The organism is Streptococcus merionis DSM 19192, from assembly GCF_000380085.1.
GTDB lineage: Bacteria > Bacillota > Bacilli > Lactobacillales > Streptococcaceae > Streptococcus > Streptococcus merionis.
The window spans coordinates 114,491-172,161 of the sequence record NZ_KB904539.1 but is presented as its reverse complement, the minus strand read 5'-3'; the positions used below and the strand labels follow the sequence as shown (position 1 = coordinate 172,161).

Genomic DNA, 57,671 nt, shown 5'->3' with positions numbered 1-57,671 from the left:
GAAACTGAGGCCAAGGTTCAGTTGGAAAAATACGAAGAGCGTGCTCGCGAAGCTGGTTTGCAACATGTGAAATCCGTGCTTGAATTAGGCGATCCTCGCCCACTTCTGGCTAAGGAAATCCCTGATCGTGAAAATGTTGACCTCATCTTACTAGGGGCAACTGGTCTTAACAGCTTTGAGCGTTTGCTGATTGGGTCTTCGTCTGAATACATCATGCGCAACGCCCGTGTGGATTTACTGATTGTCCGTGATCCAAATAAAGTCTAGCTCACTTATCAAGCCTCTCAGAGAGCTGTGGAACGCTTTAAAATCTTCGGATTTTAGAAAACCTTCACAGCTCTTTTTCTTCCATAAAACCTGTTAAAAGCTTGTATCCAGCGCCATTTCAGTGTATAATTTGATAGAAAGAATGTGGGAGGAGGGACTATACTGGCGCTTGCCAATAAGACACTATGCTTGATTTATTATATATTTTAATGTGGTTAGCTGTTCCAACTGCAACTGTAGCTGCTGCTATCATCGGTGGACTTCGCTACAAAACAAAAACAGAACTCAAAAAAATAGAATTACTATCAGTTAATCTGAAACTCGGGCTCGATTACGTTCGCAATTTGAAGCAAAATAACGAGGAAGGCCAGTACCCGAAACTTTATAAGAGAATCAATCACGATTCCAAAGAATTGAGTGAGTTGATTGAGCGTCACGGAGACAAAATGGCTCCTCAGCGTTACCAAGAAGTCATCAGTATGATTCATATCGCTTCTGCTTTGCAACCCAAAGGGAACTTTCTGACGGATGTGACAGATGGGGTGCTCAACTTGGTCGAGGACATCTTTCCAGATGCTGAGCGGGTGATGTCTTTCTTGCGCCCTAAAGACACAACTTCCAATCCTGACTACATCTACCAAGCCGCTGATGATAAGGCGAGCGAAACCTTAACTAGGGTTCGCTATATCCAGCAAATAGCACCTGAGGTCCTTGAAATTTACACATCGCTTGCAAAAAGTAACGAGCAGATCGTTGCCAAGCTGGAACAATCCGAACTCTCCAATAAAAATGAGCTCTTAGCCATTCACCAGAGCAACATGCGTAATTTCAATGATGTTCTTGACGGCTATATTAAAATAAAGGAAGATCCAAGCCAGTATTTCAAAGCACAGGAACGTCTTGACCGTGCGAAACTTTCTCTTGAAAACGGCCAAAAAATTCTCACCCAAACCCTGCGTCAAATCAACGAAAATGATATGATGAATTTCGAAATTAGCTTGCGCATGCTACAGAATGAGAATTAAGCACAGAATAGGCAGACTGTCAAAAATCGTAAGAATTTACCATCTAGATACTTTAAACCAAAAGAACTTTTTCGATCATCAAGGCTTTTTTAGGACTGAGATTTAGCCTAGTCCTAAAACAACGATGAGTAGTAACTAAAGACAGATTTGAGTAACTGTGCTAAGCTGTGAATACTAATAACTAACAAACAAGGAGTTTTTATGTCTCAAGAATTTCACTTTGATATTGATAAAATTGCCAATTCGGCTGCTGTTCCAACAGATAAAACAACGGAGCTTATCCAACAAACTACTGAAGGTGAGGCTGATAGTCTCTCATTCTTTGATAAATTGACCGATGAGCAAAAACAGGCGATTTCAAGTCGCGTGCCGTCCTTAGTTGATACCTTTGTTGAAAACCAAAACAGTCTTTTGGATTTTGGTAAGGAAGCTGTTGATGATGTCAATAAGACCGTCAATCACATTCTCAAAGAACAAAAGAACATCCAAATCCCTCAAGTGGATGAGATGCTCTTAAACACCAACCGTGAGTTAAATGGCTTTGTTGCGAAGTACAAAAACGTAGCGGAAGCCGCTGAGTTAGAAAAGAAACCAAACCTCCTCCAAAAACTCTTCAAGCAAAGTAAAAACACTATTCAGGATTTCTACTTTGAAGCACAATCAATCGAGAATCGCATGGACAGTCTCGCAGCTAGTGTTGCCAAAAACGAGGATACCCTTTCGCGCAATATTGTCTCAGCTGAGCTACTGATTGAAGAAAATACCAATTCTATTGAAAACCTAGTTGGCGTTATTGCCTTTGTTGAAGCCAGCGGTCGCGAAGCTAGTCAGCGTGCTCATAAACTTCAAAATGAACTGGCTTTACTGGATCCAACATCTGTTGACTATCAAGTGAAAAATGAAGAAATGATGCGGATAACAGAGGTTGTCAATTCACTAGAGCAGCAACGTACCGAATACATCAGTCGTCTCTATGTCGCTTGGGCTACTACGCCACAGATGCGCAATCTGGTAAAAGTTTCTTCAGACATGAAGCAAAAACTCGGCATGATTCGTCGCAATACCATTCCAACCATGAAACTCTCTATCGCTCAGCTCGGCATGCTCCAACAGTCAGTTAAGGCCGAAGTCACTGCTGATGCTATTATCAATGCCAATAATGCTGCGCTTCAAATGTTAGCTGAGACCAGTAAGGAAGCTATTCCGCGCATGGAGGCTACTGCTCAACGACCAACCTTAGCTGTAGAAACGGTCACTAAGTTGGCCGAGAGCCTTGTTGCGCAAAACGAGGGCATCATCCAAGCCATCAATAATGGCCGTGCCCAACGTCAACAACTTGAAGCAACAATTGTCAAGTCAGCCCAGACCATCAATGATTCTGTCATGTTACGTGACCGTAAGATCGTTGAAGCTTTGCTTGAAGAAGGCAAAGCTACTCAAGAAAATCTTGCCAAATCTTCCCCTGAAGACGTTACCCCCGATATAGCACAATAATCCAAAAGACCACTGCTTATCTATTTGAGCAGTGGTCTTTTGGTGATATAGACAATCCACTTTAAAACAATCTAGTCAGCCATTCTGTTAAACCTCCGACTAGACACTGTCGAAAAGGCCTCTAGAAATAGCACAACATCCTTTTTAAAGTGAAAACATGATATAGCTTCAAGCCAGAAAGGTCATGTTATCCATTTAGTTATTCGATTTTCTGTGAACAAGTTTTAAGAGTAAAGCAAATACTAACTGAACAGTGCCCAACAATTGTAACAACGGGTTGTTGATAACATTCGTTTTGGGAAGATGATTTTGTGCTTGATTAGCTTGGTTTGAGGTGCTTTTTGTTTGTTTGGTGCTTGCACTCTGTTGGTCTGATGATTCTTCCTGTTTCTGAGTTGATGCTTTTTGATCACTTCCTTCTTCTAATCCTTTTGGTGCAGTAGAATCTGACTTCATTGAGCCTTTATCTTCTGACTGCGGAGTAATTGGAGCACTTGATGAATCCGATCCCCCTTGAATCGTATTAGCCTTTTCAACTGCTGATTGACCAGCAAGTTCCTGTTCTGATGGCTGAGCTGGCATGGTAGTTTGTGAATCTGTAGTCTCGTCTTGAGCGCTTTCTTCTGATTCTACCTGTTGCTCTTGCAGTTCGGGTTGTGGCTGAGTTGACTCTTCCTGAACTACATTAGCTTTTTCTGTAGATTCTTGGGCAGGTCGTTCTGATTCTGCTTGTTTTTGGGTTAACTCCGCCTGAGCGGCACTAGCTTTTGCTACGGCTTCTTGGGCAGCACGCTCTGCTTCTGCTTGTTTTTGGGCTAGTTCTGCCTGAGCAGCATTAGCTTTTGCTACGGCTTCTTGGGCAGCACGCTCTGCCTCTGCTGTTTGATCTTGCAAATCAGCCTGTTGTTGAAGTAATTCTGTCTGAGCTGTGCTAGTCTCTCCAGCTGCTGATTGGGCAGCAACTTCTTGGTCTGATGGCTGAACTGGCATGGTAGTTTGTGAATCTGTAGTTTCGTCTTGAACGCTTCCTTCTGATTCTTCTTGTTGCGCTGGCAATTCAGATTGCGGTTGAGCTGCTTCTGCCTGAATGGTATCAGCTTTTTCTGTGGCTTCTTGGGTAAGACGTTCTAATTCTGCTTGTTTTTGAACCAACTCGTTCTTAGCTGCTTCAACTTTTTCTGCTGCTTCTTTAGCAGCACGCTCTGCCTCTTCCGCTTGAGCCTGTAAAGTAGCTTGTGAGTCTGTAGCTCCTTCTCGAACAGTTCCTTCTGAGTCTACTTGCTGCGATTGCGATTCGGGTTGTGGCTGAGCTGCTGCCGATTGAGTTGCTTTTTCTTGCTCTGCTTTTTCTTTAGCAGCTTTTAACTCTGCTTGTTGGCGTTCTTGTTCTTCTTGCTCTTTTTGAGCCGCTTTTTGTGCTTCCTCCTCTGCTTGCTGCTTAGCTACTGCTTGTGCTAGTCTGTCTGCCTCACTCTGTCCTGCCTTCGCTTTTTGAGCTTGCAATTCAGCTGTTTTCTTAGCGAGTTCTTCTTGGCTTAGTTTGTTTGGGTTTTGTTTTAATTCTTCTAATTCATGGAGAATTTTCGCTTGTTGCTCTAACGGTTCCAGTTTTTGAGACAATGTTTTGTCAGTAGTAAGTTGTCCATAAAATGGGTAAGTAACATTGAGAGCTTTATTGTATTTATCATAATCTTCTAAGTCCAGCTCTTCATTTGGGAGGTTCTTAGTATCTTTTAAAAGTGTCTCTAAAAAACTTTTCGCCTTTTGACCTCTCCATTCATTCGAACTATCGTAGGTTGCATCCGCAACTGTTTTCAGAGCTTGAACCAGCTCTTGACGTCTCATCATCAAGTTTTCTTTCAAATCCTTTGAAATCATATGAGGAACTCTGTTTTTTAACGCAACCTCTGAGTTGAGATACAGCAAAGTTTTAGTATCCTGCTTCTTCGCCCAGTTTTCAAACTCGGCATTGATTGTCATGAATCCTTGGGGATTGCTCACATTGAACGACGCGTTCCGATGACTTACATCAAGGATGTTGTAAGTATCAATCCTCTCTTTGTAAGCGCTTTCGTTATGTGCACGATGCTCTTCTCCTAAAGACCAACCTGTAGTCGAATCAATGGTGTGCCACTCTTTACCAAAGTAAGCACGAGTAGCCGCATGAGAGCCACTGGAGCGATTATTTAGTCCAAGCTGACCTTCCACCTGGTAAGCAGGTATTCCCATAAGATTTAAGGCACGAGCTGTCGTCACACCAAAACCTAGACACATGGCTGTTTGATGGTCTGTAACTGAAAAAATGTTTGATGCTCTGAGATAGTCGGCATATTTATCACTATAGTAGGCCTTATAATCATAAGAAATCGTGTTCAGGATATAGATCAGCCATTTCTTGACTTTCTCTTCATCACTGTCCGCTTGAGCATCAATTCCTGCTTTCTTAATCAGCTCAATCAACTTTGCATCATTTTGCTGGTATTTTTCAAGGGTTATGTATTCTGAAAAATGAGTTAAATCCGTAGAAAAATGTATCCTTTGGGAATTAATCTGCACTCCAGAAGTTTTTAACCGTTGAATTCCTCCCGTACGTAGACCACCACCTGCCAACAAATAACGCAGGTTAAGGTCTGAAGCGATATTAAAGCTAGTGTGAACCGTCTTTCCAGTATTGAGAAGGAAGTTACGATCTTTAAAAAGATCATCATACTCTTCTTGAGAATTAATGATTTCATCGTTTTTGTTGACGATGAAAACGGTATTTTCATGGCTATTCTTATGATTGATAACCACAAATTGTGTGTTTTCAGGTAGTGCTTTCTCTAAATCTTGTAGTTTTATGCCTGATTTGTATTCTGATCCTTCACCGAGCTTCCAGATGGATACAACGGCATCTTGCCCCTTTTCTTTTACCAAATTTTTGATAAAGTCCGCGTTGCTTAAAGAAGACTTTTCCATATACTCGGAATTTAGCTTCTTCTGCGGATCTTTCTGCATAGCCAGCACATGGCTCGCCGTATCAGCAGAATAGGCAGGAGTAGAGAGTGTTATCCCAATCGCTGCAACACTGAGGAGGATAAATTGTTTCTTCATAAATGATCTTTTCCCTTTGCTTCGTTTTTTGTGATTAGAACTAACTCTAATCACCACCTCACTCATTAAAACACACCGTGTAACCGCAGTCAAGGGGGTCTAAGAAAACCATACATAAAAATTACATCGTCTTAAGATTGCATTGAGATTTCTAGAAAAAATTGATCAACTGGCCTATATTTGCTAAAAATCAGAGAATAGGACAAAAATCATCCACTGGAGCTTCTTTGACACTTGCTTTGCTACTCACTGTCAGGACAGGTGCATAAAAAATTGCACTTATCCAGTTTTTCATAAGTGCAATTTTTAAAACAATTTCATAGTTTTTTAAAAGAACTATTAGATTTTCTCTCATCAACGGGTAGGTGTACTACAATTTTCTCAAAATCGTAACACTACAAATTGAAAATAGATTCCTGAAAAGGAAATTTTCTTCCTGCATTTGTCGTGATTCACTGCTAGCTTTTTTGATATAGATAACCTTAAAACGGATTGTAAAATCTTCCTTCATTGAGAGCAAAAAGACTAAGCGTGACGATGAGTACCAAGAGACTTAAGCCAATAGCTAGGTAATCTATTTTTGACAGGGCCTGCTGAGTGTACCAAGTCCGCTTTGGGTGTTGACCGAATCGACGAAGCTCCATGGCGGTTGAGATGGTCTCAATGCGGTTAAGGGAGCTAAAAATCAGAGGCAAGATGATTTGCAGGTTTCCTTTGATCCGCTGACTTAGCTTAGCTTTTTGTGATAATTCCAATCCACGCGCTTCCTGACTTTTCTTAATCATGCTGTATTCTTCCTGCAGGTCTGGTACATAGCGGAGCGTCAAGCTAACTGCATATGCTACCTTGTAAGATAGACCGATCTGATTAAGACTGGAGGCAAACTGACTAGGATGTGTCGTCATCAAAAAAAGAATAGCCAAGGGTACTGTACAGAAATATTTGATAAAAACATTAAAGAGGTAAAAGAGTTGCTCAGCCGTTACTGTAAATCTTCCCCAGCCTTGTGCCAGTAACGTTCGACTTTCATAAATGCCCACACCGTATTCCGGACTAAAAAGGTAAATGGTTACCAGATTGATAACTAAAAATATACCAATAAAGGCCAGAACAAAGGTTATCTGACGCCATTTGATACCTGATAAGTGAAATAAGACCATGCTAGCTAAAGCAACTGCTAAAATCAAGCGTGTATCATAAGTTGCCATAACAGACACTGAGACAAGGATAAAGAAAATCAACTTGCTGACCCCTGACATCTCATGGATAAAACTCTGTCCCGGCTGATAACCGAGAATCTTAGGATTAGATGCCATCCTGCTGACTCCTTTCCTTGTAAAAATAGCTAAGCTCAATCGGATCCATGCCTAGACGCTGGGCTAGTGTGAAAATACTGGTCTCCCTCAGGTGAGCCTGCTTAACCAAATGCAGGTCTGATAACACCGCAACTGGCAATTGATCTGCTATAATCTGACCATTTAAAACTACGATACACCGATCGCTGTATTCCAACATCAATTGCATATCATGGGTAATCATAACAATGGTGTGCCCAGCCTTAGCTAAGTCATCCAGAAAGGCCATCATTTCCTGATAGTGAGCTTGATCCTGACCAGCCGTTGGTTCATCCAATAGTAACACCTTAGCTCCCAAGACCAAAATAGCAGCAATCGTCACGCGCTTCTTCTGCCCGTATGATAGAGCTGAAATCGGCCATTTACGCATAGTATACAGACCGCAGACCTTCAAAACATCGTGCACGCGCTTTTCAATTTCTGCCTCATCAATACCACGCAAACGCAAACCAAGTGCCACTTCGTCAAAAATCATGGTCTGACTAATCATCTGATTAGGATTTTGCAGGACATAGCCGATACGTTCGGCGCGCTCCTTGATCGAATCGCCAGAAATATCTTGTCCCTGCCAGAGGATTTCTCCATCCGCCTCCACAAACCGACAAAGCGCTTTAGCCAGTGTTGACTTGCCTGCACCATTTTTTCCGACAATAGCCAGACGCTCTCCAGCCCGCAAATCCAGATCAATTTCCTTGAGAACCATTCTGTCCGTATAGCCAAAACTCAAGTTTCGTACGCTCAGGATCGGTCGAACATCGCTAGCGGAAGGCTGATTTTCTTGGGGCAATGGCAGAGCAGTCAAGCCTGTCACATCCAGCGCATTCAGCTTGTCCAATGGCTTATCAGCTGTTAGGTCATAACCCAGCTCCCTCAATACAGACAAGTAAAGTGGCTCACGAATCCCATTTTCCACCAGCAAGGTCGTCGCTAAAAGCGAACTCGGTGTGCCGTTAAAAATAAGTTTGCCTTCATTGATCAAGATAATCCGATCCAGCTCAAGAGCTAGCACCTCTTCCAGACGGTGCTCAATGATCACGGTCGTCGCGCCAGTTTCAGCTTGCAACTGCTTGATGAGTGCAATCGTATCGCGACCAGCCTGTGGATCCAGATTAGCCAACGGTTCATCAAAGAGCAAAATCGGACTCTCATCAATAAGAACACCTGCTAAGCTGACCCGCTGTTTTTGTCCACCCGACAAATCTTGAGGGCGCTGATGCAAGAAGTCAGTCAATTCCAATTGGTCAGCCCACTTAGCAACCTGCACCTTCATGTCAGCTTGCTCAACCATGTCATTTTCCAAGGCAAAAGCCATGTCCTCCGCTACTGATAAACCGATAAATTGGCCATCCGTATCCTGCAAAACAGTTGACACTAACTGAGACCTCTCATAGATAGACAGGCCAAAAGCTGGCTGACCTGCCAGCAAAAACTCCCCAGACATCTCCCCTTTGTAGATGTGGGGAATAATGCCATTCAGAAGTTGCCCCAAGGTTGATTTTCCTGAACCAGACGGCCCAGCAATCAAGACTTTCTCGCCCTCAGCAATGGTCACATCCAAATTTTTTAAGGTCGGCTCAGCCTGAGCATCATATTTAAAAGACAGGTTTTTGAGTTCAATCATCGTTTTTTTCATCTCTTTTATTGTAAACTAAAAAGGCTGAATTGTCAGCCCCTTTCTAGCTTTCAAAAACTTATAATCTCTTATAGCTTTTAGCTTTAATCTCTTGAAAAAATGCTGCGCTCCACTACAAAATCGTTAGCCGACTGATTGATAACTAGATCAAAAGTTGACATCAAGGGAGCCATGTAAAGCTCATACTGTCGCCTGCGATGGGCATGCGTCTGTTGGACAAAGCTTGCATCGCGACCACGCTGGCTCGTGTCTCTAGCCAGACGCCGCATCAATTCTGTCTCCCCATCAGTATAGATAAAAATCGACAAGTCAAATAAATCTGCCTCTAAAAAAGTCGGTGTCATCCCCTCGACAATAGTAACCGAGCGTTTAGCCATAAGACGCTCCTGAGCTTGCCAAGGCGTATCTATCGTCAAAATATCCATACCAGCAGCCAGCATTTGCAAATCTCGTCTGAGGCCAGACAATTCATGTCGTAAAGGATGGCAGGCTGTAATAGCATGCTGAGTAGACTGGCCATCAATGTCATAGGATAGCAAGGCGTCTTGACTGTACTTCCCTAATATAATATATGGGTCACAGGATAACAGATTTGCCTCACCTGCTGGTAAAGCCTGTAACAGTTGTTGAGCGAAGGTCGATTTGCCAGATCCGCCATGACCACAAATGCGTATCACCGTCTTCTCTCGCTTAGCAATAAATGCTAAAATCTCTGTGAGTAATGTCTCCATCTTATCCTCTCTGTGCAAATGTCACTGCTAACGCCATCGCAAAAGCTGCAACCTTGTCTTTCTCATCCAAATCAGCCGTATTGGACAAGGTTCTCGGATCCCAGTCTTCTTCTGAGAGATGATCCGCTGCATAGAAAAAGTGGCAGACGGAAACTTCACGAAAATCGGCCCAAGCAGCCACCGCAGAAGCCTCCATGTCCACACAAATCGCACCAAGCTCTTTACAACGATTAAGCTTTCCGACAGTTTCACGGTAAATCCCATCAGTCGTCCAGACCTTACCTGTTGCATAGGAAATCTGATTCTTCTCTAAAAAGGCTAGCAAGTGTTCCTGCGTACCTTGGTTGAGCAAGATTTCATCCGATACTGGCGCGTAATGAAAGGACGTCCCTTCATCGCGAATCGCCATGGTCGGCACGATGATTGAGGTCTCCTTGATATCATCATCCAGCACCCCGCAGGTTCCAAACAAGACCAAAGTCTCCATGCCCATAGCCACCAAATCCTCTAGAATGGCCACACAGGCAGGAGCCCCAACAACAGAATTGAAAAGACCAATTTTTTGACCAGCTAGCTCTGCTACATAGATTGGTATCTCCTGATTAGCAATAGACGTCCGTGTGATTTCCCGCCCCTTAAAATCAGCCACCATGCGACCAAAAGTCTCTCTCGCAAAACACGACACCACTACTTTTGGAAATCCTTCAATCTTATCCACCAAGTCCTCTGGATTGATAATAGCCCGCTTCTCTGAATCAAATGCTGTCAAAATCATCCTTACGCCCTCATTGCTTAAAAATATTGTCTTATTTTAGCAAAAGGAAAGCTAAAAAGCAAGACCTCCCTCGTTTTAACACGACAAACGCATGAAAAATGGCACCTATCCTAACTTTTGATAAGTGCAATTTTTTAAATCATTTTATCATCTTTGAAAAGAAATAGTGGTTTTTCTTCTAATTAACAATCGTATATTCCATATTTTTCACTAAATAGTAACACCAAAGAGCGAAAATACATTTCTCTGAAAGCGAAGCTCTCTTCATAGGCTTGCCATGTTGTTTCAAATGATCAATGTCACTCAGAATCTTTAGCCACTGACTCTTCACATTCAGAATCCTTGACTTTGATAGCCGCTTTTTTCTGTCGCTTACGGTAATGAATCACTAAAAAGATGACCAACTGAATGAGCAAAACAGCCAAGAAAAAAGTTCCCACAACAGACAAGAAACCTAGCTCCCACGGATTAACGTATTGTCTCTCATTGACATAGTAATAAAAAATTCCAAAAATCACTGTTAACAAGAGACTGGAAAAGAGCGTCAAATTCCAACTACTAAGTCGATCTAAGGTCATCTTTACTCCCAGACGAACATGACGAACCACTGTATAGACAACTGCTAACCCCAGACAAATCAGTTCTGTCACATAGGCCATCGCTTTCTGGTCATAGACAAACACCTTCACAATGACAGAACCCAGTAAAACAGTAATCAAGAGATAGAGCAACTCAGTCATGATTTGCTGGTGGACACTGACCTGATGCGAAACTTGCCCTAGACGTTTTAATCTTTCTTTCATAGCCTTTTTCCTTGATATTAGTTACTCCTATTATACCCTATATCCTACCATTAACAAAGATTTCGAATCAAAAAAGGAAATGAGAAATACTCCCATTCCCTTTTAGGATTATATCTTAGCAATCTTTCACTTCTCGACTTCATCCTTAGCCAGAATATGCACCAAATCCTGCACATGCTTGATAGCATCAACTGGTAGTGGCTGGCTTGGATTGTCTTGATTGAATTGCAGAAGGAAATCCAGACGGAACTGCAGACGTTCCTTAAGAAGCTCCAAGTAGTCATTATCAAACGCTGGCACCTCATAATCTGGCATATCCACATAATCAAAACCAGTCAATGGACCAAATGGTTTGAACGTCGCCGTACCGTCCACGATACTCTCAATGAGTGCAAGGGTAGCTTCCTTGGTGACATCCTTACCAAGATAGGCTCCTGTATTGATGATGTAGCAGTCAACGCCTGATTCAAAGAGTTTTTGGAAATTGGTAAAGTCATCCACCAGCGGATAAACACGGAATGGATTGGCATAAGGTTCGATAACTAGAGAATCACGACTTTCACTCGTGTTTTCTGCTGTACTACGTTTAGTTGCTAAAGTACAGCCAAAAGTGGTCGCTAAAACTGGGTCGCTGATTTTCACCAGTGGTGGTAGGGAATCATCTTTCATGATCCAGAAAATGGCTTCGATAGGATCAGCAACCTTATCCACACGGTTCGGTGTCGCGTAGCGAGATTTCACCGTGCGCCCATTACCGTTTCGAATATCCTCTGTGATTAAGACCCTCTCTTCATTTTCATTGAGAGCGACACCACAGTTTTGAACGGTCATAAAGTATTCCTGCTCAGGGTGTCCGACAGGATAGTCGTTTGTCTTGTCAAAATAGCTGGGCTCAAGAGCTACAGATGACCCATTTTCCATGGAAATGATAAAGGCATCGTCGTGAAGCACCTGAACATCATACTTGCCATTATGCTTAGCGTGGGTCAATGTTGACTTTCCAGATCCTGAAAGGCCAAAAAAGGAAGCAACCAATGATTTATCTGGTGTTTTAAATCGTTTAAGACCACCGTGACAGGCTGCATAATTATTGCGAGCAGCCGTTCCCCAAGCAAGAGTCAATGTTCCTTTTTTAATTTCGCCGAAATAATTCATTCCCAAAATAGCTGCACAATTGTGTTGGGTGTCAAAATAAGCCAGTCCATCTGGATAGTCAGGATGTGTCCAAGTTGGGTCAAAGAAAATGTAAATATCATTTTCGTCATAAGCGACTGAATTCCGAAGGCGCTCATAATAGGTCTCGTTCAAAAATTGGAAGTTGAGCAACCATGAATACAGGTTAACTACCTCGTGCTCTGGCATAGTGATATGGGCACGCACCATGAAATCTTCGTCCAAGCCAACAACCGCACAGGCCTTTAAGAAAGGAAAGAAGCCAGACTGATAGACAGCTTCACGAACAATTGGCAAAAGCTTAGCGTCTTCCTCTGGATTTTTTCCTACAATCCGCCTAGCCTTAGCTGTTCGACCAACGACTGCACCATCATTAGTCAATATAACATGCGCATCCTTTGGCAAGCCCAAATCTGTCGCATGAGCAACTTTCTGATGCAAAACAACCGCATTTGGTGCCGAAGAAACGAGATGATAAATTTCTTCCATAGATTCAATCTCACGGACATTATTACTGTAAAATGCCGTCTGAACCGTTGCTTTTAAAGGAGAAATCAAGCCGCGCTTTTTAGAAAGCAATTCATTACTGAAACGATGATGGGTGACCATATGTTTACCTCTCTTTCTATGATAAATCCATTATACACCTTTTTATATAGAATAGAAAGCGTTTTCAGTTTTATTTGTTAAAATTTTATCAAAAATCGTGATACAAAAAGGGAGTGGGAAAGAACTCAGCAATCAAAAAAGAGTTCGTTTTCCCACCCCCGCACAGTTACGGTGGTAACACTGGTTTGTTGAAGACAAACCAGATGTTCCACCTATGCGATAGCTGTCCAAGAGTTGCGCACTACAAGATACAAAGGCCGTTAAGAAAAGCGTAGAAAAATGGCGGTAAGTCAGTCATCTATGATGACGTAGACGCACCCCCGTCAGGACGACTAGGTTTTTCACAGATGAAATCGAAGAAAAACCAGACGTCTACGACGACAAGGTAGTAAGACAGTCTACCGTGACATCTAGCTTTTTAGGCCGTGTTCAGTTTTAAGATACAAAGGCCGTTTAAAAATGCGATGGAAAATAAGGGAGTGACTGATGAGTCTGAAGACTCAAGGGAGCTCACGCATTTTACCGAACATTTTAGGCCGTGTTCAATTAGTAAGCAAACGATTGGAGACAGCGAACCGCTGATTAGGGTTTTAAAAATTGATTATCAATGTATTAGAGGCCAATCAGCAGTGGTTCATTGGCGCTAAAGCGCCTAGTGATCTGTACAGGGGTAAGACTAAGTTGGCATGGCCACGGCCAACAAGTCTTACTCCCAACCACTGCGCTGAGATGTTGACGCAAACTATGAGAGGTGTGATTGGACTTGAGCCCAGCCTCGTGAATTCCTAAAGCCTTTATTACCGAAAAGTGCTCAGTTTAAAGCACTGTTCTCGCTACTGGCCCTTCCTTTTTAAAATTTAGCCATTGGCCATCAAAATTGGCTTGACTACCGACTCAATCTAGATGAACTGCTTGTGAGTATAGCTTCTTACTTCTCACGAATGATTTCGATCTTGTAACCATCTGGATCGGTAATAAAGTAATAACTTGGATCAGTTCCCGGAAGACCTTTGAGATCCGTAACGGTGTAGCCAGCTGCGACATGCTTTGCATGAAGAGCTTCAAGGTCAGAAACGCTAATCGCGATATGTCCGTAGCCATCACCAATATCGTATGGTCCATGGTCATAGTTGTAGGTCAACTCTAATTCGTAAGAATCACCCGGCAAGGTCAAATAAACCAGGGAAAATTTGTGTTCCTCAAAGTCACGTCGACGTGACAATTCAAATCCGAGCGCTTCTTGATAAAACTTCAAAGAAGCATCCAAATCTTGGACACGGTAACAAGTATGTGCCATTTTAGCCATAAAACTATCCTCCATCTATGCGATACTTCTATTGTACTATTTTTGAAAAGGATTTCCAAAAATTTGCTATGAAAAAGGTGGGGAGAGTGGCTATGATAGCGATGCTCTCCCTCACAAAATGATAAGAATAGATTCGACTCCAAGCCACTTAAAGAAAAGTTTTTCCGCTTTACTATTTTCAGTCTCAGACAAAAAGGAGTAAGACAGCGTGATAGTCCTACTCCTTGCCTATAAAAGTGTGTAATCATTAAAAATTACGTAGAAAATGACGATAAATCAGAATGCTTCGATCTCGTCAACGCCCCGATCAAGACATATGACATTGAATGAACGGGCATAACGGATTAAAGAACGCTCATCCAATCACACTGCCGTTTGGTACGCTTGAGTCAACGGTCAACAGGGTCAGATTGGCATCATGTTCTGCTGAGAGAATCATGCCTTGACTGACGTATTTTTTCATCATTTTGCGTGGTTTGAGGTTGGCCACGATCTGAACCTTAAGACCAATCAATTCTTCAGGGTTTGGATAGAAATTGGCAATCCCTGAGAGGATTTGACGGTGTTCAGCGTCCCCAGCATCTAAGCGGAAGAGGAGAAGCTTGTCAGAGCCTTCGACTTTTTGACAATCGATCACTTCTGCCACACGGATTTCAGTTTTTTCAAACTCCTCAAACTTGATTTCAGGCTTGTTGAGGGTCAACTCTACCTCTTCTGGCGCCCATTCTTTTTCAGCAGCAGATTTACCAGCAGCCATTTGTTCCTTGATATAGGCAATTTCCTCATCCATATCAAGACGCGGGAAGATTGGTGTGCCTTTAGCCACCACGCGCACACCTTCTGGGAATTGACCGAAGGTCAAGTTCTCAATAGAAGCAATAGCTCCTAAGCCCAGCTGCTCAGTGATAGCATTCGCTGTTGTCATCATAAATGGTGCAATGAGATTTGCCACCACGCGCAAGCTTTCTGCCAAGTGAGCCATAACGCTAGCCAGATTATCTTTTTGCGCTTCATCCTTAGCGAGAACCCATGGTGCTGTCTCATCAATGTATTTGTTGGTCCGAGCAATCAGCGACCAAACGGCATCAAGGGCACGCGGATAGTCCACCAAGTCCATGTACTTGTGGTAGTCCGCAATCGCTTGACCAGCCACAGCCTGCAAATCTTCGTCAAACTCCGTGCTACCAGTTGACAAGTTTGGTACTTGACCGTCAAAGTACTTGTTAATCATGGCAACCGTGCGGTTGAGCAGATTTCCAAGGTCGTTAGCCAGTTCATAATTGATACGGCCAACATAATCCTCAGGTGTGAAAGTACCGTCAGAACCGACTGGTAAACTACGCATGAGGTAATAACGCAATGGATCCAGTCCAAAACGCTCTACCAGCATTTCAGGGTAGACGACATTGCCTTTAGACTTGGACATCTTGCCATCTTGCATAACAAACCAACCGTGGGCAATGAGACGATTTGGTAGGGGAAGATCAAGTGCCATCAGGATAATTGGCCAGTAAATGGAGTGGAAACGCAGAATATCCTTTGCAACCATGTGGTTAACAGAACTAGCAATCTTGAAATCCCAGACCTTTCCTGATTCGTCTGTCCACGATTTTACCTCTGTCTGACCTGTCCAAAACTTTTCAAATTTAGTGGTGTCTCCTTGACCATACCCCAGCGCTGTTGCATAGTTTAAGAGGGCATCAATCCAGACATAAACCACATGTTTAGGATTAGATTTAATCGGCACACCCCAAGTGAAAGTAGTACGAGATACTGCCAAGTCTTCCAAGCCCGGCTCGATGAAATTCTTAATCATTTCATTCATGCGGCTACTTGGGGAGATAAAGTCTGGATACGCCTTGAAGAACGCTTCTAAATGTTTTTGGTACTTGCTGAGTTTGAAGAAATATGACTCCTCAGAAACCAGCTCGACTTGATGCCCAGACGGTGCAATTCCACCTATCACTTCACCATTTTCATCACGGAAGACTTCTGTCAATTGGCTTTCAGTGAAAAATTCCTCATCTGATACAGAGTACCAGCCTGAATACTCACCCAAGTAAATGTCGCCCTGCGCCAGCAATTTTTCAAAAACATCTGCAACTACGCTCTCATGGTAATCATCTGTCGTGCGGATAAACTTATCATAAGAAATATCCAGTTTTTTCCAAAGTTCCTTGACACCAACCGCCATGCCATCAACATAAGCCTGCGGAGTCATACCTGCCTCTTCAGCTTTGGTCTGGATTTTTTGACCATGCTCGTCCAGACCTGTCAAATAAAATGTGTCATAACCCATGAGACGCTTGTAACGCGCCAAAACATCACAGGCAATCGTCGTGGTGGCGTTTCCGATATGCAGCTTCCCAGATGGGTAGTAAATTGGTGTGGTAATGTAAAATGATTTCTTTTCTGTCATACTGACTCCTTTCGCGCAAATGAGACGCGTTGATAGTAACAGCCTATTATACCACATTTTAAGCAGAAAAGACTACAGCATGCTGTGGATTTTGAGAAGATGACTTGTTTCGTAGCCCCTGTTGCAATAACACGAAAGATTGTGGGGTAAGGGCGTTTTTTGAAGCAGTTAAATCTTTCTTAGGTGGTAAGCCATTATGGCAACCCTCTAAAACTATCCGATTTAATCTTTTGACTGTCAATTCCCTTGTCTTTAAGAAAGGTCTTCATCGCCTCTACATCATCAGGTTGCCCAGCTAAAAGATAGGTGGCTTTATTGCCATATTGATTGATTGCGTTTTTTAAGGTTTCTTGGCTTTGAACAAGACTATCGCTGGTTTCATAAGTAAAGTCAACTTCTTGCTTTGCCAGCTCTGCCATTTCCTGATCGAATACCGTCACTCCCTTGTCTAAATGATTGAGAACAATGGGAAGTTTACCAGTCCATTCTTTGATGACAGGGCGAATCGCTGCAATCCCCACATCAGAGGCAAAGCAAACAAGAGGTTCTTTGTTATCTGCAATGGATAAATGCGAACCCAACCAACTCATCTCGACTTTACTGCCTGCTGATAAACTAGTTAAAGTTTCCTTGTAGAGACTACCGCTATTGTGTGTTAAAATGAGGATTTCATTCTCATCAGGGGTAGAAGCAATGGTCAGGAAGCGACTGTTTTGCTTACTATCTTTGACATCAGGTAATGCAAACTGAGCATAAGAGCCAGCTTCCCATGTCATATTGTCAGGTTTTTCCAGATGAAGCAGATAAAGATCTTCACTCGAATTTTCAATAGATTTCACCGACAAAGTTTGACTACGACCAAGATAGGCAACCACACCCCAAGTGATTAGAGCAAACACTCCAAGGACAACTGCAATTATTAGGAACATTTTTTTACCTCTTTTCATTTTTTACTCCTTTATGACACTAAAGTATTGTTTATTTTTGAATGAACAATACAAAATATTCATTCATTTTTCTTAAAAAATAAAGAAGTGGATTCTTTATTTAAAAATACCTTTTACAAAATTTGTAGCCAGCGTTTCAATGGTTCTGCTCACATCTGGAAAATCACTCTCCGTGATGTGCATATCCATATAGTAAAACAACTGATAGACCTGCAAAATTTCTTGGACTTTTTCTTGCGAAAAACCCTCAGCCAAGAGACGTCGCGTAAAATTGTCTATCAAAAATTGATGAAAAAGATTTTCATTCCTCCCCTTTTCAGATGCAAAATAGCTGTGCACATAATCCGAAATAGCTGGATTATACCATTCTAATAATATTTTATTAGAGGAAATCTTCTTCCTAGACCAAGCAAAGAGTTGAGTGACCAAATCAACAGCCTCTGCCTCCCAATCAAGACCGTCCATCATCTCCTGCCGAATGCGATTGTTTTCTGCAATATAGACATCTAGAAAAATGTCTTCCTTGCTGTCGTAGTAATTGTAAAAAGACCCCACTGCCACACCGGCCTGCTTGGCAATTTCAGAAATTCCTGTCGCCTTATAGCCTTTTTGTGAAAAAACCTGATAGGCAGCCGTTTTTAAGGCTTGTTTCTTTTCTTCAACCATGATAAATCTCCTTTCTTCAAATAGTGAATGAATAATTATTTTTGTTCATTCACATTATAGACCTTCTTTTTCGTTCTGTCAAGAAAAAATAGATTTCTCTCAAAAAAATTCTTTTTGGCTAAAAATTTTTCAGGAAAAACATCCTTGCCAAAAACTATATTTGGTGTTACAATCATATAGGTTGTACAAGATATTGTATAAATAGAGCCTTTAAGCTCAAATGATTAGAAAATGATTTGGAGGTGTATCACTATCGTGATTATACTAGCAGGGATGATTGGTGTAGGAAAAACAACCTATACATCTCGTTTGGCAGAAGCCTTGGGGACGCAAGCCTTCTTTGAACCCGTGGATAACAATCCTATTTTGGACAAATACTACCATGACCCAGACAAATACGGCTTTGCTTTGCAGATTTATTTCTTGAACAAACGTTTCAAGTCCATCAAACAGGCGTATCTAGAAAATGATAATGTACTGGATCGTTCTATCTACGAGGATGCCCTCTTCACCTATATCAACACCTTACAGGGTAATATCAGTCAGGAAGAATACAACCTCTACTTAGAGCTCTTGGACAACATGATGGAAGAAATTGATGGCCTGCCAAAGAAAGCTCCAGACCTTCTTGTTTATCTCAACGGCAGCTTCGATCACATCTTGAACAATATTGAAAAACGTGGTCGTTCTTACGAGCTGCCAACCGAAGAAAATGGTCTAGAAGACTACTACCGTCTGCTACATAGCCATTACCAAGAATGGTACGATAACTACAACTATAGCCCTAAAATGGTCATCAATACCGAACAATTTGACATCCACAAGGAAGATGATTGGAACACTGTTTTCAAACAGATTACAGACAAATTAGCTAGTCTACGTCAAAACTAGGTGAAACTAGCAGAAAACCCAACATTACGGTGTCGGGTTTTGTTTTTTGTATAGAAGATAAGAATAAATAAGCGGGGCAATGACCATGACGCTAAAGGTCGGAATAAGGACATAGGGGAGCGCCAATTGAAGCAAAACATCTATCAACATCATCAAACCACCAATAACCCAGACCTTTCCCGCAAATCGATGGGTTTTAGACCAATTTTCTTCATTATCCAAAGTCCATGGGAGTTTTATTCCCATGGCATAATTTTGCTTCATTTTTGGTAGATAATTTCCTAGGACAATGAACAGAAGAGCAATAACTACTCCAATCCCAATGGTTAATTGTTTAGAACCAATGACCTTCATAGCTGAGAAAATGGTGGCGATTTGAATTGGTATCATGATGGCAGGTACTAGCCAATAGATGAGAACTTTCCCTTTCGCACCGATATTTTGAGATTTAGGGCTTATACTGGTCACGATAACGGAAAAAATATGAACTCCCATCATCAATATGGGTAGAAAGAAGATAGCTTCCAACTTACCAGAATAGCCATCTGCCTGACCGGAAAGATTAAAGTGAGTTGGGATTTTGGCTGGTAACTCTTTCCAGTAAAAGAGACCGACAAGGATTGGTAACAAGCAGAGTATAGAGGTGAAAGCTAGTAATTTTTTATTGATTTTCATGGGAATCTCCTTTCAAGTCCGTCAACCACACCATGAGGTCTTCTAGGACAGATGTACTCAATTCATAATAGATATAATTTTTCTCACGACTTTCCACCACCAAGTCTGCTTTTTTGAGAATTTTGAGGTGATAGGAAATCGTAGCACCTGTCATGTCAAACTGGGCACCTATATCACCAGCAGACAAGCGACCTTTTTTCAGTAAATTTAAAATATCACGCCTGACAGGGTCCGATAGGGCTTTAAAGGTTGCTGCAAAGGTCATGAATGATTTCTCCTTTCCTTATAGATGAACGTCAGCGCAAGGATGGCTAAGGGAATCACTCCCAGTAAACCAACTGGACTTGGGCCAAACAGGAAATTGGCAGGATCGGCTTTAGAGGATAGAAAAATCTGACCAAAGGTTGCTGCTGCATTAACAGAACCATGCGCCAAAGCCACTATCCAAATACTTTTACTTGCATCAAGCCAATGACGAAAAATAATCTGTAAAACAAAACAGGCCAGAATCATTGCAAGAAGGTTGCTCACTGGAAACCCCCACGTCTTTAAACCATAGTTGTGTCCCATGAGCAGAATAGGCACGTGCCACACACCCCAAATCAAACCCGTCACGAGGTCTGCCTTTCTTTGCCCAAATTCTTTTTTTAAAAGAGGATAGAGGAAACCTCTCCACCCCAGTTCTTCTCCTAAGGCGAGAAAACCATTGATAACAGGAGCAAAGGTAAAGAGTGAAAATAGGGTCAATAGTGTCAGAATTTGGATAGATGGCAAATTTACCCCGTTTCCAGCAAGTTGACGCAGACTAGATAAGGTTATGTCAAAGTCTCCTGAAAAGACTAAAAAATACAGAGCCATCCCCAGAATGATGAGTAATGGTAATCCGAACCACATCGTCACATAGGTTTTCTAATGATTTTTCAAACCGAGTCTGAAGGAATAGACCCACGACATCTTATACTGCTTTTGAGTGATAATCGCACCCAAAGCTGGTGACCACATAGCAATTCCTGTCATGATGAGGTACATCACTTGGTTCTGATACCAGCCAGATAACCACAAAATGGCCCAGATTAACCAAGAGGTGACAAACGTCAGTAGCAAAAAGAGAGTTAGCGGTTTCTTCCTCATAGGATCATCTCTTTCTATTTAGAATTTCATCTAAATAGATTATATTCTTCTTTCGATTTATTGTCAAGAACTATTTAGATGTTTTTCTAAATAGTTCTCTAAAATCTCCACATTCGCATAAGTACCTGATTTTTGGTAAAATGGGAGGGATTAAACGTAGAAAAGGATTCCACATGAAACTGATTTCTTGGAACATTGATTCCCTAAACGCTGCCTTGACCAGTACATCACCACGCGCTTTGTTGTCACAAGCAGTGCTCGATACTCTAGCACTCCACGATGCTGATATCATCGCTATTCAGGAGACCAAGCTCTCTGCGACTGGTCCAAGCAAAAAACACTTGGAAATTCTGTCTGAGCGTTTTCCAGCTTATGATATCGCTTGGCGTTCTTCTGTCGAGCCAGCCCGCAAAGGCTATGCTGGAACCATGTTTCTCTACAAAAAAGAACTGACCCCCGTCATTACCTATCCTGAAATTGGTGCACCGACAACTATGGATGTTGAGGGGCGGATCATCACACTGGAATTTGACAATTGCTTCGTAACACAGGTCTATACTCCAAATGCTGGAGATGGCCTTCGCCGTCTCGCTGAGCGTCAAATTTGGGATGAGAAGTATGCTGATTACCTAGCTGAACTAGATGCTGTCAAGCCCGTTCTTGCTACAGGTGACTTTAACGTTGCCCACAAGGAAATTGATCTGGCTCATCCTTCTAGCAACCGCCAATCACCAGGTTTCACTGATGAAGAGCGCCTTGGCTTTTCCAACCTCTTAGCAAAAGGTTTTGTTGACACCTTCCGTTACCTTCATGGTGACGTTCTTAACGCCTACACCTGGTGGGCACAGCGTAGCAAGACCAGCAAAATTAACAATTCTGGCTGGAGAATCGATTATTGGTTGACCAGCGCTCGCATTGCCAAAGCTATTAAACGCTCTGAAATGATTGACTCAGGAACTCGTCAAGACCATGCCCCAATTCTTCTGGAAATTGATTTATAAGGGCAGAAAAACCGCATTCTCAGTCGCCATACCAAATAGCTGAAGAAAATAATGTTTTCAGAAAATGAACTGACATCAAAATCGGCTATTTTCTTGAAATAAATAAAAATATTAAAAAATGCGTGTATCAGGAAAAAATTACACGCATTTTCTTTATACATACGGTGCGCACAACTCTAGTTTTTGATGGTTTTACAGATACTTTTTCGCTATAATTAAAGATAATGATAATCAAATGAGGGAGCAACTCATGACCTATACTATTAAAAATTTTTTGGATAATGATGATATTCGTGTTATTGACGAGAAAGGACCTTTTCAAGTCATTGAGTACACACGCAATCTTTCAATTTCTCCCAACGAAGCCATGTCAGCTTATTTCCAAGCTCAGATGCATGTCCGTCGCCGCCAGCTCGTTTGTACCATTGGTCACCACAGTGTGACAACCCAGCGTGGCGCTATGCAATGGACCGTCGGCAGCGTCAATGCTACAACAGGCATTAAGGGTGCAGGCGATTTGCTCAAGAAAACCTTCCGCGGTGTAGCGACTGGTGAAAGTGCCATCAAGCCGGAATATAAAGGCAATGGTCAGTTGATTTTAGAACCAACCTACAAACATATTTTACTTCTTGACCTTGATGACTGGGGCAATAATATCCTAGTCGAAGATGGACTCTATCTGGCCAGCGATAGCGAAGTAAAACACCAGGCTGTCGCTAAGAAAACGCTCTCCTCTATGACCATGGGTAATGAAGGCCTCTTCAATCTTGGCCTTAAAGGCAGCGGTGTGGTTGCTCTAGAATCCAGCGTACCATTTGAAGAGTTGATTCAGATTGAACTTAACAATGACGAGCTCAGAATTGATGGTTCTATGGCTATAGCTTGGTCTGCAAGTCTTCATTTCACAGTGGAGCGTAGCGGAAAATCATTGATTGGATCAGCTGCTTCTGGTGATGGCTTGGTCAATGTCTACCGTGGTACAGGCACAGTATTGCTTGCACCTATGACCCAAGATTATTCTCCTCTGGTTTAGCACATGAAAAAACAGCAAATTCGGCTTCATCTAACAGGAGACAGTCTGATGGCTAGACACGAAGGTTGTGACCAACCCATGGTGAATGACTGCCTAAATCAGCTAGCTAATTTTCCTCTAGAAATCATCAACACGGCTGTTTCAGGTCATAACACTGCTGATCTTCTGGCTCGGCTTGATCAGGAAATTCTCTCGCAAGCTCAAGTAGATTTCATCTGTATCCTGATCGGTACCAACGATCTGGCCAGCCATAAGCAAATCCATCTGCCTACTTTTGAAGCCAATCTCAAGCAGATCATCAAAAAGCTGGCTCGAATCTATGAGCCTAAGCAAATCACTCTTATTTCACCACCGCCCGTTGACGAAAGCAAACAACGGCACCGAACCAATCGGCGTATCCGAGAATACAGTACTTGCATGAAACAGATAGCTTTTCAAGAAAATTGCCGCTTTATCGATCTCTACAAAACTTTTACAGAAAATCCAAAACCAACAGAAGAGCTGCTCATTGGCAGCCTCAACGATGGCTTGCATTTTGGAAAAGCAGGCTATGAACTCTTGGCTCAAACAATTTTAGAAGCATTAGGCTCATTCGGAAATTGAAAATGTTTCAAAAGTCAGTCTTCTCCACTATCTAAGAGAGGTGATTGTAACAGCAATTTGAGAATTTAAAATGACTTTTCAACAAGTTTCTGGATAGGCCTATTAAAAGGTTGACACTCCTGTCAATCTTTTTGTTTATCATTCGTAAGGTCTGAAAATCCCTGTCAAATCAGGGATGTCAAAAAGTTTTGATAGACAGTTTCTCTCCTTTTGCTTATACTAAAATCAGAAAAAAGTCGTTAGTAGTGTCAAGCCACTCACTTGTCACTACTAATACGCCAACTTAAGAGTTACAAGGTAAAACTAGCGAAAGGACACTTTATGAAACTCGGTTATAATATTCAAAAACACCGTCAACAGCTTAACTTGTCTCAGGAGGAACTGGCTGAGCAGATTTTTGTTAGCAGACAAACGATCTCCAATTGGGAGAACGGCAAAAATACTCCTGATATCCAGAGTCTCCTCCTTCTCAGCAAGCTTTTTCAGATCAGCATTGAAAATCTGGTAGACGGAGATGTCCAAACTATGCAGATCCTGATAAATCAGAAAGAGCAGGAAGAGTTTGAGCGCGATAGCAAAATCATGACACTCCTCATGTTCCTTCTTCCCATACTAAGCTTCCCGATCTTTTATTTCCTAGAGTGGTGGGGAGTGGCAATCTTCGTCGTCCTCTGGGGCACCTGTCTTTACTATGCTAACCGTGTCGAAAAGGTAAAAAAAGCTTACGATTCCCAGACTTATAAAGAACTAGTCGCACTTTCTCTTGGACAGCCTTTAAGTGAAATCGAAAAAATTGAAGAGAAAGCCAAATATCCTTACCAAAAGGCTTGGATTGTCGTTGCCTTTGTTGTCTTCTCTGCTATCTTATCCACTCTGATTGTCTGGCTAACGCTCGCCCTGTTTAGCTAAACCTCTGGCAGCACTTACGCTACAGCGTAAAAGGTAAAAAATCATTTTTGTGGTAACAAAAATTTGAACAAAATCACCTCAACTTGCAATTTGTAACACTTAAAACTTAGTCGTAGTAGCAAATTGGTTTAAGATAACAACATTGTTTTAACGAAATCACAATTTTTATCCTCCCCCCTTTCACCCAAGCCATTTCTTTATTTTCCTGTGTATTTTTGACGCTCTCATGCTTAGTAAACGGTTTAAAAACTGCATGGGAGTGGGAAAACGAACTCTTTTTTGAGTGCTTGAGTTCTTTCCCCACTCCCATGCAGTTTTACTGTTTTTAGCGTTTTTGGGCTAGTTTCTTCTAAGAAGAGATGACACTTTTTGTAATTTGTCAGTTCTCTTTGCTTTTTTGGGATCTAGTCTTAGCCGATTACTCTCCCCAAACTTCTGCGGCGATTTCTTGGATCAATCTGAGCTTGGCCCATTGTTGGTCTTCGGTTAGGATGTTGCCTTCCTCTGTTGAGGCAAAGCCACATTGTGGGCTGAGACAGAGGTCTTCTAAAGGCACAATTTGCGCTGCCTCGCGAATGCGGGTAATGATAGCTTCCTTATTTTCTAACTCACCTGATTTAGACGTAAGAAGACCAAGGACAACTTTTTTACCAGGTGTTAATTCTTTCAGTGGTGTGAAATCCCCAGCACGATCAGTGTCATACTCCAAGTAGTAACCATCAACTTTTTCCTCACCCAAGAGCTCCTTAGCAATCGGACCATAACCGCCAGATGCTGCCCATGTTGAATGGAAATTCCCACGGCAAATATGACTCGTAACTGTCACATTTTCAGGAATTGCTTCGTAAAATGCATTGTTCAAGGTCAAGAATTTATGAGCCAGATCAGCACGTACTTCTTCTTTGGTTTGGCGATCACCTGCCCAAGCCGTTAGAAAATTATCATCCACCAAAGTTCCCCAAGTACAATCGTCAACCTGAATAGCACGAAGTCCTTTATCATACAAATCACTAAGGACTTGCAGATAGGCTTTTTTGATGTCCTCCACGACCTCTTCAAAGGTTGGGTAAAATGCTGCCAGATTAGCCACATGTTCAGCGTCACGAATCAATTCAAAATATAACTGCGCAGGCGCAGGAATAGTCAAACGAGCGACCCCACCTTTTTCACCAACGACCTGACGCAAGAAGGCATAGTGATTCACAAAGGGATGATTTTTACCAGAAATTTTAGCAGAGAGTATCGCTGAGTCAGCTTTGGTCGTCTCATCATGAAAATGATAGCCTTCGGCCGCTTGGACATGCTCGACACCGTTCAATCCCCAGAAAAAATCCAAATGCCAATAAGCACGGCGGAACTCCCCATCAGTGATATTATCAAGGCCTAGTTCTTGTTGCTTAGCAACTAAGTCACGGATCGCTTGATCCTCAATCGCTGTCAACTGCGCTTGGTCAATATCACCTCTGGCAAATTGCTCACGCGCATCAATCAAATATTGCGGGCGTAAGAATGAACCGACATGGTCTACACGAAAAGGTGCACTTGCTGTTGTTGTCATAGCTATCTCCTCAGACTTTCATTTTCATTTTTCCCTTATTTTAGCAGATGATAGTATTGCTGTAAAATATAACTTTTCTATCTCAATCTATAGGTGAAAACTATATCTACGGTAGAATAGCAACAGCTCGCACTGGTGAACCTGTCGCCTTTTCCCAGTGAGGAAATGCAATAGAAATAAGGCTTCCTGTGGCAGGCACCTGATCCAGATTGGCCATAACCTCAATCTGAAAAATATCTTGAGATAATAAATAATACTCCTCATGAAGGAAACCACCGCTGTTAAACATAGCTAGACCTGAGTCTGTGTCGAGAGTCTCATGACCTAGCCCCTTAACCTGACGCTCATGAATAAGAAATTCCAGAGCTTCGTGACTCCATCCTGGGCTACGTTGAGCGCCACGCGCGTCTACATTAGTCATCGCTTCCTGACTTGGCCAACGCTTGTGCCAGTCACTGCGAAAAGCGACAAAACTACCAACGGGAATCTGACCATGTTCAGCTTCAAAATCCAGAATATCCTGCCGAGTCAATTCATAGTCTGGATTCTCAGCCACAGCTACACTCTTGTCAATCACATAAAGAGGCAAAATAAAGTCTTTTAGGTCAAACTCATCTAACCAACGCCCACCCTCAACAAAGTGAATAGGCGCATCAATATGAGTTCCATACTGAGTCACTACAGAAAACTGTTGCACATGAAACCCATCTGCTAGTGTGAAAATATCCTTTTTCTCCAAAGCAGGCAAAGCTGGAAAGCGCGGGATCGTCTCAGTGATTTGATGCGTCAAATCCACCCACTTCTTAGCTTGCAAACTCTGATAAATACTGTATAGATCAATCATAATAACCCTCCTGAACGTTAAAGTAAAACAACCAGATCAACCCATAGAATCCGTATTTCTATACAAATAGCTGAATCTTTCTGATTTTAACCTTAATATACCAAATCTTATTCTATCTTGCCAATATAAAAAACCTATCGTTCTGATAGGTCCAAACTATCTATTCGCCTTGTTCAAAAACTAGGAACCGGTACTCACAGATAAGATACTTTGGTACAGGAGTATGTTTTCGATCATTGAGACAGTTTTTGAAGAAATACTGACTATCCGCTGATGATGTTAAATCATTTTCTTTTCAAATTATCAGCCTCATTTTTCAAATGGCAACTGCAATGAACTCTCCTGTCCGTTTCGTTTGTCAAACAAGGTTATTCGTTTTTAAAAGCCTCAACGAGAACACGAAATTCTTCATTGGACAGGGTGATGCCTTTTCCCATCTTACTGTGATCAGGGCTCCAACTACGAATGTCATACTTGGCTTCTGCTCCATTAAAGCTAACGCGATTGAGTTCCTTGGTCCAACCTTTCTCATTTTCAGACAAGACCAGTAGTTTTTCGACAATTTCAAATGTAAATTCTGCCATATTATCCTCCTAACAGACTATTCGTAAACGCTTGTGCTTTTTTGAAAAATTTTATATGATTATTGTATCAATACTTTGGAGTTTTTACTATGAAAAAGATTTTTTCAGATCTCCTTTTGCTCCTAAAACACTATCTAAATGGTTCTGAGCAAAAGCATTCTACTGAAAAAAATACTGTTAATCCCGATATTTTAACAACCATCAATCAAGCTCTCACCAGCAAATCTGCTGTTCATGTCATCTATGGCAGCAAAAATTTCACGGGTCACATCCTTCGCCTTGACAAGGACAAATCCCAACTCTTTCTGGAGAATTTTAAGGGGTCGATCACTATGATTATTGATCTTCAGGAAATCAAGCGAATCTCCATTCTACCGCCAAGCTTGCAAAGAATTGTGGAAACCTAGGGAAAGCTGTTGAATGGTAACTAGGTACGAGCACTGTTTTTTCAAAACAAGAAATAATACTCCCACCAGTTATTGATTTTCACGAACGCTAAAAAGCGGACGACAGCTCCTCTTTGAATGATCAAAGGGAAGTTACTCGTCCGCTTTTTATTTTTGACATTTCGTCTGTGATTACATTTTGGCAACTTCACCTATCTGACAGTGTTTACACTTTTAATGAGGCTGTTGTGCTAGTTCTACAGACATTTTCGAAAACGTGTCGTTGAGCAGCTAACAAAACGTCTGGCAGACTATTTTAAAGTGGAGTAACTCTATTACACTGTTAAGCACGAACAGTCATACTCGCGCCGTCTTCCTTGTATAGATTGATAAGCCCTGACTTGCAGGCACGAACCATATCTCCTGCGTAGACTTTCTCAGGCACTGTAATGGTCAAGAGCTCCATAGGATTTGGTGCGCGATCAATCTTGTCTCCATCAGCTGTGTGTAAATCTTGGATGGTCGTTTCAAAATGACGGAAGCCAGGACCATAGAACTCAATCTGATCTCCTTCATGAAGAACATTGCGTTGGCGAATAGTCGCGGTCATGGTAGCCTCATCGAAAGATACAACTTCAGCCACAAACTTGTATTCAGGAATTTTCCGTCGAGCACCGAAAAGTTGTTCGTTTTCTGTTGGTGTGTTGTAGTAAAATCCAGTCGCCAATTCACGCTGAGCTACTTTCCAAAGCTCATCAATCAAGTCTTGTTTGATAGCTTCAAATTTAGCAGGACTTTCCAGATAGGCATCCACCGCAGCCTTGTAACAGTTCGTTACTGTAGAAACATAGTGAATGGACTTCATACGTCCTTCAATTTTGAGACTATCCACACCATTTTCAATCAAGTCAGGGATATTTTCAATCATACACATATCAACAGAAGACATAGAGTACTCTTCAGGAATTTCACCTTTAAGACTACGGCGCTCTTGTCCAAATGGCATTTCATAAAGGTCGTACTTCCAGCGGCAAGACTGAGAGCAGCCGCCACGGTTGGCATCACGATGGCTCATGTGATTTGAGAGAACACAGCGTCCTGAGTAGGAAATACACATAGCTCCATGAACAAAAGCCTCAATCTCAACATTGGTTCGTTTGCGTATTTCAGCCACTTCAGCCATTGTCACTTCGCGAGCTAAGACCACGCGCGTCAGGCCTAATTCCTTCCAAAATTCAAAGGTTTCATAGTTAGTGGCTGATGCCTGCGTTGACAGGTGAATCTCAAGACCTGGTGCATCTGTTGAAGCAATCATGATAAGAGCGGGGTCAGACACGATAACAGCATCAATCTCCATATCACGAAGCTCTCTAAACCACTCCCCTGCTCCTGCTTCATTCCCTTCATGGGTAATCATGTTAGCAGCTACATAAACCTTAGCGCCACGTGCATGGGCATAGGCAATTCCTTCTCGCATCTGATCAGGTGTAAAATTTCCCGCACGGCTTCGAAGACCATAAGCTTGACCACCGATAAAGACCGCATCAGCTCCATAGTCTACAGCCACTTTTAATTTTTCTAAGGTCCCAGCAGGTGAGAGAACCTCAGGGCGTTTCAATGTTTTTGTCATTATAGCAATTCTCCTATTTGGAAGTGAGCAAAATCGATTTTTGCCCTACTCCGTACAGCTGGCGAAGTCTTTTCCGACTTATACTAAGGTCAGTGAGAGACTCGACAACCACCGTATCATTCTCATTTTTCTGGAATCTCTTAATAGTATTAAGGTTCCAGCTTGTCCTATAAGCTTTCTAGTAGACCTAACTATTTTATAGAAAATAACTGCAAAAATCAAGGAAAATTTAGAAAGCGACTGACAATACCATCTTTCGGATAATAAAAAATCTGGCCCACCCCCAGATTTTTATGGTCAATGTGTTAACGAAAATTAATCCGCTTGCTGATTTTGTCCATCAGAATTCCTCCAACGATCAGGGAAGCAAACTCTCCAACACCTGTTGTCAACCATGTGTAGAAGAAAGGCACTTCGTAAAGGTATTTCAGCTCAAGCGCAATGGTAAACATGCTGAGCGAAAAGAAAATCGCAAAGTAAAAGAAAGCTTTATTGAGCAGTCCATTAAAGAGATAGTCTTTCATGTAGCGTTCAAACAGGAAGACGCCCAAAGTGAGAAAGACGAGAGTTGATAAACCACCAACAATCATGTCGATCCAGCCAAACCCGATAAAGTTGGCTATCATACACCCTAAAGTTACGCCGACAATATACTTTTTATTGTAAAAGGCAGTGAAATTCATCAGCTCCGACAGACGGAATTGGTAAGCCCCATAAGAAATCGCATTGAGCGGAGGGGTCACTGTCAAAGCAATATAGATGGCCGCAACCATCGCAATTTGCGCGAAATCCCGCGCAGTCCATTGTTGATTCATTTTGGTCTCCTTTGGCGGAAAATACCCTCTAAAAATCAAACTCCAACAAGAAGATACAAAGCCCGTATGAAAAGCGTTGGAAAATGAAAAAATTGACGCAGAGTCACTCAGACTCTAGGAAATTTTTGAATTTTATCTAGCTTTTTAGGGCGTGTTCAATTTTAAGCTTGTTAGAAAAGATTTTTGATAAGTATCACCGCTTGTAATATGCTTGACTAAAGGTAGGAAGCGTCAAGGGTTGTTAAAAAACAACGCTCTAAGTATAGCATATTTTTAGGAAAAATGATAGACTATCCTTATGAAAAAAATCTTAAAAAATGAAGTTTTCTCCTATCTCTTTTTTGGTGTTCTAACAACACTCGTTTACTTTGTGACACGATTTCTCATCTTCTATCTGACGCAGGAATCCCTTTTTGCAGCATTAGTGGCCAATATTACTGCTATTTTATTTGCCTTTGTGACTAATGATCGCTTTGTCTTCAATCAACCGCGCCAAGGATGGATGAAGCGACTGGTCAAATTCGTCATCGCTCGGCTGTCCACTTTAGGTATTGATCTCCTGCTCACCTTCCTCTTAACCAAAGCTTTTCCAGAGATCATCGGCCAGTTTGTCAACCATGACCCGAAACAGATCGATCTGGTGGTTTCTTTGATTAGTCAAGTCTTCTTTATCATTTTAAATTACATCTTAAGCAAATTACTTGTTTTTAAAGATAAGCAAAGTATCAGCAGCAAATAGCTTTTCGCAATGCAAATCATGGGGGTGGGATCAGCCCTCATATTTGTCTCGCATCTAAAAGAGAGATGAATTTAAAGCCACATAATAGAAACAGGCCTCCTCATGGAAAGGAGACCTGTTTCTGTTTTTAAAAAGTAATGGATTCACGTGTTCGTTGGTAAGATTTGACAAACCGCTCTGCAACACCTGGTTCTACATTTTCAAGTGCTTCAGAAATGATTTTGAAAGCAAGCGCATAATCAAAACGTACTTCAAAAGCAGATAATGCTTCATCAAAAGAAGTTTGAATATTTGGCTCTTGCGAACGGTAACGGTTTGAATACTGAAGAAGTTGCTCTGTCAAGCTTGCATCCTGAACAATCTGGTATGTTTCTGATTCCAGCTCATCCATTGCAGTTTGTGCCACATCCAGCTGGCGGGTGACCGCCTCTACATCAAGACGCTCAGGGTCAAGCAATTCCATCAACTCCTCCACTTTATGACTAGTGCTAAAGAAAAGGTTCATAAAACTTTGTGGAATACCCGGAAGATTGCGCTTTTCCATGTAGCGTTTAATGGTATGAAGCTTATTAACAAAGGCATTAGCTTGATTGCGAGCTTTGGCTTCTTGAATTTCTTGGGCATTTAAATACTCTGCCAAGCTGATCTGATCTTCTTCAATATCAGACAGTTGTAATTTTGTCGTTTTAAAATGTTCAAGAATTTCAGAATAAGGCACATCTGGCTGATTCATATTTTCAATCTTGTATTGAACATCAGCCTTGAGCTCTTCGAAGTTAGTTTTCACTGTTTGGATTTGACCAAGCTTACTGTCTGACAAGTAGTATTTTTCACGCAGTCGATCTACTTCTGCTTCTAACTTCTCTTGGCTAGCTTGAATATGCCCTAAATAGTCAGGAAGCACTTTAGACATTTTGGCAACTTCTTGCTTAGCACTAATCTCTTTCGTAAAGACTTCATAAAGACTGTCTATTTCGTCTTGGATACGCTCATTTTCAGCATCAGCTTGATCCAGTTCAAACTCAACGGTTGTCAAAAGGTTGTCCTTGATCGCTATGCGGATATCTTGCAGACGAACTTCCACATTCTCCTCAGGAAACTGGTAATTCTCTTCCAGCAATTTCTTGTAACCTGAGTTGAGGTCTGACAGTTGTTCTGGCATCGTTGTGACCAATTTTTCCATCAGGGCTGGCAAACGATCCATAATTTGCTTAAGAGCAATCATATGCTCTTCTGTCTTATCCAAAATAGCGGAAGCTTCAATTGGATCTCCTGAGGTGTTCAAGGTCACAAACTCTGAAAACTCAGTTTCGATATGCTTAAATTGCTTTTGCAACTCTGGCAAGGTCGAACCATAGCTAGCTTCATTTTCAGACAAAGTCTGCTGCAAGCTATCGAATAAATCAAGCGCATGATGGACACGCCCGCTGTTTTTAGCTTCTTGCGTCTTCAGATCAGACATCGCCTGACGAATTTCTTCAATATCATGACTGACAAGTTCAATCTGAGTCTCGATATTCTCAATAGCATTCTTAGCTTTCACAAAGCGGAACGACTGGTTAAAGCCTTCTGTTTCAAAGATTTGATTTTCAATATCTGAGAAAGAATTGAGCGAAAGATCAACCCATTTTTGATTCCATTCTCGAAAAGCAACCTGACTTTGACCGATCAAATGCATGTTTTTGACTTCTTCGATCTCGTCATTAACAGGAAGATTAAAAAGGACTTCTTTACGCTCCTCTAGCTGATCCAACAAGGTTTCATTACGCTTTCTCGCTAAAATACTTAACACATACGCAAGGATAATAATGGTGACGATCACAATAACAATAATGATTGTGCCACTAGACATATAAAACTCCTTTAATTAAGATACACAGGCCGTTGAGCATTCCGTATTAAAGACGCTAGTTCCTAAAACTCTAAGGGACTTGCGAATTTTAATTGGAAATTTAGACCGTGCCCCATGACCATAAGATACACAGCCAGAAAACACAGCAAACAGAAGCGAAACGCCAGCAATCCATGATTTCCTTGACATTCCCTCGTCAAGACGACTTGGCTTTTTAAGTCCAAACATCTATGATGAAAACTTTGGCAAAGAGTCCACACTCTAAGAAAAGTTCTCTTTTTCGCACAGCTCGTAGGCCGAGTTCAATTAGTTCTATTTTTATAGAAAACCTGATCTATTATACCATATTATAGGTCAGATTGCACCCTTTTTTAAAGACTTTTAGATGTCTAGGGTTGAATAAACCGCATTTTCTTCAATGAATTCACGGCGCGGCTCGACTCGATCTCCCATTAGCATATCAAAAATTCGGTCAGCCTCAGCAGCATCATCTACGGTCACACGCGCCATGAGGCGATTTTCTGGATCCATGGTTGTTTCCCAAAGCTGATGGTCATCCATCTCACCAAGTCCCTTATAACGCTGAATCGTTGGCTTGGAACGTCCCTGACTATGCTCGGCTATGGCAAGTTCAAGCTCTTGCTCTTGGTTAGCTCCTGGCTGGATATAGGCCTTAATCTCAGAGCCAACTTTCACCCCGTAAATTGGTGGTTGAGCAATATAGACATAGCCTGCCTCTAGCACAGGACGCATGTAACGATAAATCAAGGTCAAAAGCAATGTACGAATGTGCGCACCATCAACATCGGCATCCGTCATGATAACGAGCTTCTTGTAGCGTGCCTTAGACACATCAAATTCCGCTCCAAATCCAGTTCCCATAGCGGTAAAGAGGCTACGAATTTCCTCGTTGGCCAAAATCTTGTCCATAGTGGCTTTTTCAACGTTAAGGATTTTACCACGGATGGGTAGGATAGCCTGAAATTCACGATTGCGACCTGTTTTAGCCGATCCACCTGCGGAGTCCCCCTCCACGATGAATAATTCTGTCTCTTCTGGATCGTTTGAAGCACAGTCGGCCAATTTACCAGGTAAGTTTGAAATCTCCAAACCAGATTTTTTACGGGTCACTTCCCGTGCTCGCTTAGCTGCGATACGCGCTTTACTGGCGAGTATTCCTTTTTCCACAATACGACGGGCAACCTGAGGATTTTCCAAAAGGAATTCTGAAAAAGCTTCTGAGAAAAGGCGATTCGTGATTTTCACAACCTCGCTGTTTCCCAACTTGGTCTTGGTCTGTCCTTCAAACTGAGGATTTGGGTGTTTTACAGAGATAACGGCGGTCAAGCCTTCACGAACGTCCTCACCAGTTAGATTATCCTCGTTTTCCTTGAGGAGCTTATTCTTCTTGGCATAATCATTGATGACGCGCGTCAGTGCGGCACGAAAGCCTTGCTCGTGCGTCCCACCTTCATGCGTATGAATGTTATTGGCAAAAGACAGGACATTTTCTTGATAGGCTGTCGTGTACTGCATCGCTACTTCAACGATAACATCGTCCATCTCACCCTCGGTGAAAATCGGCGTTTCAAAAATCGCTTCCTTGCTAGCATTTAAATACTCAACGTAACTAGCGATCCCACCTTCGTAGTGGTAAGCTTCTGTTTGTTCTTGGCCATCGCGCTTGTCAGAAATAGAAATCCTGAGCCCACGATTGAGGAAAGCCAACTCTTGAACGCGTTTGTTGAGCTTATCAAAATCGTATTCTGTCGTCTCGGTAAAGATTTCTGGATCTGGTGTGAAATGCACCGTTGTGCCATGACGATCCGTTTCACCAATGACTTTAAGATCATCTACGACAACACCTTGACGGTACTCTTGGTAATAAATCTGTCCATTTTTGTGAACACGAACATCTAACTGGGTAGACAAGGCATTAACAACAGAGGACCCTACCCCGTGTAGACCACCTGAGACCTTGTAGCCACCACCGCCAAATTTACCACCAGCATGGAGAATGGTGAAAACTGTCTCAACCGCTGGACGCCCTGTTTTTTCTTGAATGTCAACAGGAATCCCACGTCCATCATCGACAACGGTGATGGAATTATCTTTTTCGATATAAACTTCAATCTTGGTCGCAAAACCAGCCAAGGCCTCGTCAATTGAGTTATCAACGATTTCCCAAACGAGGTGATGAAGCCCCTCTTTAGATGTGGATCCAATATACATCCCTGGCCGCAGACGTACAGCTTCTAAACCTTCCAATACCTGAATCTGGCTAGCATCATAATTTTCAGCCAAAGCCTGCAAATCTTTTGTTTCTTCTGTCATTTCTTCCTAACTTCCACTCTTTTTTACTTACCAATCACTAGCGCTTTGGATCATCCTAAAACGACTTCCAAACTTTCCTGTCCATCAAATTGGTAGACGGCCATTCCTGCGGCTCGTCCAGCTTCTAAATCGATCTCTCGATCGCCAATAACCAAGGCATTTGTCATATCATACTTATCCTTGAGGTACAAAAGAGCAGACGGGTCTGGCTTTCGCGCAAAACCACTGTCTCCAGTCACCACCTCTTCGAAGTATTGGTCAATGTCTGCTCTATTTAAAATATCTAATACCTGATTGTTGCGATGAGACCACAAAAAATTCCGACCGCCAGAGTTCACAATACGAGACAAGGTTTCTTTGGCTCCCTTAAAAAGGATTGGATTTGCTAAATCAATCCCCTCGTGGTACTTGTAATGCTCTAAAAAGTCAGGCACGTCTTTTGCGTAGCGATTAATAGCTTCAGCAGTAGAGATTTTAAGGGCAGAATAGACCTCATCATGGGCTGGCACAGTCCGACCATATTCTTCTAGAGTGTCACAAAAAGCTCTCGTCGAAATTTCATAATTATCGAGGAGCGTTCCCCCTAAATCCCATATGTAATCTTGATATTTCATAGCTTTTATTATAGCATATTTTCAGAAAAATTAAAAGCCTAAAACCATGTGTTAACAAAGGCTTTAAGGCTTTTTACTCTATTTTTGTAGATTGTTAGTTTTCCTCAAAGAGTTGGTCGTAAATCATACCGTTACTCAGTTTTTTAGCATCACCACCTAGCACTTCGACCAAGCGATAAGCAAAGGCCAGACTAACTCCTGCTCCTTGAGCTGTGATCATTCGCGCATCCTGCACCAAAAGCTCAGTGCTATGATTGCCCACACCAATCTCTTCTTCTACGCCAGGATAGCAGGTATAACGCTTATTGTCTAATAAACCTGCACGCCCAAGGACTTTTGGTGCTGCACAAATGGCCGCAAGCCACTTTTCCGATTGCGCTGCATCTTGAAGCGCTTGAATCAACTCATCATTGTCCCGTAAATGGTTGGAACCAGGCAAACCTCCTGGTAGGACAATCATGTCATAAGCGCTTAAATCGCCATCAAAAACCTTGTCTGCCTTGACAGTGATGCCATGAGAGCCTGTCACTTCTGCGCTAAAGCCTAAGATTTCAACGGTGATTTCTGCTCGTCTCAGAACATCAACCGGTGTGAGGGCTTCGATTTCTTCAAAGCCTGGTGCAAGTAAAACAGCTACTGTCATAGTGATGACCTCCTTTTGAAATATTGTGTAATGGACATTGTACTCGGTAATGCTGACTTTTTGATGGGCCGTAGATAGTGACGTTTCTGAGCACAAGTCATCTGCAGCCAAAATTTTGACAATCTAGAAAAAGTCCCTCAAAATGTGAGATCAGACAGTTCTGACTGATCAGCACTCACCAACACATTTTGATTGCTTGCTAGAGTTTTTCTACAATGAAACTGTGCTTTCTGACACCGCGCATTTGTTTTTCTTCTTCCTTGAGAACATTTTGATAATGCATAGACAAGAGCAGACCAATCCCGATTAGGTTAGAAATGATTGACGAACCTCCCTGTGAAATAAAGGGTAGGGGAATCCCCGTCAATGGCAACAGGCCGGTCGCTGCACCAATATTTTCTAAAACGTGAAAGAGCAACATCATGATAAAGCCAGTTGAAATAAAGGTGTAAAAGCGGTTATTTGAAGCGATGGTCACACGGATCATACGATAAATGAGAATCATATACAGGCTAATCAGAATTGCTCCTCCCAAGAAGCCAAAGTTTTCCGCAATAACTGTAAAAATCATATCACTTTCCCGAACTGGAACATGAACATCACTGACCTGAAATCCCTTGCCCCAAAGCCCTGCACTACCGATTGCAATCAAACTTTGTGCCTGCTGGAAAGTTGTGGTCTGAGCATTTTCGAATGGATCCAGCCAGCCCGAAATACGGTTAAGCTGGTAGGTATCCACTCCTAAATCATAGAGAAATATCCTTCCTTCTTCCCGAGAAAAGACTAATATGAAGCCAATCAGTAATAAAGCAACCAGGCCTACAACTGGCAAAATCAATCGCCAAGAAACGCCTGATAAGAGGGTCAGCCCTGCAAAAATAGCTAGAAAGACGAGAGCCGTTCCAAGATCGCCTTGCAAGCGTAAAAGGGCCATCACTGGTATAGTGACGAGGAACAGTTGTAACAAAAGCCAACAGTCGGTCTTTAGTGTGGCTGTTTCGTGTTTGGTTTGAAAGCGCACAATCACATAGGACATCATCAGAATGTAGGAAATTTTCATAAACTCCGATGGCTGAAAAAGACTCTGACCACTAAGCGCTACCCAGTTTTTAGCACCTGTCGCTGCTACTAGATTGGGATTATAATAGACTAAAGGCAAAACCATCAAAGCAAGGCCTAGACTATACAAAAAAGGGGTGGCTTTCCAGAGAAAGGGCGTGTCAAATCGCATGACCAAAAAAGCCAGAAGAATCCCTAGCAAAATCCAAGCCCCCTGCTGGAGTACCATTTCTATTGCCCTGCCAGAGTGATCAAGACTTGCAGCGACAAAAACAGCAAGCAAGCCGATAACAAGCAAACAAAAAACTGGCAAGATTAGTTTCAAATCAACACGGTTAGTCGCAGATAGTCTACGATAGCTCATTTTACCTCCCTAGGTTCAGGCTCAAAGTCCTAGTCTCTCCAAAATCATTTCGTCTAACGAGTTTTTTCATATTGAACGATCATTTGCTACGGTCTTAGTGAATAAACTGACTCAAAAAATAGCAAATAACACTTTTTTCTATCTTTTGGCTGATTGTGCCAGAGAACTTTTCAGACATCTGGCGTATCGTAGGACACTCGCTGTTGACAAATACCTACAAATCTTTTCACCAGTAGATGGGGTCGAAAATCGAAAACCATTTCAGAAGTCAGCTTTCTCCATCGTCCAAGAGAGTTGATTGCAGCAACAATGTTAAAACTTAGAACAATAATTTATGAAAAGGGAATGGTTTTTCGAACAAGTCCATTATATCAAAAAGGCTACTTTTTGGAGAACATTTTACAACCTCTTCCAGCAAAAACTTAGGGGATAGATACGAGCCTTTCAAAATCATGCTTGGGAAAGTGTACGGTCTTATACTCCATAAAAATCGAACAGCAAACGAATTGAATTTGATTTTTGAAGAGTATTGCAGCGGAAAATGAAACAAAATCCCCACCCAAAAGAGTGAGGAAATTGTAGTTGATAGACGATTGTTAAGGGTTAGTTTTCTTTCTTGCGGCGAAAACTCAGCAAGGACGCGCCAGCGAGGATTCCGCCAAGTGCACTCAGGAAGCTACCTGTCGAGCTGGTGTTTGGCAAGCGGTCGCCACCCGCAGTATTAGCTGCGGATTTGGCTTCGGTTTTGCCAGTTCCAGCGCTTTGGTGTGGGGTAGCTTTTACGCTACCGTTACTGCTTGAAGCGGTGTTGCCATTTTGGGCATTAGCTCCAGATTGGGCATTACCGCTTGCGTTAGCTCCACCGTTGGTTTTTGGCGGGGTCTGAGCGTTCGAACTCGAACTGTTGCTATTCGAACCTGAACCCTTGCCTTTGTTTGGCGGAGTTTGGTCGCCACCAGAGTTGGAACCTCCATTGTTTGGAGGAGTCTGGTCTTTGCCATTGTTGTTTTCGTCTGGTTTCTTGCCATTGGAATCTCCGTCTGACTTTTTGCCGTCTCCAGGGTTTTCGCCATCAGGTTTCTTGCCATTGTCTGGGTCTCCAGGTTTTTGGTTCGAATTACCGTCGTCTGGTTTCTTGCCATCTGGATTTTGCGAATTATCATCAGGCTTTTGTCCATCTGGATTTTTGCCGTCAGGATTTTGCGAATCTCCGTTGCCTCCAGGTTTGTCGCCTGGATTAGAGCCGTTGTTGTCTCCGTTGCCATCTGGGTTTGGAGATGGTTGCGGTTCGGGCTGAGGGTTTGGGTTTGGAGTTTCGCCCACACGAACTAAGCCAGCAATGGCTTGTTGTAGAACAGGAATACCTCTTTCTACATAAGAATATCCCCACCTATAGTTCCGCTCTAAGTTCTCTAAATCCTCTAAAGTAGTATATCTATTCAAACTATTTGGATCTACCGTAGTGGAACTCAAATCGTCTTCATACGCACGAGCAACACTTTTTGCGTTGCTATATATGAAAGGATTCTCTTCCATATAAACCTTATTCCAAGATTCTGGCGTGTAATCTGCAGGGTTCAAAGCCTTAACTTGTGCAACCAAAGCTCGATAATTTTCGATGATTGCTCGAATTTCCGCCTTGCGAGCTTCAAGCGCAGCAATATCTTCCTCTTTTGGGGCTGGTTCTGGTTGTGGCTGAGGCTCTGGGTTTGGAGATGGATTTGGATTAGGTTCTGGCTGAGGGGTTCCATCTGGTAGATAATAAAGATAAACCCAAGCCTCTTTTTCGGCATATTCGGCCTGCTCTCCATAAGGGCTTTTAGTGATATCGTCATATGAGATTGTCATCGAGCTTACCTGTTGTTGATCGTAATCTTTCATATTCCAGATTCTTCCGTCAAACTTATACCCAGGTATTTCTGTGGCAGAAACGGTATAAGACTCTCCAGGATTCAGCATAACAACGTGTAAATCACCAATCCTCACGCCATGCTGAGCGTCTATATAAGAGTAGATGATTGCCCTTTGAGCCTGATCTGGCTTTTCGTTGGGTTGAGGTTGTGGAGCTGGCTCTTCAAGCTTGCGGTATTTAAAAAATACACCTGTTGTATATTCTCCTTCAGGGAAATCTAAAAGGCTAACTGTTTGAGAAGGCTCCGAAATTAGTTCATAGCCTTCTATCTCACGAGCGTTAATAGTTAGAGAACCACTGTCAGGCATTTTCATCCCTTCTGAGAGAATAACTGCATCATAGGTTACTCCGTCTATAACTTGCTCTTCAGTGCAAAAAACTGTAACAATATATTCTGTTTTCTCTGTCTCTTCCGCGTGAACCGGATTAGGGTTCAAGATGTTTGCCGTCGGCGCAACAACACCTGCCAGCGCAATGCTGGACATCAACAGAACGCCTGTTTTCTTTGTAAAGTTTGTAACTTTCATTTTTTCCTCCATGAAATGTGAATTTTCTTTTTATTTTCACACAAAAATCCCTGCTACAATAGGGTTTTGGTGTGTTTTAGTTAACGGTCGTCAACTAAAACAATGAAAAATCAAAAAATGCCAACCTGACAAAGTCCTAAAAACCTTGTCAAATCAGCATTTCATTTATTTCTTATGGATAACTTTGATTGTTTTAACAAACGACCGTCTACTAAAACAGTTTACATGTTTACTTTACCATTTTTTTGAGGTTTCGTCAACACATTATGTGCTTTTTGGCGATTTATTGGAATATTATTGCGCCGCAAAACGCTGTAAATGGTCGCAGTGGAGATTTTAAGCTGATAAGACAGTTCGCGAACCGACATGTTTGCCGAGAGATACTCGGAGATGATTCGCTGTTCAAGATTCTTAGAAATGCCTTTATTACCAAGCCTTACACCGCGCTCACGGGCTTTTCTCAGCCCGTCTTTGGTGCGATTTCGAATCGCTTCTAGTTCCCATTCCGCTACATAGCCGAGAATCAGGCAGAAAAACTTACCCGTTAGCGAATCTGTTTCGATATTTTCCTGAATGCTTTTGAGCTTAATGTTGTGACTGGTGAGGTCTTGAATGATGTCCGACAGCTGAAACATTTTCCGAGTGAGACGGTCTAACTTATAGACGACAAGCATTGTGTCTATGCCGTTGTTCGAACACTGTCTTGCGACTTCGAAGGCTTTTTTGAGTTTCGGACGGTCTTGCTTGCCGCCAGAATCTTTCTCGACAAAAACAATGTCGCAGTTTTTAAGAGCTTCCTTTTGGACTTCCAAGCCCAACTCTTGGCGGTTGTCCGTTGAGCTAACACGGGCGTAGCCGATAGCAACCGCACCTTTTTCTTGATAGTGATTTATGATTTTCTTCACAATTTCCTCCTTACTGAACTATTGTAGCAGGTGATTTTATTGTAGAAGAAATGAAAGGAAAACGGGTGTGGCGTTGAGAATTACTGACAGGATCGGCGTTTCATCAGCAAGATAATCTATAGCACGATAACGTCATCTAAAAAACCAGACAGAAAACCTGCCTGGCTTGATACTCTTTTGAGTTTTGCTTGATAAATCTTGCTTATTTGATACCGTACTTTTTGTTGAAACGGTCCACACGTCCATCGGCTTGTGTGAATTTTTGACGTCCTGTGTAGAATGGGTGTGAATCAGAAGAGATTTCAACACGAACCAATGGGTACTCAGCACCTTCAAACTCAATCGTTTCTTTTGAACGTTTTGTAGAACCGCTCAAAAACTTGTAGCCTGTTGTTGTATCAAGAAAGACAACTGGACGGTATTCTGGATGAATATCTTTTTTCATTAGTTAAAAATTTCCTTTCTGCCATAGCTCTTTGCGAACCATAGTTTATAACTCTATCAGTTTACCAAAATATCCTCTGTTTGACAAGCCCTAAAAACTACTTTTTGAGAAACTTTGGTAAATATTGCCGTCAGTGGTAATAGCAATTGCTTCAATCCCTTGAGTCACTGCCACTTGCCCCATGATCTCAGGTAATTTTTTTCCAAAGAGTCTCGTCGTCCAAATCTCACAATCAACGGACTTTTGAGCGATAATCGTCAGACTAGCCAGCTCTGACTGGACAGGATAGCCTGTCTCAGAGGAGAAAATATGGTGGTAGGTCTCTCCATCGATCGTCAGGGTGCGTTCGTAAACACCCGAAGTCACAACGGACTGATCACGGATCGGGAGAACCAAACTGTTTTCCCCGCGTTTTTTCGCAGGATTTTGAATGCCAATGCGCCAAAAGCCATCTACCTGATGAGGAGCGTTTCCCATTGTCAGGACATTTCCACCTAGATTAATAAGCGCTGACCGAATACCTGCTCCTTTCAAATAAACCAAAATCTTATCTGCAATATAGCCCTTGGCTAGGGCACCTAGATCAATTTTCATGCCCTTTTGAGCTAGAAAAACAGATAACTGGTCATCGTCTAAGATAATGTTTTCGGGATTAATGATGTCTAAACAGGCTGATATTTCTTCATCTGTCGGTTTTCTAGCGTCCGCAAAACCGATCCGCCACAGCTGAATCAAAGGACCGATAGCAATGTTGAGATTGGAGCCCGATGCACAAGAGTGAGCCTTGCCAAGCCTGATGAGCTCATACAAATCAGGATGCACTGAAACACTGGAGATGCCTGCTTGGTCATTAATCGCCATAAGCTCAGAATCTGGCCGATTGGCTGAAAAACGACGTTCATAACGGTAAAGCAAGCGCTCCACTTCTGCTAAAATCGGCTCGGGCCTTTCATGAAAAATAGTCACATCAATGATAGTCCCCATGAGCCTAATCTGAAGTTTGTGGGCCTTATTATCCATCTGACTCATCGATGTGCCGCCACAGCTTGCAATTTTTGATAAATCAGATCGTTTTCTGCTAAGTTGGCAGAATTAGCCCCAGATGCCAAGGGGTGTCCTCCACCAGCATGCTCTTTAGCGATTTGATTGATCGGCATGAACTTGCTACGCATCCGAACTCGGTAGTAACCTGCCTCTTGCTCAACAAATATCGCCCAAACCTTCACATCTTCAATCTGACCTGGCGCACTGACAATGGCTGACGTCTCCGCGTCGGTCAATTCATATTGCTTGAGCAATTCTTGGGTTAAAACGACACGCGCCGCACCATTTTCGTCCAGCTCCAAATGATCATAAACATAACCTTGAAGTTTAGCAATTTTATAGGGAAAAGAGTCCATCTGACGAGACAGAGCAGCCGCATCAAAGTTGTAACGGCGAAGTTTACTTGCTACATCAAAGGTAGTCGCAGTGGTTGCTGGGTATAAGAAGCGCCCTGTATCTCCAATAATACCTGCATAAAGCAACTTGGCTGTGTAGGCATCCAGTTCCAAGTCATTGTCAAAAGCAAACCGAGCGATCAACTCAGACGCTGAACTGGCATTGGTGTCAACCAAGGAAATATCCCCGTAAACGTCATCATTCGGGTGGTGGTCAATCTTAATGAGATAAGCCCCCTGATTGTAGCGCTGATCGTCAATACGAGCCATGTTAGCCGTGTCTGTCACGATGACCAAGGCGCCCTCGTAAAGATTATCTGGTACCACATCCATCTTGGCCAACCAAAGCAAGGTTGGCTCGTCACGGCCTGTTACAAGAATGGTTTTTTCAGGAAAATTGCGTTGTAACAACTTTTGCAATCCCACCTGACTTCCTAAAGCATCTGGGTCTGGATTTGAATGGCGGTGAATGATAATAGTGTTATAGCGCTTGATTTTGTTTAAAATTTCTTTGTTCATGGGAAACTCCTTGACTAAGATATGAGGCTGTATAGAAAGCTGTGCAAAGATAAAAAATATGCGTAGCCAAAGATAGTTTTTAAAGCGATGCTTTTGTGGTGACTACCGTTTCTAAACCTATACTCCATTGTAACACAAAGGTTTTCCTTTTAAAAATAGAAAAATATGGTATAATGTGAGATATCTTATCTTTTTGGAGGAACACATGGCCTTAGCGAAAATAGTCTACGCTAGCATGACCGGAAATACTGAGGAAATTGCTGATATCGTTTCTAATAAATTAGAAGAATTAGGCGTAGATGTCGAAACCAATGAATGCACAACCGTTGACGCGGATGATTTTTTAGATGCAGATTTGGTCATTGTCGCAACATATACTTATGGGGACGGGGAATTGCCAGACGAAATCGTAGATTTCTACGAAGATTTGTTGCAATTAGACCTCTCTGGAAAAATTTATGGCGTTTGCGGTTCTGGGGACACCTTCTACGATGAGTTCTGTAAATCTGTTGACGAGTTTGACGCAGCCTTTACAAGCACTGGTGCAACCAAGGGAGCTGAGTCTGTCAAAGTTGACCTTGCTGCAGAAGATGATGATATCATTAACTTAGAAGACTTTGCCCAAGCTTTAGCTGAACACGTTCTCTAATGATACACACTAAGAGAGTCTGGGACATCAGTCTCAGACTCCGTATTTTTACCGTAGCTTTGTTTAATTGGTAGTCACAAATGACGACTTTGATTCGATAGAGCGTTTTTTTGATCATCCATACTGACAAACTTCAGCTCTCTTGACCATAGAAGAGCTGACTTTTGAAATATTTTCAGTTTCTGAATTTTTTAACGTTAAACCGTCAGTTAGCTGCCTGATATCTATGAACTGAATGCCCAATCTCGCTTTCTTGACTTTCCTTACTACAATAGAAAGGACACTTCTGATGCCTAAATCTCAAAAAGGACTAACTTCCTTTGCCCTTAGAAATCTTGCCATGGTATTAATGCTGATTGATCACACGGCAGCGACTTTCTTTCCTGAACAGCTATGGCTGCGCTACATTGGCCGCTTGGCTTTTCCTATCTTTGCTTTCCTGATTGTGGAGGGTTATTTCCATACGAGACATTTTCCTAGGTATTTACTGCGATTAGTAGGATTAGCTATCCTGACAGATATTCCTTTCAACCTGATGGTCAATGGTACATGGAACTATGCCCCTTTTCAAAATGTCATTTGGACTTTCGTGATTGGTCTGATCACTATTTGGGGGATTGATCAGAGCAGGGCAAGGTTCCCACGTCCGATCTGGTATCTGACCAACGCCCTTTTGATCCTGTCCAGCACTTTTTTGGCGGACGCTCTGGATACAGATTACCATAGCCTTGGGGTTATCATGATTCTTGGCTTTTATTTCTTTAGGGGAAATACCGCTCAAAAACGCAGTGGGCAGTTGAGTATCCTAGTGTTGGCCAACGTTATCCTTCCCAATCTTCAAACCTTGCTCCTTATTGGCTACAGCAATCTTGCTTTGTACTGGGATTACTATGGTTTCAACCTGATCTCGCCACAAGTCTTTGCACTCCTAGCGCTTCCTTTGATTTGGAGTTACAATGGTCAACAAGGTTATCATACAAAAATGAATCAGACCTTCAACTACCTCTTCTACCCGCTCCACATGCTGATTCTTGGGCTTCTAGCCACCATGGTTTTCTAAAAATTGCGTGATAATCCGTGCCACCTGGTGCGGATTTTCTGTATAAAGACCATGGCCAACTTCAGAAACCGCACATCTATGGACAAAATCTGGCACAGCTTCAAGAGCCTTCGCCTTAAATTCTGGTGTCTCATCTCCCAAGTCGGGAATAACGAGTAAGACCAGCTTGTCTGATAAGCTCTGGATAGCTCCCAACCAATCACGGCGGAATCGTAAGAGAGTTTCTACGTCAGTAACTGACAGATTGAGCCGATAGGCGTACCCGTCCCACACCAAAGAAGCCTTGACAGCTTCTTCCTGAGCGGACGACCAAAAGATAGAACTTTCTTTTTCAGCAGCAACGGCTGCATCCAATGAGTCAAATCGAGTTTGTTTCAAATACGCTCGCGCGTCTGTGATTTCAGACTCAATCTCAGGCAAAACCTCATCCGACCAGATGCCACCATCTAGCAGGACAAGCTTCGTGATTTGCTGGTATTGGCTAGCTAAATAAGCCGTTAAATCTCCTCCAATCGAATGGCCAATCAAAACAATGTCACCTGATAAATCCACCCGTTTTTCAAACCATCTTTTTAAATCTTCCGCACTGATTAAATCCTTCACGGTCGGTAACGACAAGAACTGAACCTCAAACGGAAGCTCTTCAAACAAATCTTGTGCATGAGAACGATTCCCACCAAGGCCAGGTATAAAGTAATAACGTGTCATTATCTCCTCTTCTCATCTGTATGTCTTGATAGATCTGAGGCTTGTTGAATAACTCAGGAGTACCTCTAAAAACGATCGGTCAAAATATGAACTACTACTAGTATAACATTTTTGGCCAATCAGCAGTGATTCATTGGTGCTAAAGCGCCTAATGATCTGTGCAGGGGTAAGACTAAGTTGGCATGGCCAACAAGTCTTACTCCCAACCACTGCGCTGAGATGTTGACGTCAACTCTGAGTGGTGAGGCTGGCTTTATACAAGATACGAGATACGAGGGCGTAGAAGAGTCTCTGGACTCTAGGAAGATTTGCCCCCAAATGGAGCCGCAGTGCTTAACCCAAATTCAATTCGTTTACTTTTTGATTTTTATTGAGTATAAAAGTATAGAAATGAGTAATCACATCCTATTTTTTACCAAATCACTAGGCAATACAAAACTTTTAAAGTTTTAAAGAGGCCGCATCTGTCAACTTCTCTTGTCCTACCACTAATGGCAGCTGAACTGTAAACTGACTTCCTTGGCCTAGTTGACTGGTTAGAACAAGTTGCCCTTTGTGGTAGTCTACGCCGTTTTTGACGATAGAGAGACCTAAGCCTGTACCACCAGTTTTGCGAGAATGGCTCTTATCCACACGGTAAAAACGCTCAAAGATACGCTCTTGTTGCTCAAGAGCAATGCCTTCCCCCTGATCACTAACCGTGATCTTGATTTGGTCAGAAACAATCTCCATATCAAGAATGACTTGACTATCAGCTGGACTGTACTTGATGGCATTTTCAACGAGGTTATAAAACACATCTGTCAAAATCTTGGTACTGCCTTTGACAGCCGCTGAAATAAGTTTAGCTTCTAGACGGATGTCCTTGAGCTGGGCAGTTTCCTGTAAGCTATCAAGGACTGGTCGCAAAATAGCTCTGAGGTCAACGACCTCATCTTCAGGCCGATTCTGCTCATCCAACTGAGAAAGCTTAATCACATCGTCGATCAGCTTTAGCAGTCGCTTAGCCTCAGCTTGAATATGATTGACAAAGCGTTCCTGCTTATCCTCAGGCACCATATTGTTAGCGAGTAGCTCGCTAGCCCCCATAATAGTTTGAAGAGGGGTTTTAAGCTCATGGGAGACATTGGCTGTAAATTCACGACGCATTTTTTCCAAGCGTTTTTGCTCAGTAACGTCAACAACCAAAAGCACAAGCCCCATGTAGGTTTGCTCGTCGTCAACACGGTTCATCGTCAGCTGATAGGTTCTGTCCTGCTCCTCGATTAGATAAGTGGCACGACCAGTTTCCTTGGCCTTGGTCAATGTTTGCTGCAAATCATAGGCATGGTAAAGCTGATAAAACGGCTTTCCTTTGCTTTCTGTAACTGCCTGAAAAATCGTGATTGCTGACTGATTGAGCAACATAATCTCGTCTTGCCGATTTAAGATAACCAAGCCCTCTGCCATCTGATCCGTGATGAACTGAAGTTCCTTTTCATTTTGCTGAATTTGTTGCAATTGAGACCTATTGGTCTCATTTAGAAAGTCCATCCGATGTAGCAGCGGAGCAAACTCATTATAGACCTGACTAGACAAAGGATCGTTCAAATCAATTTTATTGACTGGTACCATGATGCGCTTAGCGATCAACTTAGCCATGTAGTAGGCTGCAAATAGTGATAGCAGAAAAATAACTAGGAGGAAGCCAAAAAATTGTTTTAAAGTTCCCAGAAAAGAGGTAAACTGTACTGCTAAGCGAAGCACTGTTCCAGATGACAACTGTCTGGCGCGGTAAACGGTCTGCTCAGTCATGGTCGTTGAGTAGCGGGTACTCTCTCCGTAACCTGTTTTTTGCGCTTCTAAGATTTCCTCACGCTGGCCATGATTCATGAGAGTCTTGGCGTTTTTTTCTGAATCATAGGTAACACGCCCCTCTTCATCGACCAAGGTCAATCGAAAATCAATACTGTCTAAACTTTCAAGACTTTGCTCACCTTGCTGCTCCGCTATTTGCACCAAAGTCTGGAGCTGACTGTCAAGCATACGCTCCTGCTGCTGCGACCAGTACTGATAGGATACTAAGCCTACTCCAAAAAGACTAAGGCAGAGCGTCAGGCTTGAAATCAGCCAGATGGCTCGAAAGATAGTTCGCGTCATCGGTCACCTGCTTCCCAGCTGTAACCGACATGGCGAATGGTGCGGATATGACTGCCATACTCACCCAGCTTTTGTCGCAACGTCTTGATATGAGCATCCACTGTGCGTGTTTCTCCTAAATAGTCCATTCCCCAGATTTTTTGAAGCAACTCTTCACGCGTAAAGACGCGGTTCGGGTGTTTTAAAAACCGTTTTAAGAGTTCAAACTCCTTGAAGGTCAGGCTGATGGTTTCATCAATCAGTTTGACTTTATGCTCGGTTAAATTGAGACTAAGCTCCTGAAAAGTCAGGCGCTCCACCTGATTAGTTGGACCTTGATAGCGCCTGAGGACAGCCTTGATACGGGAAATCATCTCCATCATTCCAAAGGGTTTAACCATATAATCATCAGCTCCCAGATCTAAACACTTGATCTTGTCGTATTCGCTTCCCTTAGCTGTCGTCATAATAATCGGAAAATCACCAAAATCAGACTGTGATCGCAACTCTTTTAAGACAGCAACGCCATCCTGATCTGGTAGCATGATATCTAAAAGAAGGAGATCGGGTGGATCGACCTCCTTGCTAGATAGAGCTTCAAAAAATGACCGGGCATCAGGAAAACCACGACCTTCAAATCCTGTTGACTTCAGAGTATAAAGCACAATTTCACGAATACTATCGTCATCTTCTAAACACCAGATCATAAACTTACGTTCCTTCTCTCTCCCCAGTGACGAGGAAAATCAGCCACCGCGCCGCATTGGCAGAATGGTCGGCAATTTTTTCAAAATATTTGGCAATCAAAAGCAAGTCCAAAATCTCTTCTTCCTTGGTCTCATCGTCTTCCAACTTCATGGTCTTGATGAGGGATTTCTTCATGGTTTTGAAAGCTTTGTCCACCACGTCATCGTAGGCTACCATCTCCTCAGCCATGGCAACATCCTCCCTGATATAGGCTTGAACGCTCAAGGTCAAAGCTTTTTGAGTAACCTGAGTTAAGTCAAACAATGACGTATAAGCGAAACTATCAGATGGAATCGTCTTATCTAGCATACCGTTGATATTCAGAATCTGCTCACCGATACGGTCAAAGTCCGTAATCATTTCAAGGGTTGATGAAATCCTTCTTAAGTCGCGCGCCACTGGCTGTTGTTGCAAGAGCAACTTCAAACAGCGAGCTTCAACTTTTTTCTTTAATTCTTCGATGGTTTCATAGAGTGGACTTACTTCTATCATAGTATGATTGCCAGGATTTTTCAACTCTAGAAGGGTCAAAGACATCATTTTTTCGGAAATAGCCATCATCTCAACCAATTCGCTATGCATTTTTTCCAACTGATGATCAAAACGTTCTCTCATGATTAACCAAACCTTCCTGTAATATAGGCCTCCGTCCGCTCTTGAACGGGGTTAGAAAAGAGTTCTTGTGTCTTACCATGCTCGATCAACTCCCCCAAAAGGAAGAAAGCTGTGTAGTCTGAAATCCGCAGGGCTTGCTGCATGTTGTGGGTCACAACGATGATTGTATAATCCTTTTTGAGGTCAATCATCAGCTCCTCAATTTTGGCTGTCGAAATCGGATCCAAAGCTGAGGTCGGCTCGTCCATGAGAATGATTTTAGGATTGACTGCAAGGGCACGCGCAATACATAGACGTTGTTGCTGACCACCAGACAGACCAAGAGCAGACTTGTGCAATCGGTCCTTTACCTCATCCCAAAGCGCCGCTTTTTTCAGAGAATCTTCAACGATGGGATCAAGCTCCGCCTTGCTACGAATGCCGTGAGTACGAGGTCCATAGGCGATATTGTCATAAATAGACTTATCAAAAGGATTAGGACGCTGGAAAACCATACCGATCTTCTTGCGCAAATGAGTGACATTAACATCTGAATGAAAGATATTATTTCCGTCGTAAGAGATAATTCCCTCGTAATGAACGCCTTTGACGAGGTCGTTCATGCGGTTAATCGTTTTGAGGAAAGTGGATTTTCCACAACCAGACGGCCCAATTAAAGCCGTGATGGTATTTTCAGGAAAAGTCATATTGATGTCTTTCAAGGCCTTGTGCTCTGAGTACCACAAGTCCAAGTGGTCAACGGTTAAAAGCGTTTGTGTCGTCATGAAAGCTCCTTCTTTTTAAGATACGAGACTATTAAAAATTCCTAATAAAAATTTACAGAAAAACGCGAAAACAGGTGGAGAATGAAACGCTGTACTTGATTGCTACTAAACAATACAGAACTGCCAACTTTGAAAAACCTGAATTTACAAGTCATACTGAGCTATTGTCTTAAGTTGTGCGGGTGCAAACAAGCTCTTTCGAACTTCATTGCTACTTTTTTCAAAAAACCTATTAGTAGCACCGCTTCGTTAATCTGTTTTTACCGGATAAGAATGATCGCATTGATGTAAACAGTCTACCTTACTCCTTCGTCCGTGACAGTCTGGTCACCTGATAAGCGATTTGGTTGATGATAAAGGTCAAGATAAGCAATATCGTCGCGATAGCGAAAGCGACTTGAAACTCCCCTTGTTCCTTAGCGTAGACATAGAGTGAGACAGTCAAGGTTGCACCTGATTTGAAGAGCGCTGAGAAGTAGCCTGTCGCTACATGAGCTAGACCAGCTGTGTAGAGAAGAGCTGCTGTTTCTCCTAAAATTCGGCCAATGATCAAGATAGTCCCTGAAACGATACCGGCCACACATTTTGGCAAAACAACTGTAAAGACCACTCGTGATTTACCAGCCCCCAGAGCAAAGGCTCCTTCGCGATAGCTATTTGGCACTGTTTTTAAACTCTCTTGTGTTGTACGAATGATGATGGGAAGGTTCATCATGACTAAGGTCAGAGCACCCGCAATAATCGAAGTCCCAAAGCCGAAGAGTTGAGCAAAGGCTAACATCCCAACTAAGCCAAAAATAATTGACGGAATCCCTGATAACGTCTCCGTTGTGAATTCAATCCAGCTGATTAAGCGAGGGTGATTAGCGTATTCTGTCAAGTAAATGGCTGCCCCGATACCAATCGGTAAAACGATTGCTAACGTCGTCATCACCATATAAATCGTATTCAGAATGTCTGGTAAAATCCCAATATTTCCAGTCAAATAGCTAGGACTCGTCATCAAGAGCTTCCAAGACAAGTGCTGAGCACCGTTCCAGACGACATAGACGATGATAAACAAAACCAGACCAACCGTAATGGCAGCTGATAAAATCATGGCTGTTTTGAGCGCCGCACTGTAAAGACGACGTTTTTGCCACAAGCGCGTGTCTTCCATGCTAGCGCTCCTTTTTCTTTAAGAGATAATTGAGTAAGAGGTTGATACACATGATAAAGGTAAAGAGGACCAAGGCAATCGAGAAGAGCGCTTGGCGTTGCAAACCAGACGAGTAGGACATCTCACTGGCAACAGCTGTGGTCAAGAACCGCACACTCTCAAAAAGCGATGGCATATTAGCTGCGTTACCAGACACCATCATGACAGCCATGGCTTCACCAATGGCACGGCCAACACCAAGTACAATCGCCGCTGCTACACCGCTTCTGGCTGCTGGCAAAGATACTCGGAAATAGGTCTCCACCTCAGTGGCACCAAGTGCTAAGGAAGCATCCTCATAGTCCCGCGGCACCGCGTCCAAAGCGACTACTGCGGTCTTGATGATCGATGGCAAAACCATGATGGCCAATACGATGATCGCCGCTAAAAGGCTCGCACCGTCAGAGAGGTGAAATAGCTTTTTAATACTGGGCACCAAAACCAACATCCCCACCAAACCGTAAACCACTGACGGAATGGCTGCCAAAAGGTTAATCGCTTCATTAACGACCACCTTAACTTTAGGCGAGGCCACTTTAGACAAGTATACAGCTGTCAAAATGCCTATAGGAACACCAATCAAAAGAGCTCCTAAAGTTCCATAAACACTGGAGAGAATAAACGGCAGAATTCCGTACTTAGCTGCACCTGCAGTTGAAGCCCATTCTTTGCCAAATAAAAAATCAAAGAAACCAATTTCAAAAATTGCTGGCAAACCTGCAATAATCAAATAAATCGTAATGAGCAGGACCGATGCCACACTCACAAGCCCTAAGGTAAGAAAGATGCTGTGAACCAGCATCTCCCAATCAAACTTCTTTTTCATGAAAACTCCTGATGAGTATCGTTTTATTTCCTTGTATTCCTAATCCAAGATATTTTTTAGCTGCTCCACAGTCACCAGCAAATCCAAACTGACTTTTCACAGCTAAAACCGTGTTGCAAAAATATCCTGTTTCATTGACTCATTGCTCACAAAAGTAAGTGATAAGTCTTGAAAATAGTATCAGAAAATACAAGACTAAACTGTTCCAAGCACGTTATTTACCTGCTGGAAACACACCTGCCTTTAAGATTAAGTCTTTAGCTTCTGCGGAGGTCGCATAGTCAAAGAACGCTTTAGCTGCTTCTGATAATTTTGCCCCTTTCTTAGTCACTAAGAGGAATGGACGTTGCATCACGTAAGACCCATCAAGAACGGTTGATTCAGAAGCTGTGACACCATCAATATCAAGAACTGCCACTTCATCAGAGACAGAAGCAAATGAAGCATAACCAATTGCATTTTCGTTGGAAGCTACTGTTGAGATGACGTCTCCTGTTGACGTTAACTCTTGACGGTATTTCGCCTGATCTTCAATGTCAAGGATAGACTCGAACCCGTCACGAGTACCTGAACCTGCTTCACGACCGATAAGAACGATTTCTAAATCTTTACCACCAAGGTCCTTCCAGTTTGTGATCTCACCTTTATAGATGGCTGCCAAATCTTCTTTTGACAAATCTTGGACAGGGTTTGCTGGATTTGTCACAACTGCAATCGCATCGTAAGCCAAGACTGTCGCTTCAAGGCTTGTTTTTTCATCATCTTTTAACTCACGACTAGATAGTCCGATATCTGCAGTACCATCACTAGCAGCCTTGATCCCAGCACTCGAACCCGTTGGGTCATACGTAAAGGTTATTTCTGAGTTTGACTGCATGAAGGATTCACCGAGTGTGCCTATGACTTTTTCCATAGAAGTTGAACCGTTCGTTTTGACAGAACCCGCACCACTTTCAGCACCACCGCCACAGGCTGCCAAAGAAAGACCCGCTACTGCTGTCAGTATAAAAAGAAATGATTTTTTCATCTTGAAAACTCCTCTGTTGTCTTAAGTATTACAAGCATAGGATACCAAAGTCATGTAAAATCCAATCTCTTCCCTTGTAAAATCTATGTAAAATCAGGAGGGAGAAGGCAGAAATCATGATTCCAGAGGCATGGATTTTTTATCCTCTGCGCGGTTACGGTGGTAATACTGCGTCAAATGGTCAAACGATAAAAGAAACGAGACTGATACTCAAAGAAAATCAAAGGTAGACAAATTGAACTCGGACTAAAAACTCGAAAAAAAGATAGCCTTCCTTGTGTTCGATGCACACGCGGAAGGCTATCTTTTTTCTTTTCAGTTACTGTTTAACGTCCTTAGTATCTTATACTCTAGGAAACAAAATCGCAAATAGAATGAAGTTCGGCAAGACGAGGTGACTGTGTATACTTTTAATTTTCAAAGAGTATGATTACCTTTTATACGTAATCTTCAACGGTTACATGCTTTGAGGGTGAGGGCAAAGCCATCATGGTTGTCTCAGCCTCATCTTGATTTATTCCATTTCTTCTGGTCTAGACTTTCTCGCAATATCCGCAAGGATAATCTCCACAAACCGCTCAAGTGACTCGGTGTGAGTTTCTTTGCTGCCGTAGCGACGAACGTTGACGGCTCGGTCAGCCATTTCCTTGTCTCCAACGATAAGTTGGTAAGGAACTTTTTGTGTCTGGCTGGCGCGGATCTTGTATTGCATCTTCTCATTGCGCTCATCAACCTCCGCACGAACACCACGATCACGCAGAAGCTTAGCGACTTCCCAAGCGTAATCGATATGTGCTTCGTTGGAAATCGGGATAACAGTGACTTGTTGTGGCGCTAACCAAGTTGGGAAGGCACCTTTATAAGTCTCAATCAGGATAGCGGTGAAGCGCTCCATAGTTGAGATCACGCCGCGGTGAATCATGACAGGGCGGTGCTCCTCACCATCAGCGCCGATATAAGAAAGTTCAAAGCGTTCTGGTAAAAGGAAGTCCAGCTGGATAGTTGACAGGGTTTCTTCATTGCCAAGGGCTGTCTTAACTTGGATATCCAATTTCGGACCGTAAAAAGCTGCTTCTCCTTCTGCTTCGAAGTATTCAACCCCCATTTCATCAAGGGCAGCTTTCAGCATGCTTTGAGCATTTTCCCACATCTCGTCGTTATCATAGTATTTTTCCTTGTCCTTAGGATCACGATATGACAGACGGAAACGGTAATCCGTCAAGTTGAAATCCGCATACACATCAATGATGAGCTGAAGAGCACGTTGGAATTCTTCTTGGATTTGCTCTGGCGTTACAAAGATGTGACCATCGTTAAGGGTCATCTCACGCACACGCTGTAAACCAGTCAGAGATCCAGATTTTTCGTAGCGATGCATCATGCCAAGTTCAGCGATACGGATTGGCAACTCACGGTAAGAATGCACATGATTTTTGTAAACCTGAATGTGGTGCGGACAGTTCATTGGACGAAGGACAAATTCCTCCCCATCGCCCATGTCCATAGTTGGGAACATGTCCTCTTGATAATGCTCCCAGTGACCAGAAGTCTTGTAAAGCTCTACAGAAGCGAGCGGCGGTGTGTAGACGTGTTGGTAACCAGATGCCAATTCCTTGTCAGTGATGTAGCGTTCAAGCGTACGACGGATAGTCGCCCCATTTGGCAACCAGAATGGAAGGCCTTGACCAACTTCTTGAGAAATCATGAAGAGGTCAAGCTCTTTACCTAATTTACGGTGATCACGTTCTTTGGCTTCCTCACGCATCTTGATATAGTCTTGCAGGTCTTTCTTGTCAAACCAAGCTGTTCCGTAAACCCGTTGCATCATAGCATTATCGCTATTTCCACGCCAGTAAGCACCCGCTACATTAAGCAGTTGGAAGACCTGGATACGGCCAGTCGACGGCACATGTGGGCCACGGCAAAGGTCAACAAACTCACCCTGACGGTAAATGGTCAAACCAGCACCAGCATGTTCCTGAATCAGCTCCAATTTGTATGGGTCATCCGCAAATAATTCAAGCGCTTCTTCTTTTGTGATTTCCTCACGGATAGATGGATGGTTTTCTTTGACAATTTTGCGCATCTCATCTTCGATTTTAGCCAAATCTTCATTAGAAATTTGACCAGATTCATTGTCTGTATCGTAATAAAAACCATTCTCAATCGCTGGGCCAACACCCAAACGTAGGTTAGGGAAATGACGCTTGGCAGCTTGAGCAAAGAGGTGGGCAGCTGAGTGACGCAAGATAGAAAGAGCGTCCTCATGGTCAGGAGTGACAATTTCAAGCGCTCCGTCTTCTGTTAAAGCACGATTGGTATCCACCAAGTTGCCGTTGAACTTTCCAGCCAAGGCTTTCTTAGCAAGGGATTTGCTGATTGACTCAGCCACTTCAAAAGTTGTCACGCCAGATTCATATTCGCGCACCGCGCCATCTGGAAAAGTAATCTTAATCATTTTTGTTTTCTCCTTTTATTTTTAAAATCTATAACAGAACCAATTAGCACACCTGTTAGTGTTCCTATTGCAATCCAAGAAATATCTGGATTTTTCAAAACAAACTGAATCGAAATTCCTGTAAGCGTTCCAAGGAAGATACCATTAAATTTATACTCATTTCCTCCCACTTTAGAAACGATCGTCTTTACTTTTACTGAGAGCCCCACCTCGGCGATAACTATCGTTTGTGCTCGCAAGGCTCGCTCAGTACTGTTAGATTATTTTGGTCAGTTCAAATGGAATTGATAAAATCTATCATCAACATCTAAGATAGGAAAATCATCTGGGAGATTGTCCTTTGTTATCTCAGCGAAACCAACTTTTTGGTAAAAATATTGAGCTGCTTTAAACCGACTTGTGGTGCCAAGAAATACAGAATGTATGCCGCATTTTTGACAATAATTCATAAATTGTACCATTAGAAGTTTACCAACTCCTTTTTGACGAGCAGCTGAATGAACAAACATCTTTTTTAGAGCAACATTGTCATTATCCAAAAGTACTAACCCAATGCAACCAATCACTTGCTCCTTCTCAGTAGCTAACCAAAAACGATTCGGATAGTATTTCTTGATATCAAGCAGGTCAGGCTGTTCGTCCAAAGAGATACTCAATTCAAATTCTTCTTGCTGAATCCTTAGAATGAAATCAATCACTTGGGATTGATAACGCTCTTCAAAAGCTGTAATTTCCAAATAACAGATCCTTTCTTTTTCTTACTCTGAACTATGCTGACACTCTCCGCCGTGGTGAATTCTCGCAGCTTGAAAGACCCGAGGCTTTCAAATTAGTCAGGGAGATTAATACGATTTCTTTCTTGATTTTTCTTGGTATTTGTAGAATAACAAAGAAAAAATCTTAGAAAGAAACATCATCAAGCTCACGACGACACCACCTAAGAGAGTGTCAAAAAATTTTTCACCAAAAACAAAACGACATCCTCAAAAAGGACGTCGCAACGTGGTTCCACCTTCATTTATCCATGGTATCCAAAAGAACCATGAACCTCATGTTTGGCGATAAGGGAACCACCCTTTTATGTTTGCATAAAATCATAACGAGGAGTACCAAACAAACAGCTGGGTGCGATTCACAGCGCCACGCACTCTCTAGGCCAGCCTAGCTTCATTTGACATGTCTCTGACAGATAGTATAGCACAAGAAAATCTGGATTGCAAGCTAGATTATCTTTTTGGCAAGGTTGACACAGAAGAAAATAGTATCTCCTGTAAATGTCTTTTGACTGCTAGTCCTAACGAACATTTTTCAGGTATTTTTCCAAAGATTTTTAACCATTTTTCGAATCACTGCGCCAAGGGTGATAAATACTAAAGAAATGAGGCCATAAGGCAACAGGTAAGCTTCCATTCCCTCAGCAGGATAAGCGACATATGTGTAAATCACAGATGGCACAAATAACAAACTGACTAGAATTGGGAAAGTCCAAGCAAATCCTCGCCTTAACCCGAACAGCAGAGAGAAAAAAGCAATCAAAACGGGTTGTGAAAAACAAGGCTAGAGACCATCCAAGCTTTCGCTGTCATCTCATCATAAACAATCACTCCTAGATAAGCCAAAAGCCGATAAATCTCCTCAGTCCAGTAAGATAAGATCCGTACTTCTTCATGGCAAGTCTCCTAGTCTTTCTCAATCCGTTTGCTCAAATCACGAATAAACCGTCTGGAGCGAACTGTGGATTTCATCAAGATCCGTTTGGGTAGGTAAATGCTCTTTCTAGCAACGACAATACC

The 57,671-nt window shown here is 42.4% G+C and carries 56 protein-coding genes and 1 riboswitch (2 of these 57 running past the window's edge); of the genes, 12 read left to right on the top strand and 44 right to left on the bottom strand.

Annotated features, from left to right (window positions below; all coding sequences use genetic code 11):
- The 3 genes from A3I5_RS0102660 to A3I5_RS0102650 all read left to right on the top strand — a co-directional run.
- Nucleotides 1-267 carry the 3' portion of a universal stress protein gene (locus A3I5_RS0102660; RefSeq protein WP_018373079.1) on the top strand. The gene continues 183 nt to the left of window position 1, outside the view, so only the last 267 of its 450 coding nucleotides appear in the window; its start codon lies off the left edge, out of view; it ends in the stop codon at nt 265-267.
- A gap of 185 nt (nt 268-452) precedes the next feature.
- Nucleotides 453-1,292, top strand: a complete 840-nt coding sequence (locus A3I5_RS12050) for a hypothetical protein (RefSeq protein ID WP_018373078.1) — start codon at nt 453-455, stop codon at nt 1,290-1,292.
- Between the two features lie 201 nt (nt 1,293-1,493).
- Nucleotides 1,494-2,786 (top strand): toxic anion resistance protein, encoded by a 1,293-nt coding sequence (locus A3I5_RS0102650; protein ID WP_018373077.1) that lies wholly within the window; start codon nt 1,494-1,496, stop codon nt 2,784-2,786.
- Nucleotides 2,787-2,981: 195 nt separating this feature from the next.
- Here the strand turns inward: A3I5_RS0102650 and A3I5_RS0102645 are convergent, their stop codons facing one another.
- The 12 genes from A3I5_RS0102645 to A3I5_RS0102595 form a co-directional block, all read right to left on the bottom strand.
- Complete coding sequence (locus tag A3I5_RS0102645) at nt 2,982-5,879, bottom strand: transglutaminase-like domain-containing protein (protein WP_018373076.1); 2,898 nt, start codon at nt 5,877-5,879, stop codon at nt 2,982-2,984.
- 190 nt (nt 5,880-6,069) lie between these two features.
- Nucleotides 6,070-6,234: a hypothetical protein gene (locus A3I5_RS12780; RefSeq protein WP_156809061.1), complete on the bottom strand. Its 165-nt coding sequence runs from the start codon at nt 6,232-6,234 to the stop codon at nt 6,070-6,072.
- A gap of 127 nt (nt 6,235-6,361) precedes the next feature.
- Nucleotides 6,362-7,195 carry an energy-coupling factor transporter transmembrane component T family protein gene (locus A3I5_RS0102640; protein ID WP_018373075.1) on the bottom strand — a complete coding sequence of 278 codons (834 nt, stop codon included), beginning with the start codon at nt 7,193-7,195 and terminating at the stop codon, nt 6,362-6,364.
- Complete coding sequence (locus A3I5_RS0102635) at nt 7,185-8,867, bottom strand: ABC transporter ATP-binding protein (protein ID WP_018373074.1); 1,683 nt, start codon at nt 8,865-8,867, stop codon at nt 7,185-7,187. The genes A3I5_RS0102640 and A3I5_RS0102635 overlap by 11 nt, the downstream gene beginning before the upstream one ends.
- A gap of 83 nt (nt 8,868-8,950) precedes the next feature.
- A complete protein-coding gene (locus A3I5_RS0102630; protein ID WP_018373073.1) occupies nt 8,951-9,598 on the bottom strand; it encodes a uridine kinase family protein in 648 nt (215 codons plus the stop codon).
- 1 nt (nt 9,599) lies between these two features.
- Nucleotides 9,600-10,373 carry a nucleoside phosphorylase gene (locus tag A3I5_RS0102625; protein WP_018373072.1) on the bottom strand — a complete coding sequence of 258 codons (774 nt, stop codon included), beginning with the start codon at nt 10,371-10,373 and terminating at the stop codon, nt 9,600-9,602.
- 299 nt (nt 10,374-10,672) lie between these two features.
- Complete coding sequence (locus A3I5_RS0102620; protein ID WP_018373071.1) at nt 10,673-11,176, bottom strand: DUF6773 family protein; 504 nt, start codon at nt 11,174-11,176, stop codon at nt 10,673-10,675.
- Nucleotides 11,177-11,302: 126 nt separating this feature from the next.
- Complete coding sequence (locus A3I5_RS0102615; protein ID WP_018373070.1) at nt 11,303-12,958, bottom strand: phosphoenolpyruvate carboxykinase (ATP); 1,656 nt, start codon at nt 12,956-12,958, stop codon at nt 11,303-11,305.
- A 928-nt stretch (nt 12,959-13,886) separates the two neighbouring features.
- Nucleotides 13,887-14,264 (bottom strand): lactoylglutathione lyase, encoded by a 378-nt coding sequence (gloA, locus tag A3I5_RS0102610; RefSeq protein WP_018373069.1) that lies wholly within the window; start codon nt 14,262-14,264, stop codon nt 13,887-13,889.
- Between the two features lie 355 nt (nt 14,265-14,619).
- The gene (gene metG, locus A3I5_RS0102605; protein ID WP_018373068.1) at nt 14,620-16,683 is read right to left on the bottom strand and encodes a methionine--tRNA ligase; all 2,064 of its coding nucleotides are present in this window, start codon (nt 16,681-16,683) and stop codon (nt 14,620-14,622) included.
- A 194-nt stretch (nt 16,684-16,877) separates the two neighbouring features.
- On the bottom strand, nt 16,878-17,630 hold the full coding sequence (locus tag A3I5_RS0102600; protein ID WP_018373067.1) for a ferredoxin reductase domain-containing protein: 753 nt from the start codon (nt 17,628-17,630) through the stop codon (nt 16,878-16,880).
- 96 nt (nt 17,631-17,726) lie between these two features.
- The gene (locus A3I5_RS0102595) at nt 17,727-18,296 is read right to left on the bottom strand and encodes a TetR/AcrR family transcriptional regulator (protein WP_018373066.1); all 570 of its coding nucleotides are present in this window, start codon (nt 18,294-18,296) and stop codon (nt 17,727-17,729) included.
- 255 nt (nt 18,297-18,551) lie between these two features.
- On the opposite strand from A3I5_RS0102595, the gene A3I5_RS0102585 reads away from it, so the two are divergent.
- A complete protein-coding gene (locus A3I5_RS0102585; RefSeq protein WP_018373064.1) occupies nt 18,552-19,187 on the top strand; it encodes a deoxynucleoside kinase in 636 nt (211 codons plus the stop codon).
- Nucleotides 19,188-19,211: 24 nt separating this feature from the next.
- Here A3I5_RS0102585 and A3I5_RS0102580 read toward each other — a convergent pair whose 3' ends face one another.
- From A3I5_RS0102580 to A3I5_RS12045, 4 genes are read right to left on the bottom strand one after another with little or no spacing between them, the layout of a single operon-like run.
- Nucleotides 19,212-19,862 carry an SdpI family protein gene (locus tag A3I5_RS0102580; protein WP_018373063.1) on the bottom strand — a complete coding sequence of 217 codons (651 nt, stop codon included), beginning with the start codon at nt 19,860-19,862 and terminating at the stop codon, nt 19,212-19,214.
- The gene (locus tag A3I5_RS0102575) at nt 19,849-20,127 is read right to left on the bottom strand and encodes an autorepressor SdpR family transcription factor (protein WP_018373062.1); all 279 of its coding nucleotides are present in this window, start codon (nt 20,125-20,127) and stop codon (nt 19,849-19,851) included. The genes A3I5_RS0102580 and A3I5_RS0102575 overlap by 14 nt, the downstream gene beginning before the upstream one ends.
- Nucleotides 20,124-20,756: a CPBP family intramembrane glutamic endopeptidase gene (locus tag A3I5_RS0102570; RefSeq protein ID WP_018373061.1), complete on the bottom strand. Its 633-nt coding sequence runs from the start codon at nt 20,754-20,756 to the stop codon at nt 20,124-20,126. The genes A3I5_RS0102575 and A3I5_RS0102570 overlap by 4 nt, the downstream gene beginning before the upstream one ends.
- Nucleotides 20,757-20,771: 15 nt before the next feature.
- Nucleotides 20,772-20,993 (bottom strand): hypothetical protein, encoded by a 222-nt coding sequence (locus tag A3I5_RS12045; RefSeq protein ID WP_018373060.1) that lies wholly within the window; start codon nt 20,991-20,993, stop codon nt 20,772-20,774.
- A 173-nt stretch (nt 20,994-21,166) separates the two neighbouring features.
- Here A3I5_RS12045 and A3I5_RS0102560 point away from each other — a divergent pair, with 173 nt between their 5' ends.
- The 4 genes from A3I5_RS0102560 (at nt 21,167) to A3I5_RS0102545 (ending at nt 24,539) form a co-directional block, all read left to right on the top strand.
- Nucleotides 21,167-21,994, top strand: coding sequence for an exodeoxyribonuclease III (locus tag A3I5_RS0102560; protein WP_018373059.1), 828 nt, complete (start codon nt 21,167-21,169; stop codon nt 21,992-21,994).
- A gap of 250 nt (nt 21,995-22,244) precedes the next feature.
- Nucleotides 22,245-23,027 carry an AIM24 family protein gene (locus A3I5_RS0102555; RefSeq protein ID WP_018373058.1) on the top strand — a complete coding sequence of 261 codons (783 nt, stop codon included), beginning with the start codon at nt 22,245-22,247 and terminating at the stop codon, nt 23,025-23,027.
- A gap of 48 nt (nt 23,028-23,075) precedes the next feature.
- Nucleotides 23,076-23,630: a DUF459 domain-containing protein gene (locus A3I5_RS0102550; RefSeq protein ID WP_018373057.1), complete on the top strand. Its 555-nt coding sequence runs from the start codon at nt 23,076-23,078 to the stop codon at nt 23,628-23,630.
- A 321-nt stretch (nt 23,631-23,951) separates the two neighbouring features.
- On the top strand, nt 23,952-24,539 hold the full coding sequence (locus A3I5_RS0102545; RefSeq protein ID WP_018373056.1) for a helix-turn-helix transcriptional regulator: 588 nt from the start codon (nt 23,952-23,954) through the stop codon (nt 24,537-24,539).
- 418 nt (nt 24,540-24,957) lie between these two features.
- Here A3I5_RS0102545 and A3I5_RS0102540 read toward each other — a convergent pair whose 3' ends face one another.
- From A3I5_RS0102540 to A3I5_RS0102530, 3 genes are all read right to left on the bottom strand, one after another.
- Nucleotides 24,958-26,097, bottom strand: a complete 1,140-nt coding sequence (locus A3I5_RS0102540) for a 5-methyltetrahydropteroyltriglutamate--homocysteine S-methyltransferase (protein ID WP_018373055.1) — start codon at nt 26,095-26,097, stop codon at nt 24,958-24,960.
- A gap of 106 nt (nt 26,098-26,203) precedes the next feature.
- Nucleotides 26,204-26,941 carry a cyclase family protein gene (locus A3I5_RS0102535; RefSeq protein ID WP_018373054.1) on the bottom strand — a complete coding sequence of 246 codons (738 nt, stop codon included), beginning with the start codon at nt 26,939-26,941 and terminating at the stop codon, nt 26,204-26,206.
- Between the two features lie 368 nt (nt 26,942-27,309).
- On the bottom strand, nt 27,310-27,525 hold the full coding sequence (locus A3I5_RS0102530; RefSeq protein ID WP_018373053.1) for a YdbC family protein: 216 nt from the start codon (nt 27,523-27,525) through the stop codon (nt 27,310-27,312).
- Nucleotides 27,526-27,614: 89 nt separating this feature from the next.
- On the opposite strand from A3I5_RS0102530, the gene A3I5_RS11515 reads away from it, so the two are divergent.
- Nucleotides 27,615-27,932: a hypothetical protein gene (locus A3I5_RS11515; RefSeq protein ID WP_018373052.1), complete on the top strand. Its 318-nt coding sequence runs from the start codon at nt 27,615-27,617 to the stop codon at nt 27,930-27,932.
- A gap of 322 nt (nt 27,933-28,254) precedes the next feature.
- Here the strand turns inward: A3I5_RS11515 and A3I5_RS0102520 are convergent, their stop codons facing one another.
- Entirely contained in the window at nt 28,255-29,541 is a 1,287-nt protein-coding gene (locus A3I5_RS0102520) for a peptidase U32 family protein (RefSeq protein WP_018373051.1), read from the bottom strand.
- Nucleotides 29,542-29,846: 305 nt separating this feature from the next.
- Nucleotides 29,847-30,356: a QueT transporter family protein gene (locus tag A3I5_RS0102515; protein WP_018373050.1), complete on the bottom strand. Its 510-nt coding sequence runs from the start codon at nt 30,354-30,356 to the stop codon at nt 29,847-29,849.
- A gap of 174 nt (nt 30,357-30,530) precedes the next feature.
- Nucleotides 30,531-30,626: riboswitch (PreQ1 riboswitch) on the bottom strand.
- A 28-nt stretch (nt 30,627-30,654) separates the two neighbouring features.
- Between A3I5_RS0102515 and A3I5_RS0102510 the strand changes: the two genes are divergently transcribed.
- A complete protein-coding gene (locus A3I5_RS0102510) occupies nt 30,655-31,095 on the top strand; it encodes a GtrA family protein (RefSeq protein WP_018373049.1) in 441 nt (146 codons plus the stop codon).
- Between the two features lie 127 nt (nt 31,096-31,222).
- On the opposite strand, the gene ezrA is transcribed toward A3I5_RS0102510, so the two are convergent.
- The 10 genes from ezrA to A3I5_RS0102460 all read right to left on the bottom strand — a co-directional run bounded on the left by ezrA (nt 31,223) and on the right by A3I5_RS0102460 (nt 43,708).
- Complete coding sequence (ezrA, locus tag A3I5_RS0102505) at nt 31,223-32,947, bottom strand: septation ring formation regulator EzrA (RefSeq protein ID WP_018373048.1); 1,725 nt, start codon at nt 32,945-32,947, stop codon at nt 31,223-31,225.
- A 381-nt stretch (nt 32,948-33,328) separates the two neighbouring features.
- Nucleotides 33,329-35,281 carry a DNA topoisomerase (ATP-hydrolyzing) subunit B gene (gene gyrB, locus A3I5_RS0102500; RefSeq protein ID WP_018373047.1) on the bottom strand — a complete coding sequence of 651 codons (1,953 nt, stop codon included), beginning with the start codon at nt 35,279-35,281 and terminating at the stop codon, nt 33,329-33,331.
- A 50-nt stretch (nt 35,282-35,331) separates the two neighbouring features.
- Complete coding sequence (locus A3I5_RS0102495; protein WP_018373046.1) at nt 35,332-35,895, bottom strand: HAD-IA family hydrolase; 564 nt, start codon at nt 35,893-35,895, stop codon at nt 35,332-35,334.
- Nucleotides 35,896-35,989: 94 nt separating this feature from the next.
- On the bottom strand, nt 35,990-36,538 hold the full coding sequence (locus A3I5_RS0102490) for a DJ-1 family glyoxalase III (protein WP_018373045.1): 549 nt from the start codon (nt 36,536-36,538) through the stop codon (nt 35,990-35,992).
- Between the two features lie 199 nt (nt 36,539-36,737).
- On the bottom strand, nt 36,738-37,961 hold the full coding sequence (locus A3I5_RS0102485) for an FtsW/RodA/SpoVE family cell cycle protein (RefSeq protein ID WP_018373044.1): 1,224 nt from the start codon (nt 37,959-37,961) through the stop codon (nt 36,738-36,740).
- Between the two features lie 603 nt (nt 37,962-38,564).
- Nucleotides 38,565-40,400: an LPXTG cell wall anchor domain-containing protein gene (locus A3I5_RS0102480; protein WP_018373043.1), complete on the bottom strand. Its 1,836-nt coding sequence runs from the start codon at nt 40,398-40,400 to the stop codon at nt 38,565-38,567.
- A 221-nt stretch (nt 40,401-40,621) separates the two neighbouring features.
- Complete coding sequence (locus A3I5_RS11510) at nt 40,622-41,305, bottom strand: recombinase family protein (RefSeq protein WP_018373042.1); 684 nt, start codon at nt 41,303-41,305, stop codon at nt 40,622-40,624.
- Between the two features lie 202 nt (nt 41,306-41,507).
- Entirely contained in the window at nt 41,508-41,750 is a 243-nt protein-coding gene (locus A3I5_RS0102470; RefSeq protein WP_018373041.1) for a type B 50S ribosomal protein L31, read from the bottom strand.
- Nucleotides 41,751-41,840: 90 nt separating this feature from the next.
- On the bottom strand, nt 41,841-42,779 hold the full coding sequence (locus A3I5_RS0102465) for an FAD:protein FMN transferase (protein WP_018373040.1): 939 nt from the start codon (nt 42,777-42,779) through the stop codon (nt 41,841-41,843).
- Entirely contained in the window at nt 42,776-43,708 is a 933-nt protein-coding gene (locus A3I5_RS0102460) for a DHH family phosphoesterase (RefSeq protein ID WP_018373039.1), read from the bottom strand. The genes A3I5_RS0102465 and A3I5_RS0102460 overlap by 4 nt, the downstream gene beginning before the upstream one ends.
- Before the next feature lie 205 nt (nt 43,709-43,913).
- Here A3I5_RS0102460 and A3I5_RS0102455 point away from each other — a divergent pair, with 205 nt between their 5' ends.
- Both A3I5_RS0102455 and A3I5_RS0102450 read left to right on the top strand, forming a co-directional pair.
- Entirely contained in the window at nt 43,914-44,357 is a 444-nt protein-coding gene (locus tag A3I5_RS0102455) for a flavodoxin (RefSeq protein WP_018373038.1), read from the top strand.
- A 289-nt stretch (nt 44,358-44,646) separates the two neighbouring features.
- A complete protein-coding gene (locus A3I5_RS0102450; RefSeq protein ID WP_018373037.1) occupies nt 44,647-45,417 on the top strand; it encodes a TraX family protein in 771 nt (256 codons plus the stop codon).
- Here the strand turns inward: A3I5_RS0102450 and A3I5_RS0102445 are convergent.
- From A3I5_RS0102445 to A3I5_RS0102380, 13 genes are all read right to left on the bottom strand, one after another.
- Entirely contained in the window at nt 45,397-46,125 is a 729-nt protein-coding gene (locus tag A3I5_RS0102445; RefSeq protein WP_018373036.1) for an alpha/beta fold hydrolase, read from the bottom strand. The two genes, A3I5_RS0102450 and A3I5_RS0102445, sit on opposite strands and share 21 nt — an antisense overlap.
- A 441-nt stretch (nt 46,126-46,566) precedes the next feature.
- The gene (locus tag A3I5_RS11505) at nt 46,567-48,264 is read right to left on the bottom strand and encodes a sensor histidine kinase (protein WP_018373034.1); all 1,698 of its coding nucleotides are present in this window, start codon (nt 48,262-48,264) and stop codon (nt 46,567-46,569) included.
- A complete protein-coding gene (locus tag A3I5_RS0102430) occupies nt 48,261-48,950 on the bottom strand; it encodes a response regulator transcription factor (protein ID WP_018373033.1) in 690 nt (229 codons plus the stop codon). The genes A3I5_RS11505 and A3I5_RS0102430 overlap by 4 nt, the downstream gene beginning before the upstream one ends.
- 4 nt (nt 48,951-48,954) lie before the next feature.
- A complete protein-coding gene (gene phoU / locus A3I5_RS0102425) occupies nt 48,955-49,605 on the bottom strand; it encodes a phosphate signaling complex protein PhoU (protein ID WP_018373032.1) in 651 nt (216 codons plus the stop codon).
- Nucleotides 49,606-49,607: 2 nt separating this feature from the next.
- Nucleotides 49,608-50,369 (bottom strand): phosphate ABC transporter ATP-binding protein PstB, encoded by a 762-nt coding sequence (gene pstB, locus A3I5_RS0102420; RefSeq protein WP_018373031.1) that lies wholly within the window; start codon nt 50,367-50,369, stop codon nt 49,608-49,610.
- A 301-nt stretch (nt 50,370-50,670) separates the two neighbouring features.
- Nucleotides 50,671-51,528 carry a phosphate ABC transporter permease PstA gene (pstA, locus tag A3I5_RS11500; RefSeq protein WP_018373030.1) on the bottom strand — a complete coding sequence of 286 codons (858 nt, stop codon included), beginning with the start codon at nt 51,526-51,528 and terminating at the stop codon, nt 50,671-50,673.
- A 1-nt stretch (nt 51,529) separates the two neighbouring features.
- Complete coding sequence (gene pstC / locus A3I5_RS0102410) at nt 51,530-52,393, bottom strand: phosphate ABC transporter permease subunit PstC (protein ID WP_018373029.1); 864 nt, start codon at nt 52,391-52,393, stop codon at nt 51,530-51,532.
- Nucleotides 52,394-52,607: 214 nt separating this feature from the next.
- A complete protein-coding gene (locus A3I5_RS0102405) occupies nt 52,608-53,420 on the bottom strand; it encodes a phosphate ABC transporter substrate-binding protein (protein ID WP_018373028.1) in 813 nt (270 codons plus the stop codon).
- A gap of 514 nt (nt 53,421-53,934) precedes the next feature.
- Entirely contained in the window at nt 53,935-55,878 is a 1,944-nt protein-coding gene (gene thrS / locus A3I5_RS0102395; protein WP_018373026.1) for a threonine--tRNA ligase, read from the bottom strand.
- Nucleotides 55,875-56,117 (bottom strand): hypothetical protein, encoded by a 243-nt coding sequence (locus tag A3I5_RS0102390; protein WP_018373025.1) that lies wholly within the window; start codon nt 56,115-56,117, stop codon nt 55,875-55,877. Before A3I5_RS0102390 ends, thrS begins: the two co-directional genes overlap by 4 nt.
- 30 nt (nt 56,118-56,147) lie before the next feature.
- Nucleotides 56,148-56,615 (bottom strand): GNAT family N-acetyltransferase, encoded by a 468-nt coding sequence (locus tag A3I5_RS0102385; protein WP_018373024.1) that lies wholly within the window; start codon nt 56,613-56,615, stop codon nt 56,148-56,150.
- A gap of 571 nt (nt 56,616-57,186) precedes the next feature.
- A complete protein-coding gene (locus A3I5_RS12545) occupies nt 57,187-57,324 on the bottom strand; it encodes a hypothetical protein (RefSeq protein ID WP_156809060.1) in 138 nt (45 codons plus the stop codon).
- Between the two features lie 233 nt (nt 57,325-57,557).
- A protein-coding gene (locus A3I5_RS0102380) for a glycosyltransferase family 4 protein (RefSeq protein ID WP_018373023.1) crosses the window boundary here: on the bottom strand, nt 57,558-57,671 show its final stretch. 1,218 nt of this gene lie beyond the right edge of the window; only the last 114 of its 1,332 coding nucleotides appear in the window; the start codon falls outside the window, past its right edge — the gene reads right to left on this strand; the stop codon is at nt 57,558-57,560.

Bases quoted from the DNA above. Each gene is read 5' to 3' on its own strand.
- A3I5_RS12050 (WP_018373078.1), top strand. From the start codon at position 453: ATGCTTGATTTATTATATATTTTAATGTGGTTAGCTGTTCCAACTGCA.
- A3I5_RS0102650 (WP_018373077.1), top strand. From the start codon at position 1,494: ATGTCTCAAGAATTTCACTTTGATATTGATAAAATTGCCAATTCGGCT.
- A3I5_RS0102645 (WP_018373076.1), bottom strand. From the start codon at position 5,879: ATGAAGAAACAATTTATCCTCCTCAGTGTTGCAGCGATTGGGATAACA.
- A3I5_RS12780 (WP_156809061.1), bottom strand. From the start codon at position 6,234: ATGAGAGAAAATCTAATAGTTCTTTTAAAAAACTATGAAATTGTTTTA.
- A3I5_RS0102640 (WP_018373075.1), bottom strand. From the start codon at position 7,195: ATGGCATCTAATCCTAAGATTCTCGGTTATCAGCCGGGACAGAGTTTT.
- A3I5_RS0102635 (WP_018373074.1), bottom strand. From the start codon at position 8,867: ATGAAAAAAACGATGATTGAACTCAAAAACCTGTCTTTTAAATATGAT.
- A3I5_RS0102630 (WP_018373073.1), bottom strand. From the start codon at position 9,598: ATGGAGACATTACTCACAGAGATTTTAGCATTTATTGCTAAGCGAGAG.
- A3I5_RS0102625 (WP_018373072.1), bottom strand. From the start codon at position 10,373: ATGATTTTGACAGCATTTGATTCAGAGAAGCGGGCTATTATCAATCCA.
- A3I5_RS0102620 (WP_018373071.1), bottom strand. From the start codon at position 11,176: ATGAAAGAAAGATTAAAACGTCTAGGGCAAGTTTCGCATCAGGTCAGT.
- A3I5_RS0102615 (WP_018373070.1), bottom strand. From the start codon at position 12,958: ATGGTCACCCATCATCGTTTCAGTAATGAATTGCTTTCTAAAAAGCGC.
- gloA (WP_018373069.1), bottom strand. From the start codon at position 14,264: ATGGCTAAAATGGCACATACTTGTTACCGTGTCCAAGATTTGGATGCT.
- metG (WP_018373068.1), bottom strand. From the start codon at position 16,683: ATGACAGAAAAGAAATCATTTTACATTACCACACCAATTTACTACCCA.
- A3I5_RS0102600 (WP_018373067.1), bottom strand. From the start codon at position 17,630: ATGAAAAGAGGTAAAAAAATGTTCCTAATAATTGCAGTTGTCCTTGGA.
- A3I5_RS0102595 (WP_018373066.1), bottom strand. From the start codon at position 18,296: ATGGTTGAAGAAAAGAAACAAGCCTTAAAAACGGCTGCCTATCAGGTT.
- A3I5_RS0102580 (WP_018373063.1), bottom strand. From the start codon at position 19,862: ATGAAAATCAATAAAAAATTACTAGCTTTCACCTCTATACTCTGCTTG.
- A3I5_RS0102575 (WP_018373062.1), bottom strand. From the start codon at position 20,127: ATGACCTTTGCAGCAACCTTTAAAGCCCTATCGGACCCTGTCAGGCGT.
- A3I5_RS0102570 (WP_018373061.1), bottom strand. From the start codon at position 20,756: ATGTGGTTCGGATTACCATTACTCATCATTCTGGGGATGGCTCTGTAT.
- A3I5_RS12045 (WP_018373060.1), bottom strand. From the start codon at position 20,993: ATGAGGAAGAAACCGCTAACTCTCTTTTTGCTACTGACGTTTGTCACC.
- A3I5_RS0102560 (WP_018373059.1), top strand. From the start codon at position 21,167: ATGAAACTGATTTCTTGGAACATTGATTCCCTAAACGCTGCCTTGACC.
- A3I5_RS0102555 (WP_018373058.1), top strand. From the start codon at position 22,245: ATGACCTATACTATTAAAAATTTTTTGGATAATGATGATATTCGTGTT.
- A3I5_RS0102550 (WP_018373057.1), top strand. From the start codon at position 23,076: ATGGCTAGACACGAAGGTTGTGACCAACCCATGGTGAATGACTGCCTA.
- A3I5_RS0102545 (WP_018373056.1), top strand. From the start codon at position 23,952: ATGAAACTCGGTTATAATATTCAAAAACACCGTCAACAGCTTAACTTG.
- A3I5_RS0102540 (WP_018373055.1), bottom strand. From the start codon at position 26,097: ATGACAACAACAGCAAGTGCACCTTTTCGTGTAGACCATGTCGGTTCA.
- A3I5_RS0102535 (WP_018373054.1), bottom strand. From the start codon at position 26,941: ATGATTGATCTATACAGTATTTATCAGAGTTTGCAAGCTAAGAAGTGG.
- A3I5_RS0102530 (WP_018373053.1), bottom strand. From the start codon at position 27,525: ATGGCAGAATTTACATTTGAAATTGTCGAAAAACTACTGGTCTTGTCT.
- A3I5_RS11515 (WP_018373052.1), top strand. From the start codon at position 27,615: ATGAAAAAGATTTTTTCAGATCTCCTTTTGCTCCTAAAACACTATCTA.
- A3I5_RS0102520 (WP_018373051.1), bottom strand. From the start codon at position 29,541: ATGACAAAAACATTGAAACGCCCTGAGGTTCTCTCACCTGCTGGGACC.
- A3I5_RS0102515 (WP_018373050.1), bottom strand. From the start codon at position 30,356: ATGAATCAACAATGGACTGCGCGGGATTTCGCGCAAATTGCGATGGTT.
- A3I5_RS0102510 (WP_018373049.1), top strand. From the start codon at position 30,655: ATGAAAAAAATCTTAAAAAATGAAGTTTTCTCCTATCTCTTTTTTGGT.
- ezrA (WP_018373048.1), bottom strand. From the start codon at position 32,947: ATGTCTAGTGGCACAATCATTATTGTTATTGTGATCGTCACCATTATT.
- gyrB (WP_018373047.1), bottom strand. From the start codon at position 35,281: ATGACAGAAGAAACAAAAGATTTGCAGGCTTTGGCTGAAAATTATGAT.
- A3I5_RS0102495 (WP_018373046.1), bottom strand. From the start codon at position 35,895: ATGAAATATCAAGATTACATATGGGATTTAGGGGGAACGCTCCTCGAT.
- A3I5_RS0102490 (WP_018373045.1), bottom strand. From the start codon at position 36,538: ATGACAGTAGCTGTTTTACTTGCACCAGGCTTTGAAGAAATCGAAGCC.
- A3I5_RS0102485 (WP_018373044.1), bottom strand. From the start codon at position 37,961: ATGAGCTATCGTAGACTATCTGCGACTAACCGTGTTGATTTGAAACTA.
- A3I5_RS0102480 (WP_018373043.1), bottom strand. From the start codon at position 40,400: ATGAAAGTTACAAACTTTACAAAGAAAACAGGCGTTCTGTTGATGTCC.
- A3I5_RS0102470 (WP_018373041.1), bottom strand. From the start codon at position 41,750: ATGAAAAAAGATATTCATCCAGAATACCGTCCAGTTGTCTTTCTTGAT.
- A3I5_RS0102465 (WP_018373040.1), bottom strand. From the start codon at position 42,779: ATGAGTCAGATGGATAATAAGGCCCACAAACTTCAGATTAGGCTCATG.
- A3I5_RS0102460 (WP_018373039.1), bottom strand. From the start codon at position 43,708: ATGAACAAAGAAATTTTAAACAAAATCAAGCGCTATAACACTATTATC.
- A3I5_RS0102455 (WP_018373038.1), top strand. From the start codon at position 43,914: ATGGCCTTAGCGAAAATAGTCTACGCTAGCATGACCGGAAATACTGAG.
- A3I5_RS0102450 (WP_018373037.1), top strand. From the start codon at position 44,647: ATGCCTAAATCTCAAAAAGGACTAACTTCCTTTGCCCTTAGAAATCTT.
- A3I5_RS0102445 (WP_018373036.1), bottom strand. From the start codon at position 46,125: ATGACACGTTATTACTTTATACCTGGCCTTGGTGGGAATCGTTCTCAT.
- A3I5_RS11505 (WP_018373034.1), bottom strand. From the start codon at position 48,264: ATGACGCGAACTATCTTTCGAGCCATCTGGCTGATTTCAAGCCTGACG.
- A3I5_RS0102430 (WP_018373033.1), bottom strand. From the start codon at position 48,950: ATGATCTGGTGTTTAGAAGATGACGATAGTATTCGTGAAATTGTGCTT.
- phoU (WP_018373032.1), bottom strand. From the start codon at position 49,605: ATGAGAGAACGTTTTGATCATCAGTTGGAAAAAATGCATAGCGAATTG.
- pstB (WP_018373031.1), bottom strand. From the start codon at position 50,369: ATGACGACACAAACGCTTTTAACCGTTGACCACTTGGACTTGTGGTAC.
- pstA (WP_018373030.1), bottom strand. From the start codon at position 51,528: ATGGAAGACACGCGCTTGTGGCAAAAACGTCGTCTTTACAGTGCGGCG.
- pstC (WP_018373029.1), bottom strand. From the start codon at position 52,393: ATGAAAAAGAAGTTTGATTGGGAGATGCTGGTTCACAGCATCTTTCTT.
- A3I5_RS0102405 (WP_018373028.1), bottom strand. From the start codon at position 53,420: ATGAAAAAATCATTTCTTTTTATACTGACAGCAGTAGCGGGTCTTTCT.
- thrS (WP_018373026.1), bottom strand. From the start codon at position 55,878: ATGATTAAGATTACTTTTCCAGATGGCGCGGTGCGCGAATATGAATCT.